54 protein-coding genes (1 of these 54 running past the window's edge) are annotated in these 56441 nt (G+C 54.7%); 17 read left to right on the top strand and 37 right to left on the bottom strand.

All coding sequences use genetic code 11. From position 1 onward, the window contains the following. Both RIB44_12325 and RIB44_12320 read left to right on the top strand, forming a co-directional pair. Positions 1-240 carry the 3' portion of a hypothetical protein gene (locus RIB44_12325; protein ID MEQ8617351.1) on the top strand. The gene continues 354 nt to the left of window position 1, outside the view, so 240 of the gene's 594 nt are visible here — the last part of the coding sequence; the start codon falls outside the window, past its left edge; its stop codon occupies positions 238-240. A gap of 40 nt (positions 241-280) precedes the next feature. Further along, positions 281-1684, top strand: coding sequence for an HD domain-containing protein (locus tag RIB44_12320; GenBank protein MEQ8617350.1), 1404 nt, complete (start codon positions 281-283; stop codon positions 1682-1684). A gap of 50 nt (positions 1685-1734) precedes the next feature. Here the strand turns inward: RIB44_12320 and RIB44_12315 are convergent, their stop codons facing one another. Continuing rightward, the gene (locus RIB44_12315; GenBank protein ID MEQ8617349.1) at positions 1735-1884 is read right to left on the bottom strand and encodes a hypothetical protein; all 150 of its coding nucleotides are present in this window, start codon (positions 1882-1884) and stop codon (positions 1735-1737) included. Between RIB44_12315 and purB the strand changes: the two genes are divergently transcribed. Continuing rightward, a complete protein-coding gene (purB, locus tag RIB44_12310) occupies positions 1883-3310 on the top strand; it encodes an adenylosuccinate lyase (GenBank protein MEQ8617348.1) in 1428 nt (475 codons plus the stop codon). The genes RIB44_12315 and purB overlap by 2 nt on opposite strands. A 28-nt stretch (positions 3311-3338) precedes the next feature. On the opposite strand, the gene RIB44_12305 is transcribed toward purB, so the two are convergent. From RIB44_12305 to RIB44_12295, 3 genes are all read right to left on the bottom strand, one after another. Beyond that, positions 3339-3956 carry a uracil-DNA glycosylase family protein gene (locus RIB44_12305; GenBank protein ID MEQ8617347.1) on the bottom strand — a complete coding sequence of 206 codons (618 nt, stop codon included), beginning with the start codon at positions 3954-3956 and terminating at the stop codon, positions 3339-3341. 24 nt (positions 3957-3980) lie between these two features. Next, positions 3981-4523: a Fur family transcriptional regulator gene (locus RIB44_12300; protein MEQ8617346.1), complete on the bottom strand. Its 543-nt coding sequence runs from the start codon at positions 4521-4523 to the stop codon at positions 3981-3983. A gap of 304 nt (positions 4524-4827) precedes the next feature. Further along, complete coding sequence (locus RIB44_12295; protein ID MEQ8617345.1) at positions 4828-5127, bottom strand: flagellar biosynthesis anti-sigma factor FlgM; 300 nt, start codon at positions 5125-5127, stop codon at positions 4828-4830. Positions 5128-5869: 742 nt separating this feature from the next. On the opposite strand from RIB44_12295, the gene RIB44_12290 reads away from it, so the two are divergent. Together RIB44_12290 and ispH are read left to right on the top strand one after the other, a co-directional pair. Beyond that, positions 5870-6082: a hypothetical protein gene (locus tag RIB44_12290; protein MEQ8617344.1), complete on the top strand. Its 213-nt coding sequence runs from the start codon at positions 5870-5872 to the stop codon at positions 6080-6082. 98 nt (positions 6083-6180) lie between these two features. Next, complete coding sequence (ispH, locus tag RIB44_12285) at positions 6181-7104, top strand: 4-hydroxy-3-methylbut-2-enyl diphosphate reductase (protein ID MEQ8617343.1); 924 nt, start codon at positions 6181-6183, stop codon at positions 7102-7104. Positions 7105-7140: 36 nt separating this feature from the next. On the opposite strand, the gene RIB44_12280 is transcribed toward ispH, so the two are convergent. The 3 genes from RIB44_12280 to RIB44_12270 form a co-directional block, all read right to left on the bottom strand. Next, on the bottom strand, positions 7141-9288 hold the full coding sequence (locus RIB44_12280) for a prolyl oligopeptidase family serine peptidase (protein MEQ8617342.1): 2148 nt from the start codon (positions 9286-9288) through the stop codon (positions 7141-7143). 91 nt (positions 9289-9379) lie between these two features. Next, entirely contained in the window at positions 9380-10273 is an 894-nt protein-coding gene (locus tag RIB44_12275) for a radical SAM protein (protein MEQ8617341.1), read from the bottom strand. Then, positions 10270-11544 carry a hypothetical protein gene (locus tag RIB44_12270; protein ID MEQ8617340.1) on the bottom strand — a complete coding sequence of 425 codons (1275 nt, stop codon included), beginning with the start codon at positions 11542-11544 and terminating at the stop codon, positions 10270-10272. The genes RIB44_12275 and RIB44_12270 overlap by 4 nt, the downstream gene beginning before the upstream one ends. Positions 11545-11694: 150 nt before the next feature. On the opposite strand from RIB44_12270, the gene RIB44_12265 reads away from it, so the two are divergent. Then, on the top strand, positions 11695-12111 hold the full coding sequence (locus tag RIB44_12265; GenBank protein ID MEQ8617339.1) for a secondary thiamine-phosphate synthase enzyme YjbQ: 417 nt from the start codon (positions 11695-11697) through the stop codon (positions 12109-12111). On the opposite strand, the gene RIB44_12260 is transcribed toward RIB44_12265, so the two are convergent. From RIB44_12260 to RIB44_12245, 4 genes are all read right to left on the bottom strand, one after another. Beyond that, complete coding sequence (locus RIB44_12260; protein MEQ8617338.1) at positions 12098-12727, bottom strand: hypothetical protein; 630 nt, start codon at positions 12725-12727, stop codon at positions 12098-12100. The genes RIB44_12265 and RIB44_12260 overlap by 14 nt on opposite strands. Next, positions 12728-13564: an ABC-2 family transporter protein gene (locus RIB44_12255; GenBank protein ID MEQ8617337.1), complete on the bottom strand. Its 837-nt coding sequence runs from the start codon at positions 13562-13564 to the stop codon at positions 12728-12730. Positions 13565-13639: 75 nt separating this feature from the next. Continuing rightward, a complete protein-coding gene (locus RIB44_12250; protein MEQ8617336.1) occupies positions 13640-14455 on the bottom strand; it encodes an ABC-2 family transporter protein in 816 nt (271 codons plus the stop codon). A gap of 12 nt (positions 14456-14467) precedes the next feature. Continuing rightward, a complete protein-coding gene (locus RIB44_12245; protein MEQ8617335.1) occupies positions 14468-15511 on the bottom strand; it encodes an ABC transporter ATP-binding protein in 1044 nt (347 codons plus the stop codon). Between the two features lie 267 nt (positions 15512-15778). Here RIB44_12245 and RIB44_12240 point away from each other — a divergent pair, with 267 nt between their 5' ends. Together RIB44_12240 and RIB44_12235 are read left to right on the top strand one after the other, a co-directional pair. Further along, positions 15779-16033 (top strand): hypothetical protein, encoded by a 255-nt coding sequence (locus RIB44_12240; GenBank protein ID MEQ8617334.1) that lies wholly within the window; start codon positions 15779-15781, stop codon positions 16031-16033. Positions 16034-16067: 34 nt separating this feature from the next. After that, a complete protein-coding gene (locus tag RIB44_12235; protein MEQ8617333.1) occupies positions 16068-16910 on the top strand; it encodes a rhomboid family intramembrane serine protease in 843 nt (280 codons plus the stop codon). 2 nt (positions 16911-16912) lie between these two features. On the opposite strand, the gene RIB44_12230 is transcribed toward RIB44_12235, so the two are convergent. Both RIB44_12230 and RIB44_12225 read right to left on the bottom strand, forming a co-directional pair. After that, positions 16913-18247, bottom strand: coding sequence for a 3-deoxy-D-manno-octulosonic acid transferase (locus RIB44_12230; GenBank protein MEQ8617332.1), 1335 nt, complete (start codon positions 18245-18247; stop codon positions 16913-16915). Between the two features lie 51 nt (positions 18248-18298). Next, positions 18299-21988 carry an SEC-C metal-binding domain-containing protein gene (locus RIB44_12225; protein ID MEQ8617331.1) on the bottom strand — a complete coding sequence of 1230 codons (3690 nt, stop codon included), beginning with the start codon at positions 21986-21988 and terminating at the stop codon, positions 18299-18301. Between the two features lie 338 nt (positions 21989-22326). Here RIB44_12225 and RIB44_12220 point away from each other — a divergent pair, with 338 nt between their 5' ends. Beyond that, entirely contained in the window at positions 22327-22530 is a 204-nt protein-coding gene (locus tag RIB44_12220) for a dodecin family protein (protein ID MEQ8617330.1), read from the top strand. A gap of 45 nt (positions 22531-22575) precedes the next feature. Here the strand turns inward: RIB44_12220 and RIB44_12215 are convergent, their stop codons facing one another. Next, positions 22576-22752, bottom strand: a complete 177-nt coding sequence (locus tag RIB44_12215; protein ID MEQ8617329.1) for a hypothetical protein — start codon at positions 22750-22752, stop codon at positions 22576-22578. A gap of 69 nt (positions 22753-22821) precedes the next feature. Between RIB44_12215 and RIB44_12210 the strand changes: the two genes are divergently transcribed. Further along, complete coding sequence (locus RIB44_12210; GenBank protein ID MEQ8617328.1) at positions 22822-23235, top strand: DUF983 domain-containing protein; 414 nt, start codon at positions 22822-22824, stop codon at positions 23233-23235. Here RIB44_12210 and RIB44_12205 read toward each other — a convergent pair. The 19 genes from RIB44_12205 to RIB44_12115 form a co-directional block, all read right to left on the bottom strand. Next, the gene (locus tag RIB44_12205; protein ID MEQ8617327.1) at positions 23232-23525 is read right to left on the bottom strand and encodes a putative quinol monooxygenase; all 294 of its coding nucleotides are present in this window, start codon (positions 23523-23525) and stop codon (positions 23232-23234) included. The two genes, RIB44_12210 and RIB44_12205, sit on opposite strands and share 4 nt — an antisense overlap. Before the next feature lie 75 nt (positions 23526-23600). Beyond that, complete coding sequence (locus RIB44_12200; protein MEQ8617326.1) at positions 23601-23861, bottom strand: hypothetical protein; 261 nt, start codon at positions 23859-23861, stop codon at positions 23601-23603. An 18-nt stretch (positions 23862-23879) separates the two neighbouring features. Beyond that, positions 23880-24383 carry a DUF420 domain-containing protein gene (locus tag RIB44_12195; protein ID MEQ8617325.1) on the bottom strand — a complete coding sequence of 168 codons (504 nt, stop codon included), beginning with the start codon at positions 24381-24383 and terminating at the stop codon, positions 23880-23882. Further along, complete coding sequence (locus tag RIB44_12190) at positions 24380-25081, bottom strand: SCO family protein (GenBank protein ID MEQ8617324.1); 702 nt, start codon at positions 25079-25081, stop codon at positions 24380-24382. The genes RIB44_12195 and RIB44_12190 overlap by 4 nt, the downstream gene beginning before the upstream one ends. Continuing rightward, entirely contained in the window at positions 25078-25878 is an 801-nt protein-coding gene (locus tag RIB44_12185) for an ABC transporter permease (protein ID MEQ8617323.1), read from the bottom strand. Before RIB44_12185 ends, RIB44_12190 begins: the two co-directional genes overlap by 4 nt. A 7-nt stretch (positions 25879-25885) precedes the next feature. Further along, positions 25886-26863, bottom strand: a complete 978-nt coding sequence (locus RIB44_12180; protein ID MEQ8617322.1) for an ATP-binding cassette domain-containing protein — start codon at positions 26861-26863, stop codon at positions 25886-25888. Positions 26864-26908: 45 nt separating this feature from the next. Next, entirely contained in the window at positions 26909-27358 is a 450-nt protein-coding gene (locus RIB44_12175; protein ID MEQ8617321.1) for a cytochrome C oxidase subunit IV family protein, read from the bottom strand. A gap of 55 nt (positions 27359-27413) precedes the next feature. Further along, positions 27414-28460 carry a heme-copper oxidase subunit III gene (locus RIB44_12170; protein MEQ8617320.1) on the bottom strand — a complete coding sequence of 349 codons (1047 nt, stop codon included), beginning with the start codon at positions 28458-28460 and terminating at the stop codon, positions 27414-27416. Between the two features lie 21 nt (positions 28461-28481). Beyond that, positions 28482-29396, bottom strand: a complete 915-nt coding sequence (gene cyoE, locus RIB44_12165; protein MEQ8617319.1) for a heme o synthase — start codon at positions 29394-29396, stop codon at positions 28482-28484. Positions 29397-29398: 2 nt separating this feature from the next. Then, positions 29399-30424 (bottom strand): COX15/CtaA family protein, encoded by a 1026-nt coding sequence (locus tag RIB44_12160; GenBank protein ID MEQ8617318.1) that lies wholly within the window; start codon positions 30422-30424, stop codon positions 29399-29401. A gap of 11 nt (positions 30425-30435) precedes the next feature. Continuing rightward, a complete protein-coding gene (locus tag RIB44_12155) occupies positions 30436-32223 on the bottom strand; it encodes a cbb3-type cytochrome c oxidase subunit I (protein ID MEQ8617317.1) in 1788 nt (595 codons plus the stop codon). A 34-nt stretch (positions 32224-32257) separates the two neighbouring features. After that, a complete protein-coding gene (gene coxB, locus RIB44_12150) occupies positions 32258-33085 on the bottom strand; it encodes a cytochrome c oxidase subunit II (GenBank protein ID MEQ8617316.1) in 828 nt (275 codons plus the stop codon). 79 nt (positions 33086-33164) lie between these two features. Continuing rightward, a complete protein-coding gene (locus RIB44_12145) occupies positions 33165-34490 on the bottom strand; it encodes a c-type cytochrome (GenBank protein MEQ8617315.1) in 1326 nt (441 codons plus the stop codon). 86 nt (positions 34491-34576) lie between these two features. After that, positions 34577-35476: a hypothetical protein gene (locus RIB44_12140; GenBank protein ID MEQ8617314.1), complete on the bottom strand. Its 900-nt coding sequence runs from the start codon at positions 35474-35476 to the stop codon at positions 34577-34579. Positions 35477-35534: 58 nt separating this feature from the next. Then, positions 35535-36326 (bottom strand): hypothetical protein, encoded by a 792-nt coding sequence (locus tag RIB44_12135; GenBank protein ID MEQ8617313.1) that lies wholly within the window; start codon positions 36324-36326, stop codon positions 35535-35537. Between the two features lie 72 nt (positions 36327-36398). Next, positions 36399-41153 (bottom strand): c-type cytochrome, encoded by a 4755-nt coding sequence (locus RIB44_12130; protein ID MEQ8617312.1) that lies wholly within the window; start codon positions 41151-41153, stop codon positions 36399-36401. Between the two features lie 59 nt (positions 41154-41212). Beyond that, positions 41213-42586, bottom strand: coding sequence for a hypothetical protein (locus RIB44_12125; protein MEQ8617311.1), 1374 nt, complete (start codon positions 42584-42586; stop codon positions 41213-41215). 71 nt (positions 42587-42657) lie between these two features. After that, positions 42658-43434 (bottom strand): cytochrome b N-terminal domain-containing protein, encoded by a 777-nt coding sequence (locus RIB44_12120; protein MEQ8617310.1) that lies wholly within the window; start codon positions 43432-43434, stop codon positions 42658-42660. 99 nt (positions 43435-43533) lie between these two features. After that, entirely contained in the window at positions 43534-44562 is a 1029-nt protein-coding gene (locus RIB44_12115; GenBank protein MEQ8617309.1) for a ubiquinol-cytochrome c reductase iron-sulfur subunit, read from the bottom strand. A gap of 379 nt (positions 44563-44941) precedes the next feature. On the opposite strand from RIB44_12115, the gene purD reads away from it, so the two are divergent. Continuing rightward, a complete protein-coding gene (purD, locus tag RIB44_12110) occupies positions 44942-46219 on the top strand; it encodes a phosphoribosylamine--glycine ligase (protein ID MEQ8617308.1) in 1278 nt (425 codons plus the stop codon). A gap of 122 nt (positions 46220-46341) precedes the next feature. Continuing rightward, positions 46342-46824, top strand: coding sequence for a hypothetical protein (locus RIB44_12105; protein ID MEQ8617307.1), 483 nt, complete (start codon positions 46342-46344; stop codon positions 46822-46824). A 54-nt stretch (positions 46825-46878) separates the two neighbouring features. On the opposite strand, the gene RIB44_12100 is transcribed toward RIB44_12105, so the two are convergent. Then, entirely contained in the window at positions 46879-47247 is a 369-nt protein-coding gene (locus RIB44_12100) for a hypothetical protein (protein ID MEQ8617306.1), read from the bottom strand. Positions 47248-47452: 205 nt separating this feature from the next. Between RIB44_12100 and RIB44_12095 the strand changes: the two genes are divergently transcribed. From RIB44_12095 to RIB44_12085, 3 genes are all read left to right on the top strand, one after another. Further along, positions 47453-50857 carry an ABC transporter permease gene (locus tag RIB44_12095; protein ID MEQ8617305.1) on the top strand — a complete coding sequence of 1135 codons (3405 nt, stop codon included), beginning with the start codon at positions 47453-47455 and terminating at the stop codon, positions 50855-50857. Positions 50858-50937: 80 nt separating this feature from the next. Next, on the top strand, positions 50938-52098 hold the full coding sequence (locus RIB44_12090; protein MEQ8617304.1) for a hypothetical protein: 1161 nt from the start codon (positions 50938-50940) through the stop codon (positions 52096-52098). Then, positions 52095-52442: an amidohydrolase gene (locus tag RIB44_12085; GenBank protein MEQ8617303.1), complete on the top strand. Its 348-nt coding sequence runs from the start codon at positions 52095-52097 to the stop codon at positions 52440-52442. The genes RIB44_12090 and RIB44_12085 overlap by 4 nt, the downstream gene beginning before the upstream one ends. 2 nt (positions 52443-52444) lie before the next feature. Here RIB44_12085 and RIB44_12080 read toward each other — a convergent pair whose 3' ends face one another. Together RIB44_12080 and queC are read right to left on the bottom strand one after the other, a co-directional pair. Further along, the gene (locus RIB44_12080) at positions 52445-53131 is read right to left on the bottom strand and encodes a 7-carboxy-7-deazaguanine synthase QueE (GenBank protein ID MEQ8617302.1); all 687 of its coding nucleotides are present in this window, start codon (positions 53129-53131) and stop codon (positions 52445-52447) included. A gap of 21 nt (positions 53132-53152) precedes the next feature. After that, positions 53153-53860: a 7-cyano-7-deazaguanine synthase QueC gene (gene queC / locus RIB44_12075; protein MEQ8617301.1), complete on the bottom strand. Its 708-nt coding sequence runs from the start codon at positions 53858-53860 to the stop codon at positions 53153-53155. A gap of 167 nt (positions 53861-54027) precedes the next feature. On the opposite strand from queC, the gene queF reads away from it, so the two are divergent. Together queF and RIB44_12065 are read left to right on the top strand one after the other, a co-directional pair. Continuing rightward, positions 54028-54384, top strand: a complete 357-nt coding sequence (queF, locus tag RIB44_12070) for a preQ(1) synthase (protein MEQ8617300.1) — start codon at positions 54028-54030, stop codon at positions 54382-54384. 62 nt (positions 54385-54446) lie between these two features. Continuing rightward, positions 54447-55460 (top strand): TIM barrel protein, encoded by a 1014-nt coding sequence (locus RIB44_12065; protein ID MEQ8617299.1) that lies wholly within the window; start codon positions 54447-54449, stop codon positions 55458-55460. Between the two features lie 6 nt (positions 55461-55466). Here RIB44_12065 and RIB44_12060 read toward each other — a convergent pair whose 3' ends face one another. Further along, positions 55467-56261 (bottom strand): hypothetical protein, encoded by a 795-nt coding sequence (locus RIB44_12060; GenBank protein ID MEQ8617298.1) that lies wholly within the window; start codon positions 56259-56261, stop codon positions 55467-55469. Positions 56262-56441: the final 180 nt, after the last annotated feature.

The following is a 56441-nucleotide window of genomic DNA, read 5'->3' as shown; positions in this document are numbered from 1 at the left end:
AACTTGCTGTACTATTCTGTGAAGGGTCCCGGCAACTTTGGTTTCTCTCTTTACACCTTCATGTCGGGATTAAACCTCCTCGATCTCAGCGGCGATCACCGCGAGATCTCTCATGTCTCCTATTGGCAAGGTCCGCACGGAATCGATCCCTTTGGCAATCCAGTAGTACCTGAGCCTGCGGCTTTGTCGATAGGATCAGTTTTGCTTGGGTGTTTCCTGTTGAGGCATCGACGCGCTTAGCCCGTTGCCGATTCACTAATGCAGCTTCACAATAGCTGCTATGAAGCACATTCAGCGAGAAAGCCTCTGTCACGATCCCATTCACGGCTACATCCCGTTCATTTCTGTCGTTGAGCCAGGGGAAACCTCTGAGCGAACGCTGCTCGACCATCCTTGGTTGCAACGATTACGACAGATTCATCAACTGCAAACGGCTTGGTGGGTCTATCCTTCGGCTGAACACACGCGGTTTCAGCACGTGGTCGGGGCAATGCACATGGCGAGCCGTGCCGTGGAGACGCTCTACCCGAGCCTCAAGGAGACCTGCCCGGATGTCCCAAGCCGCGGGTTTGTCGAGTGCCTCTGCCGCATGGCGGCATTGCTGCATGATGTGGGTCACGGGCCATTTGGTCACTTTTTCGACGCGCATTTCTTAAAAGACCATGAGCTGACGCATGAGACGCTCGGAGCTCACATCATTCGCGAGGAGTTGGGTGAGTTGCTCACCAACGTGCGGAGTTGTCCGAACAGTGATTTGGAGAAAGGGGAGCAGCTTGACCCCGAGCAGATCGCTTGGCTCATCATGCGGCCCAAGACGGACGACACCAAGGATCACCCAAAGTGGCTGGTGATGCTCCGCAGTCTGTTTTGTGGACTCTATACCGTGGACAACATGGACTTCGTTCTCCGCGACGCCTACATGAGCGGCTACAGCGAGAAGGCGTACGATCTCGACCGCTTACTTCGCTACAGCTTCTTTAGTGAGCGCGGACTGACGATCCATCAACGTGGGTTGAACGCGCTGTTGCGTTTTATGCAAACCAAGAGCGAGCTTTTCCGTGCCGTTTACTTTCATCGCACGGTGCGGGCGATTGATAAGACGCTGGAAGGTTTGTTCCGCGACAGCAAACAGCATTTGTTCCCGGGAAATCCGCTGGAGAACTTGGAGGACTATCAAGGTTTTACCGAATGGTCACTCCTGATCGACGTGGCACGTTGGCACAAGAGCGAGAATGTTGCACTACGAAGCGTTGGCGAGCGCTGGCAGAAGCTACTAAACCGTGAAGTGGAATGGGAAGCCGTGACCGAGCGGAACCTGGCGCTCAAGGAGGGGGATTCCGAACAGAGCAGCATCTTTAGCGATGTTGATCTGGTGACGCAGGCGATCCGCGGCAAGCTACCCGAGGACCATCGCGACTTAGAAATGCGTGTCGATCTGCCAAGACATATCTACCGCCCCGACGCACGAGCGGCGACTGCTGGGCAGAACTTTCTGTTCCATACGGCAACGGGCTCGATCCGCCCGCTCACGGACGATCAATTGTTCCGCCAAATGCCGGTCACTCATAAGATGTGCCGTGTTTATTTGCGGAAGGATCATACCGCCGAGCAAGCGGCTGCGGTTGGTGCGGCGGTGGATGAACTCGTTGGCGGGCGGAGCGAAGACGACCTCACGAACATGTAGGCGGAAGTGGGCAGTAGGCAGTAGGCAGTGGGCAGTAGTAGGATAGAGATTCACCACTTTGTCATTTCGACAGGTGTCTCGGCACCGGAGAAATCCGGTGTGAACCCGATTCGAGCAGGCATCGAACTCTGATTCAGACCGGATTCCTCGGTCGGCGAGCCTCCCGTCGGAATGACATCCTGCATAGTCTTGAATGCCATGTCGCACGATCGTTACGAAAATCCCCTGATTACACGCTACGCCTCCGACGAGATGGCCGAGCTGTGGGGGCCGCAGAAGAAGTTTTCTACGTGGCGGCAACTCTGGATTTGGTTGGCGGAATCTGAGGCCGAATTGGGGCTGCCGATCACTGACGCACAGATCGCTGAGCTCAAGAAGCATAAGGACGACATCGATTTTGAGACAACCGCCAAGTATGAGAGAGAACTGCGTCACGACGTGATGGCCCACGTCCACGCTTATGGTGATCAGAGCCCCAGTGCGAAAGGGATCATTCACTTGGGGGCGACAAGCCAGTTCGTGAATTGCAACACCGAACTGATGTTGATTCGTGAGTCCCTAGAGTTGGTGGCTAAGCGGCTAGCCGGGGTGATCGACGCCTTGGCGACGTTTGCCTCGGAGCATCGCGCCCTGCCGACACTTGGTTTTACGCACCTCCAACCGGCCCAGCCGACGACGGTTGGCAAGCGAGCAACCCTCTGGTGTTACGACTTGGTTATGGACTTGGAGCAGGTCGAACATCGCCTCGCAACGCTCAAGGCACGCAGCACGAAGGGCACGACTGGGACTCAAGCAAGTTTCTTGGAACTGTTCGATGGCGACCATGACAAGGTTCGCCATCTTGAGAAGCTCGTCATGCAGAAGATGGGCTTTGAATCCGCCTATGCGGTGACCGGTCAAACCTACTCGCGCAAGGTTGACCAATTGGTTTTGGATACTCTCTCTGGGATTGCTGCCAGCGCTCATAAGGCGACCTCCGACTTACGTATCCTGGCGATGCGTAAAGAGATCGAAGAGCCGTTTGAGAAGTCACAGATTGGCTCCTCCGCGATGCCCTACAAACGCAACCCCATGCGGAGCGAACGGATCGGCGGCATCGCGCGTTACGTGATGAGCCTCGCTGCGAATGCGTCGCAGACCCACGCCGTGCAGTGGATGGAACGCACCTTGGATGATTCCGCCAACCGACGAATGACCCTCCCACAGGCGTTTCTGGGCGTCGACGCGGTGCTGACGATCTACCACAACATCGCCAGCGGGATGATCGTCTATCCCGAGGTGGTCGCCAGGAACTTGAACGAAGAACTCCCATTCATGGCGACCGAGAACGTGCTGATGGCTGCCGTCACTGCCGGAGGCGACCGCCAAGACCTGCACGAACGCATCCGCCAACACAGCGTCGCTGCTGCCGCCGAGGTGAAGCAGAAGGGCAAGCCCAACGACCTCATGGAACGACTCGCAAACGACGAAGCCTTCGCCGGTGTCGATCTCAATGCCGCAGTGGACGCGAAAGACTTGGTTGGGCGAGCGCCTGAGCAGGTGGATGAGTTTATCGCAGCGGTGGTGGAACCGATTCGCGAGCGGTACGCGGGGAGCGGACTCAGGCAGTCAGAACTGAAAGTTTAGTCGGTAGTAGATATGCTACGAAGCTGAACTATTTAATGCCTGCCGACTTCAGGCCGCGAATGAAATCGGGTTTACCACCGTTCGCAGGATGTCGAACATACAAGTAATTGCGTTGCGGCAACCAACGCTCAAGTGCGTATTCCGCTTTGCGCCCAACTGCTATTAGACTGCTGGGGGACAGTATCTCAATAATCGAAAACAGGTAATGCTTCGAGTTTGTTATTTCTAGATTGCTGGGTTTACGATTTGTACGTCTGGCATCACCTTCGTGAGAATGGAATGGAAACACATTCCAGCATGCCGGAATCTTCTTGGATTTTTCGAGATACTCCCAGACAATTTTTGGGCTTTGCTCTCGTTCCGACCCTGTGATTTCTAGCTTTCTCCTGAGTTTGACAATGAACTGATGAGTGTTATCTTTCAGCACTCTATTGCTTGTGAAAGGTATCCCTGTGACGGCGCAACCTCTACGGCCTGGAGCTTCACCAATTAGTAGGTGGCCCGAGTAAGGCTGTTTGATAAGAGCTAGAAGATATTCCCGAAGATTATTTCTGCATTCTGCCGCGTGATAGGGATTACTAATGTTCTTTGCGGCAGGGTACTTGCTTAGCGTATCAATAAAACTTGTGATTCGCTTTTGGCTCATAGACTCTGACTCCGCTCAACCCCCTCAAATCAAATCCAGCGGCGACTTCCCTCGGTGTCGATTCCGTCCGCAGTCTTCGCAGATGCCGCTGACGATGAGGCGGTGGCCGGTGACGCGGAAGCTGTGTTCGCGGGCGACGGCTTGACGGAGTTGTTTGAGTTCGGCGCTTTGGAACTCGATCAGCTTGTCGCACTTCGTGCAGTGCAGGTGATCGTGCTGGGGGTAGCCATAGTCGTGCTCGTAGACGCCGCGACCGCTGAGGTTCATCCGACGCAAGAGGCCCGCTTCGACCAGCTCGTTGAGCGTCCGGTAGACCGTCGGGCGGCTCACCTTGCGGCCCTCTTCCACCCGGCTGAGGTTGGCGATCAGCTCGTCGGCGTCGAAGTGGTCGTGCCTCTCAAAGACGTGATCCACGAGGATCCGCCGCTGCTGGGTGATTCGCTTCCCCTTGCTTTGCAAGTACTCACTGAACCGTTCTTGGGGCGAACTGGAGACTGTGACCGAGCCGAGGGCGAATTCGCTCTGCGGGGCTTCGAGGCTCGAATTGTCGGCTGTTGCTACGTCCATCATGTTCTCCCCAATGCCAAGGTGGCAAAGATGTCTCAGTAAGATGCCGTGAGAAGCTTTGTTGAGAATAGCTTCCCAATAAACGCAGCTCAAATGGCGTTAAATCAAGCGATAAGACTGACGGGCTTGTCGCTTATTGATTCTAGCCATTGAGAGGGAGAGTCTCAATAGGCGAGTCGCTACGCTTGTGTTTTCGCGGCTGAAAGAGGCTCTAGCCAAAAGAGCTTTAAAGCAAGCGAACGGTATGTAGTCCGGATTTCTTCCGCCGCGGCGGACTGTCGCTCGGTCGAAATGACCCGAATTCTTAGGCCAGCTCATTCAGGAAGTTATCCAGCGCCGTGTCGAGCTTTTCGGGGGTCTCGTATGTTCCGGCAGCGATTTCATTCTTTACGCGAGCAACCAGATCAGCACGAATTTCGCCGTCGGCGGCATTAGCAGCGGCGCTGGCGGCTGGCGAGATATCGACACTGTCGGCCTGTTGAGACGGAGCGGCTGGGCGATCGCCTGAAGCCGGGCGGGAGCCCTGAGGGCCTTTGACGTTTTGCGGGCCGTGGACGTTGGGAGTGCCGAAGATTTGCATGGTAAGGGTCTCCAGGCGAATCATCGCTGCGGGGCGATCAATCCGCGAATTTGGCTAGGAAGAGAATTGGGTTTGACGAGCTTGCTCTTCGAGTTGACTGGGGAGTGGAGTTGATTTGGGGAGTGGGGGGAGTGATGTTTCTAGTTGAGGGAATCGTCGTCCAGGGGGATCTCTTCTCACATTTTGCGGCAAATTTAGGGTCGCTACACCGGCAACTCCTGTGCGGGATGCACCAGTGATGGGTGAACGTCTGGGTGCGACGGCTCGGACGGTTAATCGTGGCGATTTAGCGTCAAAACCAGTCCCCAATCAACAGGCTCCGCCGGGTTATGCGGCCAGCAATTGTCCGGGCAATTATACTACGTACAGGCCTGAGCCTAGTTCGCGTGAGTCTAGTTCACCGAGGCGTGAATCGTAGCGGCGGGCTCGGGAACCGGTCAAGGTCGGTTCAGTTCTGATAGCTGCCAGATCTCAGGCAGGGTTGGAGCAGCTCAGCAGGCCGCAAATTGCGCTATTTTCGCGATTTCTCCCATTTTTTCGGAAACTACCTACGGGTGAACCACGAACGCTTTAATAGTGTCACTCGTAGAAACAACACGAGAGCGATGATCACAGAGCGTGGCCATCAGGAACCGAAGCTCTCACAACCCATTTTGCTGACGTCGGGATTGTCGCCAGCGAAACTCGCCCTGATCGCCGGCAGATACGCCTGTGGGCATCATCGGGCAGCCGCACAGATCGCGGTGCTTTTGGAAAAGAGAAGACCATGAGCGCCTACGCACCGCTAGATAGCCGACCCAACCGCAACTTGGGGCAAATGTTGCCCCCGCTTCCGGTCAGCACTCAGGCCTTGGCCGAATTCAGCGACACGCTTGATTCGGCTCTTCACACGCTTGAACAGCAATTCAAGGCGAAGGAAAAGGTTGGCCCGGGCGCTTTTCGTAAAGCCTGGAAGCCCAAGCCTAATCGCCCTCGCTAACTTCGGGTTCTGTCGAGAACCAGTTGGCGGTTGAGGCGATCTCTGTATCACGGGTAGGATGATAGTCTCTGTCCTGCCTAACTTGAGATACGCCTCCGATGAAAGTCTTGCTTGCCAGTCCCCGTGGATTTTGTGCTGGCGTGAATATGGCGATCGAGGCTCTCGACCTAGCACTGGAACGCTTGCCTCCGCCGATTTACGTCTATCACGAGATCGTGCACAACAAGTATGTCGTTGAGTCCTTCCGCGAGCGTGGGGTGACATTCGTCGATGAGCTTGAGGAAGTGCCCGAAGGCTCGACGCTCTTGTTCTCTGCACATGGTATCTCTCCAGCGATACGTCAGTTGGCTAAGGATCGCAATCTTCAAGCCATCGATGCGACTTGCCCATTGGTCACGAAAGTCCATTTGGAAGCGATCAAATATGCGGGGCTTGGCTACACGATCTTCCTAATTGGCCATGAGGGGCATGACGAAGTCATCGGCACAATGGGCGAGGCGCCCGAGGCGATTGAACTTGTCGAAACCCCTGAAGATGTCGAGAAGCTTGAAGTCGCCGATGAGGAGAAGCTCGCGTACCTCACCCAAACCACGCTGAGCGTTGATGATGCGAACCGCATTATTGAACGCCTCAAGGCTCGCTTCCCCAAGATTCACGCTCCCCCAAAGGACGACATCTGCTACGCAACTCAGAATCGCCAAGAGGCGGTCGCCCAGCTCTCTCCAGAAGCGGATCTCACGCTTGTCCTGGGGAGTCAGAATAGCTCCAACAGCCAGCGTTTGGCCGAGCTATCACGTGAGAAAGGCATTGAGGCGTACCTGATCGACGGCCCTGAGTGCATCCAGCCGGAATGGTTTCAAGGCGTGGAAACCGTCCTGGTGACCGCTGGGGCTAGTGCACCGGAAGTCGTCGTTGAGGCTGTGCTGGATTTTCTGAGGGACAATTACGACGCGGAGGTCGAAGTGCGGACGCTTCGGGAGGAGGATGTCTCGTTTTCGCTGCCGCGGGAGTTGCGGGTTTAACATGCTCTCTAGATGGCACGGCTAAGCCGCAAGCGGCTATTCGCCCATCTCCAAGGCCTTCCACAGGAACGCCCACTTATCGGCGACCAGATCGATACGCTTGCTCACGGGTGTTCCGGCGCCGTGGCCAGCTTTGCTTTCGATGCGGATTAGTGTGGGCGCGTCACTGGCTTGAGCGTGCTGCAAGGCGGCGGCGAATTTGAAGCTGTGCATTGGGACAACGCGGTCGTCCGTATCAGCAGTGGTGACTAGCGTTGGTGGATAGTGCGTGCCAGGCTTCAAGTTATGGTACGGCGAATAAGCGATCAGAGCCTCGAATTCTTCCGGGTCGTCCGCAGTGCCGTACTCGTGTCGCCAAAAATGACCCGCCGTGAAGTTCTGGAAGCGCAGCATGTCCATGACTCCGACTGCGGGTAAGGCAGCGCCGAAGAGTTCAGGTCGCTGGGTCATTACCGCACCGACGAGCAATCCGCCGTTGCTTCCTCCCATAATGGCGAGCTTCTCGGGCTTTGTGTAGCCAGTTGAGATCAAGTGTTCAGCCGCGGCGATAAAGTCGTCGAAGACGTTCTGCTTGTTCACTCCTTTGCCAGCAGTGTGCCACGCTTCGCCATATTCGCCCCCGCCACGCATATTTGCCACGGCCAACACCCCACCCATGTCCATCCAGGCGGCGTAGGTGACCGCAAATGAGGGTGTAATCGAGATATTGAATCCCCCATAGCCGTACAGCAAGGTGGGGTTCGTATGGTCGAGCTGTAGGCCCTTCTTGTAGGAAATGATTATCGGCACCTGGGTGCCATCTTTGCTGGTGGCAAAGACTTGCTTTGATTCGTACTGGCTGGGGTCGAAATCGACTTTGGATTCGCGGATGAGTTCGCTTCGTCCACTGGTGACGTCATACCGATAGATCGCCGTAGGCGTCGTGTAGCTTGTGAACGAGTAGAAGGTCTCAGTGTCGTCTTGCCGCCCACCGAAGCCCTCGGCAGTGCCCAGCCCAGGGAGTTTGAGCGCACTAAGCTCTTTGCCCGCGAAGTCGTAGCGAATCAAACGCGTGGTAACGTCGGAGAGATACTTGCAGATGAACTCTTCGCCAAACAGCGAGACATTCTCCAACGTGCCGCCTCTCTCCCTCTCGGGAATGATTTCCGTCATGTCAGTCGCGTCGACGGCGTCCGCATCAATGGCGACAACACGTTTGCGCGGCGCGTCCCGATCCGTGTAGAAGTAAAGCGTCGAGCCGTGGTTGCCGACGAGCGCGTACTCGTTGTCGAAGGTATCGATCAGCTTCTTCCAGGGATCTTCCGGTGCGGCACTCACTTCTTTGAGGTAAACCCGACTCTGCGGATCGGTGCTGCGGTGGATGTGCAGCACCAGGTAGCGATTGTCTTCGGTGCGTCGGAGCCAGTAGCTCCAGTTGGGCTCGTCAGGTCGGTTGAAGATCAGTGTATCTTCAGACTGAGGAGTTCCCAGCCGATGAAAGTAAATGCTCGGGTTTAGCGAGAGGGCCTGAAACTTTTCACCCTCGGGTGGCTCAGGATAGCGCGTGTAGTAGAACCCGTCGCCAGCAGCATTCCAAACGAGGTTGCCATGGCGGACCCATTCGAGTCGGTCGTCGCGCATCTTGCCACTGTCGATTTCGAGGACTCGCACGGTTGACCAATCGGAGCCCGCTTCTTTGCGTGTGAGCGCCATCAGTTTGCCGTCTTCACTCGTGACAGTTCTGCCGAGCGCGACCGTGCCATCCTCGCTCCACTTGTTGGGGTCGAGTAGAATGCGCCCCTTGTCGTCGTAGGAGTCGGCAACCATCAGCACGGCTTGATTCTGGAGGCCGTCGTTTTCGTACCAGAAGTACTTCCCGGCAACTTGCCAAGGGACGGACTGTCGCTCGTAGTCCCACAATTCGGTGAGTCGCTTGTGGATTGCCTCTCGTTGTGGGATCGCATCAAGGTACTGCCGAGTGACTTCATTCTGCGCCCTCGTCCAAGCGGCAACCTCTTCGTCCTCACGAACGTCGCCTTCCAGCCAACGGTAGGGGTCAGGAACGGTTCGACCGTGGTACACGTCGGTGTGGTCGACGCGTCTGGTTTCTGGGTAGGACACCTTACTTTCCTTAGCGACTGTAGAGAGGGCTGAGAAGAAAGAGACAACAGCCCACATAAGTGTGGTGATTCGGGATCGGTTCATGATCAAAGTTTCTTGCAATGATATGGCGGACGAGAGTGTTGGTCGGATTCCTCAGTCGGCTAGCCTCCCGTCGGAATGACATCGTGAGACGCTACTTGTCTCCCTGATGGGAACTCGACGAGTTGGAACAAATCGCCCCGTACTGATAACACGTATAGCACGCTCCGTGGCTGAGGGCAAAGGGGCGGTCTGCATCGGCGAGCGAATCGGCAAGTAATGCCTCGGGCGACTCAATGAGAATCGGGCAAACGTGCACTCCACGGTCGGTGATAATCCGGCTGTGCTCGCAGACAAGTTGACTCATGTCGTAGTCGACGAGCATCGCGGGATCGATCCGCTCGGATTCTCGATAGCCATGCGTTCGTTCTTCCTCAGCGCCCATTTGCAGCGCCGGGAGAATTTTTAGTCTGGGTCGCGCGTAACCAATGCTTTTCAGAACATCGACGAACTGGGCGACGACTCGCTCATCGTCTTCGTCTGGCCAAGTTCGAGCGGCGGTGATGATGGGAAGGAAACCGAACTCCACGAGTTTTCGGACTCCTTCAAGGGCACGCTCGAAGGTCCCCTCGCCTCGGATTGGGTCGTTGGTTTCTGGAGAGAAGCCATCGATGGAGACGCGGAACTCAAGGGAATAGAGACTTTCCTGTTCTGCGGCGGCTAAGCGGGCAAGCCACTCGTCTTTGAGTACCGTTCCGTTGGTCAGTACGGTTGCAGGGCCGAATCTGAGAGTCTCAACGAGTATGTCGGTCATTTCGCGATTGAGGAACGGTTCGCCACCGGTGAAGTAATATTCCTTGACGCCGTGGGCTATCGATTCTTCAAGCCGCTTGCGAACCGTTTCCAACGTCAGAAAGCCAAAGGAATCGTTCTTGGGAGTGCAGCTGATGAAGCAATGATGGCAAGACAGATTACAGAGCGTCCCCGCAACCTGGAACCAGAGGTGATCAAGGTGAGAGAGTTCAACGGTAGGGGCGGATTGGCTCATGCAATCTTTGGCATCGTCGCGTAGAGGTCTAAGTCTTCCCGACCGCGGATAATGGTGAACAGGTCGCGGATTTGTTCGAGCCCGGTTCGCATGAGGAACTGTGAGTTGCGACCGTAGCTCTTCGCTCCGAGAACGTAGAAGTTCGGTTCAGTCGTGATCAGCGATTCGGGTCCGCATGACGCTTGCTTAAGGCAATCGACGTGGCCGTCATTTTGCGATTTATCGCGTAGCAACGCCGCCGCCAGTTTCATTGGGCCTTCGCTGGCGTAGCATTGGTGAACCTGAAGTTCTCCGTAGGGCGATGTGTCGGGGCGAAAGCCTACGTTGGCGATGATGCGGTCGGCCTTGATTGGCGGGGTATCGTCTTCCGCGAGGGTGACGGCGAAACCACCAGCGTCGCGGTCGAATTCAATGGCGTGGATGCCTTGTGTCGTGAGCCACGTAGCGGGGCTTTCTTCGATAGCGAGTTGATTTGCTTCTTGGGCAAGCGAGTCCCGATCCGCGAGAGTGTCGCCCGGGATTCGCTGGATTGGCAATTCGCGTTCACTCTTTCGCGTAAGCCATGTGATTCGTGTTCCAGGCTCTCGCTTAGCAAGTTCTGCGAGACGCGTCACGTTCGTCGCGGCAGAATAACCGGAGCCGATAACGAGCGTATGCTTGCCGGCATAAGTTTCCCGCTCGCTGCTGAAGATGTCCGGCAAACCTTGTTCGATTTCTTTTGATGCCGTCTTCTCCCCAATAGCTGGTACACCGCCCTGCCCTACCGGATTCGAGTTGCCGAAAGTGCCACTACAATCGATCACGATGTCCGCCGAATCGATCTCTTCTCGCCCCTCGCTGTTTATGAGCAGAATCCGAAAACCCTCCTCGGACCGCTCCGGGGAGCCAACGGCTTCCACCTTGCGGTGCAGCGGGCGACCGATGGAACGCACCTGCGAATTAAGTTGCAAACCATCGGCAAGCAAATCGCTCGTAGCGAGCGGGTCTAAGTAGCGATCACAAAACGCGTCGCCAGTCAGGCACTCATCAGCAAAGGGAGGCTGGTAGTTAGTGTCTTGGGCTTGCAGGGCAGCAACGCCGAGGGGCGAAGCATTCATGGCAAAGGGCGTGAACAGTTGGACGTGTCCCCAATCACGCACTGAAGCTGCTGGTCTGTTGCCCTTCTCATAAAGAGCGACTTTGTATCCGAGGTACCGCGCGTAAAGGGCCGTTTCTAAACCGATCGGTCCCGCACCAAGGATTGCAATTTTTGCGGGGGGATCGACGTTCACAGATAGCAAGTGCTTTCGTGTTGCAGATTTGATAGCGTATTTAATTATTCGGCAGCCGCCACCGAAGCTTCTGTATGTTAAGTTACCGTTCCAAGTAGTCAGCGACTATAGCGTCCGATCGGAATAGAGATCCTTCAGGGAGACTGAGCCGTGGTACATCAAGAAAACATCAAAGTGGACAATCGCGGTCACGGCCACATGCACGATCTGACGCCTCAGGTGACGCAAGTGATTCAGAAGAGTGGTATCTCAACTGGAGTGGTGCATGTGTTTAACGTCGGCAGTACAGGAGCCGTAGGCACTATCGAGTTCGAGCCGGGCCTCGAGGAAGACATGCCAGCGATCCTCGACAAACTAATCCCGCCGAGCCGCGATTACGGTCACGAACGAGCATGGCACGATGGCAACGGGCACTCGCACCTACAAGCAACGTGGCTGGGGCCTGCGGTGAGTGTGCCGGTCTCAGGCGGGCAGCCGGTCCTCGGGACGTGGCAGCAGATTTTTCATTTGGAGTGCGACGTAAAGCCGCGGAGTCGGACGGTTGTCGTGACTGTTATGGGTGACTAGAGACGCGGCGCTTGTGAAAGGCAATATAGCTAGCCAGTTTATCAAGTTCTATGTAACCTTCTTCAGCGGGCGAATCCGGCAGGTCCGACACAACTAGATGGGCAATATCTTCAGTACATGAGCGCTCACCGATTCCAGACTCAAGGATAGTGTAGGCAGTGTCTACTGATTGGTTGTCAAGAACAAAGTCAACATTAGGCATCCCGAGCATAATCCCAAGCCCCTTTGGATCAGCTTCGCTATGCAGAGGCATGAACCAGAGTTTTGAAGCATGTAATCTGATTTTCCCGTCTTGATGTATGAAATCGAATCCCATCGGCGGTTTGAGGGCAATCGCCGCCCAGCCTTCAATCTCAGGAGCTGAGCTTACTAGCGATTCAGCAGATTCAAAAGCTTTGGAATTGCCTTCCGCTGTTATTATTAGTTCATTCGGATCCTGATTAGTTGAAATCAAGAAGTACAAACGACTATCAAATAAGTGCAATTGATCCAGGAACTCATTAAGTAAATTGTTTTCCGGTGCGTCCGACTTTAGAAACTGCTCATTCTTCTTGAACCACTTCCAGAATAGAGGGCGAGCATTAGTAAAGTGAGCTGCGATCTTGGAGTCGGCCATCTAGCTGCTCGCGCTCCGATAGCTCCCCAAAGCCTTCTTGAAGATCCAGCGGCTAAACGCCAATGAACCGGCCGTTGCCAGCAGCGTGAACAAGGCGAGTTGCATGCCGCGGTTGGTTGTTGCTTCACTGCTTATTCCCAGTGGCTTGGCCATCAGGTTCGCGGGCACGTTGATGACGACGAGAATCGGAATAACGAATGTGAACAAGTTCCGCAGCGGTTCGCCGTAGGTGCCTTTGTAAATCTCCATCGGGTAGCGTGAGAAGTTGGTGATGTAAAACCAAAAATCGTAGAGCGACTGGTTACGACCTAACCAGATACTTGTCGCTGCGAGGGTCATCATCACGCTGTAGAGGATCAGCACGCCCATGAGGATGTATGCCGGATAGAGCAAAAACTGCCAGATGGAGAGGTTGAGGTTTTCAATCTTTGGCAGCGCGTAAGCCAGCAACACGAGCGCGATGCCAAAGTTGCCCAGCGAAGACCAATTCACGCGACGCAGCGAGACGAGAAACTGCGTATCGATTGGCTTCAACAAGGCAAAGTCGAGCCCGCCCGTGCGAACCAGTTCGCTTAGTTCTTGAGCGTTTGGCATGAAGAAGGCTTGCACAAGGCTGTTGATGAACATCGTCGTCGCGATGAACACGAAGAACTGATACTTGCCCCAGCCTTCGATATCTGGGGTGAACTGATAGACGAGCGTATAGAACCCCAGGTTCATGATCATCCACGACATGCTCGAGATAACTTCAATGAAGAAGTTCGTCCGAAACGTCATGTCGCGAATGAGACTGTTTCGCGCGAAGGTCAGGAAGACGGCGAGGTAATTGGGGGACATTTGAGCATGCGAGCCGCTAGCATTGGCGACCGGATTGTTTGGAATATTGGAGTAATGGAATGTTGGGAAATCGATTCAACCCCCGAAGCCGCTATATCGGTTATACCCGGCATGCATGAGTCGGCGGCTGAGGATGATGAAGAACACGACCCAGCCAAGTTCAATTGCGAGTCCTTGCAGAAGTTCGTCGGGGGGGATCTTTCCCAGGTAGATGGCTGCTGGGTAGTAGGCTAAGTATTTCAAGGGCATCAAATCAACGATCGTCCCATACGGGTCGGGCAGGAAATCGAGCGGGAACATGTGCCCAGAGCAGAAGAAGTTGAACAACATATAGACGAACAGCAGCGAAGTGACTTCCAGGAACCAGAAGGCGATGAGCCCTAGCGAGGCTTCTAAGAAAAAACCGAGTGCGAAACCGAGCAATAGTGAAGCGACAAACGCGCTGAACACGGTCCACCCCGGGAAAGGCGGGAAATAATCGCCGCAGAGCCAAAAGACGAGCGCGAATGGCCCTGCCGCAACCGTGTAGTAAACCAGCTTGTGGGCAATACGAGCGAGTAGCAAATAACTCAGTAAATCGATGGGCTGGATGAGAAACTTCTTGATCTCACCCTCGCGAACTTGCTTGGCGATCCCTGTGGCCAGACCGGGCATGCTTGAGAAAGCACGTCCCAGCATTGTGAGCAGGTAGTAGGCGATGATCGTCTGCGACGTGTATCCCTCAATCTTGCTACTCGCCGCAGCGGCAAAGACAGCCGTCCACAGAAAGATCTGAGTGACGATCGGCAAGAACCGCATCAACGTGCCAAGGGCGAAATCGCCACGATAGACCAGACGTTCCTCAAGACAAATCTTAAGAATCGTCCACCAGGTTTGGACACGTGCGACCATGAGAAAAACTACTTATGCCGAGGCGTGAGCGGTGACGTCTGTGGTTTCGCTATGTTGAGAGCTGTTCGAAGTCCGAGTAAACAGATCGGCAATCACATCCTCCAGAGGCGGATCCTCAACACTGACGTCGGCAACCGAATGGCTGGCAAGTACTGAGGAAAGCACTCTCGCAATCTCACCGCGCTCAATGCGGAGCTTAGCTTTAGGTTCAACGATTTCCAGGACTTCGCCGTACTGCGACAGATCACTCGGCATGTGTTCATCGGCGAACTGGAGCGTTAGCACTTTGTGTCCGCTGAACTCGTCGATAATTCCTTCGAGCGAACCGTCGTACTTGATCTCTCCGTCGGCAATCATAACGACACGTTTGCAGAGCGCCGCGACGTCCTTCATGTAGTGGCTGGTCAGGAGGATCGTAATGCCGCGGATTTCCTGATAGTGCTTGAGGAATTTTTGAATATTGTGTTGAGCAATGACATCCAGGCCGATGGTAGGCTCATCGAGGAACAGAACTTCGGGAGAGTGAAGCAATGCCGCGGTAAGCTCCATCTTCATTCGTTCGCCGAGCGAGAGTTCACGAACCGGCTGGCCAAGCAGACGACGGACATCGAGCAAATCGACCAACTCGTCGCGAGTTTTCTCGAACTCTGCCGGGTCGATCCGATAAATCTGCTGATGTAGCTTGAAGGATTCTTGGGCAGGCAGATCCCACCAGAGCTGATTCTTTTGCCCCATCACCAACGCAAACTTCCGCCGATAGGCATTCTCGCGTTCCCAGGGGACATGCCCCAGGACGGTGGCTTCGCCTCCGGTGGGGCTGATGACCCCTGAGAGCAGCTTCAGGCTTGTCGTCTTGCCGGCACCATTTGGGCCCAGGAATGCAACGAATTCCCCTTTCGCGACGTCCAGGTCAATCCCCCGGACGGCGTGCACATCGCGGTATTCGCGTTGAAAGAGGCCTGTCAGTGAGGCCAGGAGCCCCTCTTGCTTTTGGTAAACGCGATAGGACTTCTTCAGGCCGCGCGTTTGGATCGCAAAGGGGGAGCTGTCATTCATGATTGAAGGCAATTATAGCCGGGGTAGGCTGAGGGGAAACCTTTCCTGCGAAGTGTGCTAGGCTTTTGCAGAGAATTCGCGAGCAGGCCCGGTCTCACCTGGGAAAACTCGCCTTCGCGGAAAACTAGGAGAAACTACGGTCGGATTTCATATCCACTGTTTTCAAAAGAGCGAGATTCCCGAATAATCATTATGTTGGGTGCATGAGTCAGCCTTTAATCGGTAACACCATCAGCCGCGTCCCGGCTTTTCAAGGATTCATTTCTGATGCAGCTTCCAAGTCTGAAAGTCTCGATTCCCATCATTTTCGTCGCGTGGTGTGTGGCTGGCGTGCTTCTACGGGGCCCCGTCATGCTCGCTTACCCGGCGATGTGGGCGGGAGTGGCGGCCTTATTTGGCCTACTACATGTGTTGCTGAAACAAGAGGAAGAGGAGGCTCCAGGAAAGGTCACCGTTGCCACGGAGTCCGCCACTGAGAGCGATGGGCAACGGACGGACAATAGTGTTACGGCTGCCGTTTAATGGTCGGCCTTGAAGGCACTCTCTGAGAATCTCTATGTCTCTACTCAAAAGGCTTGAGGGGCGTTTCTCGCGGTTTGCAATTCCAAACCTCACTCTTGCCCTTATCGTCGGGCAAATCGGGTTCTACCTTGTCGAGCTGTCCAAGCAGGGCGAAGGCGACCCGCTGGAGTTGATTCGCCTCAACATCCCGAAAGTTCTCGATGGCGAGATTTGGCGTCTTTTGAGCTTCGTCTTTACGCCGCCGGCGACGAGCCCACTCTTTGTGATTTTCGCGTGGCTGTTGATGCATCTGTTTGGCGGTATCCTCGAGAGCCACTTGGGGGTATTTCGATATAACCTTTACTTGTTGGTTAGCTATCTTGCGAATCTAATCGTTGCCTTCGCCCTTTGGTTCGTTTGGAGCATTCCTTGGGACTTCAGCCTCTCCGGAACGAACGCGGCATTGTACAGCACACTTTTCCTCGGAGCGGCACGGGTTGCACCGAACTTAACACTCAATCTGTTCTTCGTGCTGCCAATAAGAATCAAGTGGCTGGCTCTCTTTACCTGGTTGATGTACGGCTACGCTTTCATCAGATTTCCTTGGCCACTCCAGCTTTCAGTGCTTGGCGCGACCGCCAACTATTTGCTGTTCTTCGGAAGAGGCCATCTGCGTGACTTGCGCGATAAAAAGCGGAGTCGTGAATTTCAGGCGAAGGCAAAGCCGAAAGAGAGAGGGCCCAAGCACGAGTGCTTGGTCTGTGGAATGAACAGCGACCAGTCTCCGAAAACACTGTTCCGCTACTGTTCCCAATGCGAGGGGCAAGCGTGCTACTGCCCTGATCACATCGGTGATCACGAGCATTTGGGGAGCGTTGAATCCTCAGAAGCAACCTAGCTTTAGGCTGCTCGTGGTTTCGACAGGCAATCGGCTTGCTCTGGGAGCAACTCAAGGAGAAGATCGACCGTTTTGGTGGTCGCTCCCTGATGGGATAGAACCGTTTTCTGACTGCGGTTGCCAAGCTCGGCGGCCCACTGTGGATTCTCCAGACAACGCTGTACGAACGTTTCCATTTCGCTCGGCTCTTGCAACACGATGGCCCCATCATTCGCGAGCAGAAGCGAGACGATATCGCGGAAGTTTCTCGTGCGAGGACCAAAAGAAACTGCGGCGCCGTAAGCTGCCGGCTCGAGCATATTTTGCCCTTCGCGATTCCCAAAGCTGCCTCCGACAAAGGCGATTTGGGCGGTACCCCACCAGACGCTCAGTTCACCGATGGTGTCAACTAGTAGTACCTTAGCGTCATGGTTTGTTGAATCTTGGTCCTTTAGCAGTGAGCGCCGTTGCCAAGGCATCCCGGATTGCTGAAGCAATCCGGCCACTTCTTCGAATCGTTGAGGGTGGCGAGGGACCAGGATCAATCGCAAATTGGGAAATTGAGGGGAAAGGTCTTGAAACGCTTCCAACGCGACCTCTTCCTCAGGCGCTTGCGTACTTCCTGCCAGGAAGACCACGTCCGTTTCTTCTACTCCCGCCAGCTTTGCCAGTTCTAGAGTTCTTGGGTTCTTTCGTTCTGTTTCAACGCCATCGAACTTCAGTGAGCCTGTCGTCATGACCGAATTACTTTTGGCAGATAGGCTTAAGAATCGTTCTGCCGTTGTTTCGTCTTGAACGGCGATGAGATCGATCTGTCGAAGTACGGGAGCGATCAGTTGGGCCACGCGTTGATAACCGCGATGGCTACGCTCGCTGAGTCGACCGTTGACGATGGCTACTTTGGCACCGTGTTGTTTCGCTGCGTTGATAAGGTTCGGCCAAAGCTCAAGCTCAGCAAGGATGAGTGCTGTTGGACGAACTCTTTGCATGGCTCGATGAACTGCCCAGGAGAAATCGAGGGGGCAATAGAAAACCGTGTGCGATCCGTATTTCTTACGCGCGAGATCGAAGCCTGTTTTCGTCGTTGTGGAGATGCAGATGTCGAACTTGTCAGAACGAGTTTGGATTTCGTCGATCAGCGTTTCAAGCAAATTGACTTCGCCGACGCTGACCGCGTGCAGCCATAGACAGGGACGATTTCCTAAGCGTTTCGGAACCGAGCCGAGGAGTTTCTCTCCGAAACCCTCGCGATACTTCCCGTGCCGCCATGCTGCCCACAGGATCCATGGGAGTCCCAGCACAATGATCGTCGCGTAAACGGCGTTCAGCAACCAAGAGAAGAGCTTGCTGCGAATCATGCTGGGGGAATCCTTTCCCGCTAGAAACTTCGGGCCCTCGTGGGCAAGAGATCAACCATTTCTCATGCAACAGTTCTTGTATTTCTTTCCGCTACCACACGGACACGGAGCGTTGCGGCCAACCTTTTCCGTTCGATTACGGATCGGCTCGACCTTTTGAGCGGTTTGCGAACCATCGATCGCGGCTTGCTGCTCTGGAGCCATCGTCGCCGCGGCAGGTGCTTCCTCGTGGATCGCTTCGGACTCGACCCAGGTGTTGCCGACAAAGCCTTCGTCGAGGTTTTCCATTTTAAAGATCAAGTCCGTCACGTAGTTGCCGACCGACGCCCACATGTTTTCGAACAGTCGCATGCCCTCCCGTTTGTACTCGACCTTCGGGTCGATCTGGGCGTAGCCACGCAAGCCCACGCTATCGCGGAGATGCTGCATAACGCGGAGGTGTTCTTTCCATCCCTGATCGAGAATCTGCAATAGCAGCGAGCGTTCTAATCGCCGCATTTCAGGACGGAACTTGTCCTCGATCAATTGACTGACTCTCCGTTCTGCTTCGTCGCGGTCGAGTTTGGCTAGTTCGTCATTGTCGACTTCGACTTCGCACGTCTTTTGAAGCCAACTAGCCAGGTTGTTGAGCTTGCCATTGTTGTTGGTGGCTTGGCCAAGGGTCGTATCGGCTGACGATGAACCAAACAACGCTTCGATTCGCTCATCGGCCTCATCAGAGATTTTTTCTGCACGTTGATTGCTAGCCCGACTATGTTCAAGCAGCAGTTTGTGAATCTCTTCACGCTGCTTGTTCTTGAGGTCATCAAGAGAGATCTCAACGCCGAAGCGACGCTTGGCCCAAGCGATGAGATCCTCACGCTGCAAGCCTTGCGACTGCCCGCTGCGGTCGCGTTTTCCGAATCGCAGCAGTCCCGCGAGCACTGGGAATTCAGACTCCCGCATGTCGTAGGCGTTCTGCGCCTTTTCTTGAGCGACGCGGAGGAACTCTTTCGCCTCAAGGTTCTCCATATCTTGCGGAGCTAACTCAATGCCGAATTTGTCCCTCAGCCAGCTACACGCGGATTGAACACCGTAGTTGGGCTCGAGAAAACGAGCACACGATTTCAGATCGATCGCTTCGATGGAGGTCTGGGCATCGCTGATGAGCTTCTCAGCCAGATCGTCACTGCCGATCTTTTTCAGATCACGATCGCGGTAGTTGGTTCCCCAGCGAGTGTTTGACCACTTAGCCAGAGCAGACCAGTTCCATTCGGTTTCGTCTTCACTCTCGGGGAGGTTTTCTTCGATGGCGTCGAAAACTTGCGACTCAGCCTGCGTCAGAGCCTCTTCGTGAGCTTGCTGTTCCGCATCGTTGAAGCTCAAGCTGCGATAGTCGCGAGGCTCAAGCTCGATCGCCAACAGGTTGCCAGCCGCTGCGGCGAACGATTCGGTGCCGTAGTTGTCAGCCAGGAAGGTTGTGAGTGCCTCATCAATCTGGTTGCGGATCATCTCCATCACCAGATCGCGCGTGTTGTCACCGTCGAGAATCCGTTGACGGTAGCCATAGACGCGTTTCCGCTGTTCGTCCATGACTTCGTCGTATTCGAGCAAGTTCTTGCGAATCTCGAAGTTTTTCTCTTCGACTTTCTTTTGGGCTCCTTCGATCCGACGGGTGACCATCTTACTTTCGATTGCCTCGCCCTCTTGCATGCCAAGTCGGGTAAGCATGTTCTTCACCCATTCGCCGGCGAAGATCCGCATGAGGTCGTCTTCCAGCGACAAGTAGAACCGGCTACTACCGGCATCACCTTGACGACCGCAACGTCCACGAAGCTGCAGGTCAATGCGGCGTGCGTCGTGGCGCTCGGTGCCAATGATGTGGAGGCCGCCAAGCTCTTTAATCTCAGCGCCCATCTCCTTCATTTTCTCGCGGCGTTCGATCGAATTGACAAGCTCCTCCCACTCTTCTTTTGGCACTTCGAGACGTGTCGGGTACTTGTCCTGAAGTTGGGCCCAAGCCATCGTCTCCGGGTTGCCGCCGAGAATAATGTCGGTACCGCGACCGGCCATGTTCGTGGCGATGGTGACCATTCCCTTACGGCCAGCCTGAGCGACGATTTCTGCCTCGCGCTTGTGTTGTTTTGCGTTAAGGATTTCGTGTTCGACACCACGTTTGCTTAGCAGGTTCGAAAGGCGTTCGCTCTTTTCGATAGAGACCGTACCAACAAGAATTGGTCGACCCGGTGGCTGAATGTGCGAGATCTTGTCACGCTCGATCGTCTCTTTCTTGCGATTGTCAATCAGCTCCAGCGTGACCGCCTTGTCATCCTCAGCGACGAGTTTCCCGATAAAGTATTCGCCATTCTTGAGTTCTACGGTCGTGAAGCGCGTGAGCCGTTCGATCTCTTCAGCAATGGCGACGTACTTCTCGCGTTCGGTGCGATAAATGGCGTCTGGGAACTCGATCCGCTGCATTTCACGGTTGGTTGGAACGCCAATGACGTCGAGTTCGTAGATCTTCCAGAACTCGCCCGCTTCGGTCAGAGCGGTACCGGTCATACCAGAGATCTTGTTGTAGAGCTTGAAGAAGTTCTGCAGCGTGATGGTCGCAAGGGTTTGATTTTCTTCCTTGATCTGCACGCCTTCCTTCGCTTCGACCGCCTGATGCAAGCCATCACTCCACTGGCGGCCATCCATCAGACGACCGGTGTGCTCGTCGACGATCACGACTTTGCCATCTTGAACGACGTAGTTCACGTCTAGTTTGTAGAGGTGATGTGCCTTCAATGCGTTGTCGATCAGATGTGGCCACTGCATATTGCCGGCCGTATAGAAGCTCTCGACCCCTGCGATCTTCTCCGCGGCACGCACGCCCTCGTCGGTCATGTGTGCGGTATGTTCTTTTTCCTTGACTTCAAAGTGCTCGTTCTCTTTCAGTTGGCGAGCGATCTTGTCGGCCTTCACATACTTCGTAATATCATCTTCCGCCGGGCCGGAGATAATCAGCGGCGTCCGCGCTTCGTCAATGAGAATGTTGTCGACTTCGTCGATGATGGCGTAATTCAAGCGACCTTGGGCTTGCTGATCCCGCTTCGGGAAACGATCGTCATCGCGGGCAGCACTCCGCATATTGTCGCGGAGATAGTCAAAGCCGAATTCGTTATTCGTACCGTAGGTGATGTCGCAAGCGTAAGACTTTTGACGCTCCGCGGCGTCCATCCCGCTTTGGATGTTGCCAACGGTCAGTCCAAGCCCTGTGTAGATTGGTGCCATCCACTCCATGTCACGACGTGCTAAGTAGTCGTTCACCGTGACGACATGCACGCCTTTGCCTTCGAGTGCGTTGAGGTAGGCTGGCAAGGTTGCTACGAGGGTCTTTCCTTCGCCAGTGACCATTTCCGCAATGTTGCCACCATGCAGAATGATGCCGCCGATGAGCTGTACATCATAATGACGCATCCCCATCCAACGGCGTCCCGCTTCGCGACAAACGGCAAAGGCTTCGACCAATAGATCATCGAGCGTTTCGCCTGCTGCGAGTCGCTTCTTGAACTCCGCAGTCTGAGCGCAAAGCTGCTCGTCGCTCATCGCGACGTATTTGTTCTCGAGCGCGTTGATCGCGTCGATTTTCGAGTTCAGTTTCTTCAAGTAACGCGCATTCGCAGAGCCAAAGAGGCCTGTGATAGCACGTTCGAATCGTCCTAGGATGCCATTGCCAAAGCCGGTAACGATTTCCCAGATGCGTTCTAAAGCTTCCATTTTTGGTATCTTATCTTTGGTGATCTCTGCAGCGAACGTCTGGAGAGTCAAGCTAGACCCTCAGCGGCAGCCGCTCTCACAGCACGGTAAATTTGTCGTAACACACTTGCAGCAAAAAGTTTATTGCGATTCGCAAGGTCGGTCAAGGTGGACTGGCCATGCTGAAAGCTCGACGCAATCGGCATAAACTACTGCCCTGATTCGATTTGCGAACAATCAAAGAGGCGAGAACCCTGCTAGCCGAAGGCGTCACCGAGCGGCATAATCAACGCATCGAATGACGCCCGCAGCGGCTTCTGCACTTGTCACACCTTCGCCCAGCCTTGGAGGCTACCACCATGTCCGTCGCACGTGTTACCGAGATCATCTCTTCCAGCAAGAAAAGCTTCGAAGACGCCATCGAAGTCGGCGTCGACCGTGCCTGCAAGACCTTGGACAATGTCAAGAGTGCTTGGGTCAAAGACCAGAAAGCGGAAATCAAGGACGGCAAGATCACCAGCTATCGGGTGACCTTGATGATCACTTTCGTTCTCAAGGACTGAGCCAAGAATCTCAAAGCCGAGAAGCGTAAGCTCTCGGGTTAATCTCTACTGTTGGGGATTGGTGTACTGCTGCAGCAAGTAACCGATGCTAAACAAGCAGACCGAAACCAGCAGGAAGCTGAGCATTTTCCCGGATCCAAACCGACCTGAGAGTTCCCCGACCATCGCTAGCGGGGGAATAGAGAGGCCGAGTAATTGCAGTAGTTTCGCGAACTTTTGCATAGCTGGCAGCCTAACGACGTGCCCCAATCACTGCAAGTAGCCATCGAAAGCAGCAAGCCGACCGAGTTGATGGAAAACGAGCCTACGCAAGCCCAACCACCGTTATCGAAACTTCTCCTTCGGGGACTGAGGCTGCGTTGCCCCGCCTGTGGAGTTTCACCTCTCTTCTGCGGATGGTTCGCGATGAATGATCCTTGCGAGAATTGCGGACGAAGATTCGATCGCGCGCCCGGCTACCTGCTTGGGTCCATCTACTTCAATTATGGCGTAACCGCAGTCTTGGTTGTCGCCATTTACTTCGGCTGTTATTTCGCTGAAGTGTTGACGGGCAAGCAGTTGCTTGTTGTCCTGACGCTCATGATTGTCGTCTTCCCTCTCTGGTTCTTTCGCTACGCCAGAGCCTTGTGGATCGCGTTCGACGAACTGTTCGACCCGTGGCCGAACGAGCAAGAAGCTCGCGAAATATCAAGCAGCGAGGCTTAGGAAGCGACCGAAGCAAGTTCCCAAACCGCCAGATGCTTGTCGGTGACCCAATCGGAGATCGTCGAGCCAAACTTGGTGAAATAATCCATGCTCTGGTGGACCTCAAACGCTGCCATGTCATCATACATTTCGTACAAGAAAAAGCGATTTGCGTTCTCGGGATCCACACACACGTCGAAACGACGGCACCCTTCTTCGCTGAGAGAGTTCTTCGCGTGCTGCAACACACCAACTCGAAATGCCTCAACGTGCTCGGGCGCAATTTCAAAAGTGACAGTGACGGCAATCATGGTGCAGACTCCAAGTGAGTAAAAGTTTCGCCGCGTACACTTGTGCCGCGTTGAGCCTTGGGGATTTGCTAGAAGTTATGAGGTTTCAAGCTGAGAATGAGTACGCCTGCGTATCGACCAATAGGCGAAGCTGATAAACGAGCCAAGAATGAGAAAGGGCATCGTCATCATGAACAGGATGCTGTAGAAATAGCCCGCCGCCATCGATTGAGCGGCTGGGTCGTTCTCCGAAATGCCGTCTTTGCAAGTCGGACAAGCGCTAGCGTCCACGCTCATCACGCAGGTGATGACTAAAGCGGCAAGTGCGAGGCAAGCGATTGAGCGGATTCTGATCATGGCTACTATCATTTTACGTCAGGCTGGCTGGTTCGGCCAGATGTGGTAAAGCATCAGATAGACGATTACACCTGTTACTGAAACGTATAACCAAACGGGCAGCAACCATCGGGCCATTGAACGATGTTTGATCAAAACGGCTTGTCGTTGCTCGTCAGACAGTTCTTTCCCCACACCCCAGCCGAGAGCTTTCAAGCCCCGTAAGACGGTAATCGGCACGGCAACCGCACACACGATCGCCAAAATAATGTGCGAGCCAAGAATCGACCAATAGGTGTAAAGCAACGCTCCGGTTTGCTGGAATTTCACATGCCCTGAGATCGAGTGATAGATCAGGTAGCTGATGAGAAAGAGCACGGAGACAAGAAACGCAGCAAGCATCGTTCGCCCGTGGGAGTCACGCTTGCCCTGTCTGATCTGCAGGTAACCGACGACTATTAAAATGGTCGCAAATGAGTTCAGCCCTGCATTGAGGTGCACCAGGGGATGAGCTGCTAACAGGTTGAAGACTTCACTGCTCATTCAGAGGTCGCCTGTTCCGTTGCAGCTTCGTTATTGAGTTCGTTTGTTTTCTCTTCGGTTTCTTTCTCTGTGGTCGTTTCCTCGGGGGCCGGGCTGGGAGTCCAAGGCTCTGCAAGTAGTTCAACGAGTTTCTTCTCCATCCGTTTCGAGTCCGAAGTGCTTACCGCGTTGTAAAGCCCCGCGATACGGCCATTCTTGTCAACGACGGCTGCCACGTCGCTGTGATCCTTATAGATAACTGGCAAGTTGAAAAAGTCGTTGCCAATCCGCTTCACGTAATCGAGTTCGCCGCGGGCAAACACCCATTGGTTGGGGTCGGCATTCAAGCGTTCGGCGTAAGCTGCTAAGACGGGGATGGTATCGGTCACAGGATCGACACTAATACTAAGCCAAGTCACATCCTTGATCTCTTCAAGCGAGTTCATGTACTTGATGTTGGCATTGAGCCGGGTACACGAGCCTGGACAGGTGCTGAAGAAAAACGTCGTGACCCAGACCTTGCCAAGCATTTCTTGGGAGCGAAACGTGCCCCCCTCGCTGGTGGCCAACTCGAACTCTTCGATCGGCGGCAGTCTCTCTGCGATGGCATTGCTCTTGTTCTGCTGAAATTGCTGCACTTGGTAATACTTGTAGCCGCCATAGGCCGTGGCGAGCAGAAAGGCGAGGGCCAGCCAAATCGGTAGCAAAGACGGTTTCATAACAAATCCCCTGTGCTGCGCGTTCCTGCGATCTTCCACGCAGCCGCAAACACCACGACTGCAAAACATAGCGTCACCAGCCAGCAAACCGGCAGCGAAGCCAACGCAGTACTCACCTCGCTCGTATCTCCCTGATCAAACTTCAGATAATGTCGTAGCCCACTGACCCCGTAGGTCAGTGGGTTCACGCGGACGATCCATCCCAGGATACCATCACTGCCGGCGGGGAAAAACGCTCCCGACAGCAGCCACATTGGTAGTAAAAACACGCTCATGATGGCGTGAAACCCTGCCGTCGAATCCATTCGCCACGCGATAACAAACCCCAGTGATGTAAGAGAAACCGCGATTAGAGCCATCAATATCACCGCTTGGAGGATCTCAAGAACACTGCTTTCCAAGGGCAAGGTTAGCCAACCAAGCGTGAGGAAGAGCAAACCCTGAATCATCGCAATAGCCGCTCCCCCGAGTATTTTGCCAGCCACCATTGCCCAACGTGGCGAGGGAGCGACCAGCACCGATTGGAGAAACCCTTCACGGCGATCCTCAATAATCGAAATCGTGGCGAAGATCGCTGTAAAGAGCAGGATCATCACTAACGTTCCAGGAAAGAAGTGAGCATAGTCAAGATCACTCCCTTTCAGGCCCTCGCTAAACAACAGCCAAAAAATGATCGGCTGTCCCAACGCTCCAAAGACGCGATTCTTTTGCCGGAAGAAGCGCACCAGCTCGCGCTCGGCGAGTGTAAGCATCGCTGGCCATGCCGAGTTATCCGTCGTCGATGAAGATTGGCTCATGCGCGACCTACTTCTTTTTCTTTCTCTTGGTGGTACGAGTTTCTACATGACCTGTTTCATCGCCGAAGAAACGATGGCCCGTGCGATCAATAAAGACATCTTCAAGGGTTGGCTTCCCTAGCGTGATACTCTGGATGCGTTCGGGAAACGCCTCCATGAGCTTCGCAATCCAAACAGGTCCGTCCGACTGCTCAAGCCTTAATTGATCTTCAATAACTTTTGTTTCACACTGGAATTGCTGGGCGATTTCGTCTGCTAAGCGCTGAGAATCGGTTGATTGAATCGTAATCGTATCGCCACCTAAGGAAGCGCGGAGATTCTCAGCCGTATCGAGAGCGGCTAGCTTGCCTGCGTGGAGGATGGCCAGTCGGTCGGCTCGCTCCGCTTCGTCCAGCAGATGCGTCGTGAGAATGATCGTCACGCCCTGCTCTGCTTTGAGTTTGCCGAGATACTTCCAAAGGTCGCTTCGAGCCCCCGGGTCGAGTCCTGTGCTTGGCTCGTCGAGCAATAAGACACGCGGGTGATGCAAGAGGCCCTTGGCGAGTTCAACGCGTCTTCGCATTCCGCCGGAGAGCGTCTCCACCAAATCGTTGCGACGATCGCTCAGACCAACTGCCGCTAGAGTTTCCTCCTGCCGCTGGCTAAGCGATTGACCTGACAGCCCATAGAGTCTGCCTTGGTGCTTGAGGTTTTCGCTGACGGTTAGCTTCTTATCGAGGCTGGCGGCCTGAAAAACGACACCAAGCTGTTGTCTGACCTTGGTAGCCTCTTTCGCCAGATCCTTGCCGAGAATCGAGACCTGCCCCTCTTGCAAAGGAATCAGCGTCGACAACAGTCGAAAGAGCGTGGTCTTACCACTCCCGTTTGGACCGAGAAATGCGAAGACCTCGCCCTGAGAAACCTCGAGTGACAGCTCATCAACGGCAACACGCTGGCCATAGCGATGAGTGACTTTAGAAACGGTGAGTGCAGGATGATCGCTCATTGAACCTGTGGCGGCTTAGGAGGGAAGGTTCAGCGAGCCTCTGGCTCATTCGGTAGCCGCATCTTCATCGGGATTGACGACCTTGAGTTCCTGATTCCCTTCCTGAGCATCGTCACTCGTTTCCAGCGCTGGCCGCTCCGCCGCGTAGATCATTCGTTCTTGTGAAGCGTAACGCATTCTCATGCCCACGTCGGGAACAAGAGCCAGCATCAGTAGGGCAGACATGATGATCATCGGAACCGTCAGCACCCACTTCCAGTTCGCTTCCCATTTGAGATGCATGAAGAACAGGATCACCAGCATCGCTTTGGTGCAGGAGACTGCCATCATCCACAGCCGTTTAATCGCGATGCTTTCGCCAAATGGCCAGAAGCTTGTGTAGGTCCAATAGGAGCAAGCCGTGAGGAACACCAAGGCGATCGCCACGGCAATATAAGTCGAGGTCCCACCGTGATCTTCGTGGTGACCGTCAGTTGATTCGTGAGTCGCAGACATTTTTCCAACCGCTTGCGTTGTTGATTACTACAGTGCCGCCTAAAATTTCAAAATCCTAGAACAGATAGAGAATCGGGAACAGGAAGATCCAAACCAAGTCAACAAAGTGCCAATAAAGACCAACGTTCTCGATAACGCCCGAATTTGCTTTCCCGAGATTCATTGTTAACAAAATGACAAACGCGATTAAGCCAACTAAGACGTGGATCGCGTGAAATCCTGTCACCAAGAAGTAGGTGCTCGCCCAGAGGTTGCCGCCGGGGATCATGATGGGAAGTTTTAACCAGGGATGCTGGTCGTTCAGCCCGATAGCGTGCCCCGCTGAATGATCGCCCTCGACTTCTGCACTGACGAGCCGGAACCCGGGTTGAGTCAAGCTGGCAGCCTTGGCAGGTTCTTCTGTCGAGTGATCGTGATCTTTCGTGCCCCCATGAGCTTCAGGAATCGCAAAGGTCTGGCCCTGAACGCTGGCTCGTGGGTAGATCATCTCAGCCACTTTGTGCATGGCGATCCGGCCCTCAGGCGAATCGGGCTTGGTACGAAGCAGTAGCTCCGCTTCATCAAGCTTCATTTGCACATCAGCGATGATCTCGACCTTCTCGTTGTCTGCCTCTGTTCGGTCGGACGGCTTGGGTAGTTCCGCGGTGATTTCTGCCAGCCGTGCCCGAACTGCCGCTGAGTAGTTGACATCGGGTTTTTCGTAGATTGAGCTGCGTGGCGTTGCCGGATAAATCAAGTGATCGATCTTCGCTTTGTACTCGTAGGCTTTCACGCCAAGGAAGACGGTGCCGAGTGCGAGCGTGATGATCATCCACATCCGTGCGCCAGCCGCGTTGTCTTTCTTGGAGGCTTCCAATGAGAGAACGACCGTGATGCTGGAGGCGATCAGTACCGCCGTGTTGATGGCACCGAAGTACTCGACCAGGTGCACGTCGTGAGTGCTGGGCCAAGAGATCGCACCGAATCGCAAGACGATGTAGGCACCGATTAAGCCAGCGAAGAACATAATTTCGGTGGACAAGAAGAGCCACAGACAAAGCTTGCCATTGGGGATGGGCAAGGCAGGCTGGTAGTCGAAGCCTTCGTGGTGGTGATCACTCATAGTTTTAACTTTGCTGTCAGCTTAGAGGCTAACCATCAGTAGGACGCCCAGCCAAGCGGGCAAGTAGATTAGTGTTGATTTCAGCAATTGTCTCGCAGTTCGGTTATCACGCACAACCGCGAATCGAACAGCAAGAGCGAGAATGACGCTTCCGAGAGCGATTGCCCACAATGAGTAGGCCATCGGGCTTCGACCCTCTGGGAGGATAGCCGGAATGAGGCTCACAGGAATTAGAAACAAGGCACCTATGATCGCTTGCCAGCCGCATCGCCAGCCTGTCGGATCCACCACGCTCATCATCTGGTGGCCGGCTCTCTGGTAATCATCACGGTAGATCCAAGCAATCGCCATAAAGTGCGGGAACTGCCACAGGAAGAGGACACCAGCCAAGGCAAACGCTGTCAAGGAAAGCGGCTGCCCCGTGGCAGTCCATCCCATGAGTAAGGGCAACGCTCCAGCGACGGCTCCAACTGCCGTGTTAAGTGGGGTACGCGTTTTCAGCGGCGTGTAGACCACGACGTAAAGTAGCCAACTAGCAAGACCGAGTCCAGCCGTCAGTAGGTTGACTTTCAGGCAAAGCCATGCCACGCCAATGACGAGCGTGACCAAGCCAAGCAACGTCGCTTCCCACACGGCGACACGTCCCGTCACGAGAGGTCGGTCTGCGGTTCGTGGCATCTTCGCGTCGACTTCACGTTCCAAGATCTGGTTTCCAGTACTCGCACTTCCTGCAACCAGTGCCGTGGCTGCTAGTGCATGGAAGAGAACCACGGCATCAATCGCGTAAGGAGCCGCTATGCAGGCGGTCGCCGCTGCGACGATTAGCTCAAGCAAGACGATTCGCGGCTTCGTCAGTTGGAAATAATCATTCAGCCTCGAGAAGACGAGGCCGACCGTCGAATCGGTTGCGGTCAACTGCGTGTCTTTGGAGGTCATGCTCACAGGGCTGCCTCCAGTTGTTTGCCAGGATTCGTGCCTAGCTGTGGTAGGCGATAGCTCGACGTGCGAATTGCACGCAAAGCTGTCGCCAGACTGACGGCGACAATCAAGGATCCGACGGCGACGTGGCCCGTGATGATCATTGCCATCTGGTTGCTAGCGTTGACGTTCACGTAAGCGACCTCGCCGATGAGGTTGCCAAGCCAAGCGGGTACGCCAAATCGAACAAACCAAGTTGCCAGCCCAAGACTGATCTGAGCCAAGACAAGAATGCTTAGAAAGATCGCATGACCTCGATGAGCGTGCTTGCGAACGCTCTTAATTGCCAGCAACAACACATGCCCCAGTACGACGAAGGCTAGGATGACGTGAAAGTAGACAGCTAGTTGGAAGATCGAGGCAGCAGACGCAGAGGTCAGGTACCGAGTGTGCCGGACGACTGCTCCGACGACGAGCTGACCATACGCCAGACCACAGCAAATAATTGCGAGCCGTGCTAGCGACTTGTCGCTTAGCCGTTCTCCACCATATTTTCCACCATGTTCAATACTATGTTCAGTCCACCAACGCGAAGTAAAGACAACCATCGCGGTAGTCATCGCGAAAAACAGCGGCCCAGTACATCCGTGGAGCATAGCGACTAATCGCTCGTCCATGAGGATCCGAGCACCCCCCAGCATTCCCTGAGCGATAACGCCAGCCAGTAGAATGAGGGAATAGCGACGAACCCATTTCCTAGATTCGCAGCGGTGGGTAACGATTGCCAAGCAGATCGTAAGAATACCGACAAGTACGGCCAGCAGGCGGTGGCCATGTTCGATGAACTTTGCTCCCGTCGATTCAAACCACGGGTAGATCAGCATGAAGTGGCCGTCCGAGGTGATCCAGTCTCGGAAAGCCATCCCGGCATCGGTCGTTGTCGTGTAGCCACCCCACCAAATCAGCGGAAAGGTCGTCGCAGCAAGCAGCCATGCCCAGCGATGGGGCCAACGCGAGTCGTCGACATTATTGGTGATTGTTGACATCTTGTTGCTGCCTAAACGTTGGCCGTCTCTTCACCCTCGGGTTCAGCCTGCTTCGGAGGCTGGGTTTGGGGGTAGTAATCTTCCTCAACCTCAGGCGAGTTGTATTCGTAAGGGCCACGGTAGATCATCGGCTGGAAGTCAAAGTTGCCGTGGCCTGGAGGGCTGGGGGCCTGCCATTCCAGTCCATTTGCGTGCCATGGATTTCTGCCGCAGCGTGGGCCGAAGAACATGCTCCAGAAGAAGTTCACGATGAAGATGATTTGCACTCCAACAAGAAGGAAAGCACACCAGCTCATAAATTGATTGATCGGAAGCAAATGGCGGAAAGTGCCATAGTGGTAAGGATCTGCCAGACGGCGGGGGAAATCATTCATTCCGAGAATGTGCATCGGATAGAACACGCAGTTCATCAGGATGAAGGTCAATAAGAAATGAACCTTACCCCAGGAGTCGTTCATCATCCGACCGAACATCTTCGGGAACCAAAAGTAAATGGCCCCCAAGACGGCCATGGCTGTTCCGGCAAACAGAACGTAATGGAAGTGAGCGACGATGAAGTAGGTATCGTGGATGACGATGTCCACGGGCGTAGCGGCCATGAAGATGCCGGAGAGGCCGCCGATGATGAACATCGAAACGAACGAAACGGCAAACAGCATCGGCGTTGTGAACTGCAGTTTGCCGCCCCACATCGTGCCAAGCCAATTAAAGGTTTTAATGGCACTAGGCAAAGCGATCATCATGGTCGAAACCATGAAGGTCATCCCTAGGGCTGGGTTCATTCCTGAGACGAACATATGGTGGCCCCAGACGATAAAGCCTAGCCCAGCAATTCCCGAGATGGAATAAACCATCGGCTTGTAACCAAACAGCGGCTTTCGCGAGAAGCAGCAAAGGATATCTGAAACCATGCCCATCGCGGGGAGAATCATGATGTACACGGCAGGGTGGCTGTAGAACCAGAACAAGTGCTGCCAAAGCAAAGGCTGACCACCGCCCGCCTGGGCAACCGCGTTGTTGGCGGTTGCACCTTCAGCAAGGAAGAAGCCCGTGCCTAGATGCCGATCCATCAGCGCCATGAAGCCAGCGGCTGTGAGGACTGGAAGAGCGAAGGCTTGAAGGACGGCAGTGATGAACATCGCCCAGATGGTCATCGGCAGACGGAACATCGTCATACCGGGAGCACGCATCTGGATGATGGTCGTCATGTAGTTGACGGATCCCATCATCGAGGAGATACCAACGAGCGTCAGCCCTATTAACCAGAGCGTCTGCCCCTTCCCGGCGAATATGGAGAGGGGGGCATAGTTGGTCCACCCTCCTTGCGACGCACCACCGTCGACAAAAAAGCTGCCGCCAATCGCAATAAACGCTGGCCACATAAACCAGTAGCTCAGCATGTTGAGCGTGGGAAAGGCCATATCGTCAGCGCCGATCATCAGGGGAATCAAGTAGTTCCCGAAGGCACCGGCAAGGACAGGAATTATCACGAAGAAGATCATCACCGTGGCGTGCATGGTGACGAGCATTGTGTAGACCTCGGGAGCTATTTGGCCCCCCTCAGCTTGGCCAACCATTTCACCCAGAATTGGCATCGGACGCCATGGATAGGCAAGCTGCCAACGAATCCCCAAGGCGAGTAGTCCGCCAACGATGAACCAGATCAGCGTGCTGAACAGGAACTGCAACCCAATAATCTTATGATCTAGGGAAAAGACATATGTCTTCAAGAAGCTGCTCGTGTGCGCATGGTCTGCGTGACCAGCGAGAGCTTCGGAATCAGCAGGGACGGTACTCATGGCTATGCCTTGTAGGCTATGAATCGAAGTGAGGTTAATCGTTTGAGCGACTGGCGACTCGCATGGTGTTTTCTTCCTTGCGGAACTCTTCAAGTTGCTTCTCGAATTCCGGTCGAGAAACTAGGTGCAGCCGAGCCTTCATCTTGTAATGGCCCCAGCCGCAGAGTTCCGCACAGACGATGTCGTACTCGCCCTTTTTCGTGGCCGTAAACCACATATTCTGGGACATCCCCGGAATGACGTCTTGCTTGAGTCGTAAGTTCGGAAGAAAGAAACTGTGCAAAACGTCAGCACTGGTGATACGAAGCAGCACCTCTTCACCCATTGGAAGGTAAAGGCGGCCATCGGTGCGAACGATATCGTCGGAAGTATAAAGTTGGTTGTCGGGACCGGGATAACGGAAGTCCCAGTTGAACTGACGCCCCGTGACTTCGACGATGGGTGGAATGTCGGGGGCACGCATCTTGGCGTCCGCCCATGCATCCATTTGGTAGATCGCAATGAACAACAATGTCACAGCCGGAATGATCGTCCATACGACTTCCAAAGAGTGGCTACCATGGCTGTAGGTGACCTTCTCCTTGTTCGAGTTGCTGTCGTACTTCCACATGAAGTAAAACAGCACACACTCAGTGACGACGAAAACAATGCCCGTGAGCCAGAGGATGAACATGAATAAGTTGTCGATCACACGACCATGCTCAGAAACATCCTCAGGGAACCAAATCGGGCGTTTGAAGTACTTTGGGGCCAGATCGTTCAAATAGGGAGCGAGCGCAAAAGTAGCTACTCCAAAAATTGGAACCAGCAGAAACAACACTGCCCAAAAGTTTGGAAGCCAGTTTTTCAGTTTGGCGAGCATATCATGGAACTCGAGTAAGCAAAGGGAAGTCTGTCCGAGTCAAAGGCCATCTTCGACTGCGGCGGCAGGTCCCCGAGAATTATTGAGCAATAGGTTGTTCGTTCACCGGCAACGCACGCTGCGGCTGGCTCGGAGCTTCGTAAGGAAGATTCAAGACGTAATCGACAATTGCCCACATGTCCGCTTCGGGAATCGTCCCTTCCGCACCGGGGCTTGAGCCACCTAAGCCAGGCATTGGCGATCCGGCAATTCCAGCGTGTATCTTGTGGAAAACATCAATCCGACGTCTTCCGCCACGATAAATCCCCTTACGAAGGTTTCGAGGAATCGCGTTCCGCGGTGGAAGCAGTGTCTCAGCGACTTCTTGACGAGCGGCTAGGATTTCATAGTCCCGGTCAAGGTCGGCTTCTTCCTCGTCGGTTTCGGGATCGGCTTTGGCGAGCGACTCGGCTAGATCAATCGTTCCTTGAATGTAGTCCTTCGCTTCTTTGTTCCAGACGTGATAGTCAGTCTGCTGGCCATCACCCAAACCCGTCGGTCCGTGGCATTTGATACAGTTCGCTTTTGTTCCGTAGAAAAGCTCTCGGCCTCTTTCGATCGAAGCGGCAAGTTCTTCAGGACTGCGATCATCCGCGGGGATCTGATCCTCGACGGGGATGATGACGTTCTCTTCGGCCGTTTCCCAACCCTCCATGACTTCCGCCAAAATGTCGAGCACCGCCTCCGCTTGGTCTGCATCATTGGCCGGATCGAATGGAATCCGTTGCTCGGTGACATTGCCATCTTCGTCTTCGACTTCATCTATGCCAAGTTCGTCAAAAACGTAAGCCGCTAGGCTTGTTTCCATCTGGCCTTTGATTGCCAAATACTTGACGTACTCGACAAGAGATTCAACTTCGCTCGAGGGAAGCAACTCGAAGGAAGGCATCGATGTGCCGGGAACACCATTTCGGAGAATACGTTCGAGATCGGCATCCGTTGGCTTTGCCGCATTAAAAGTCGATTTGAACTTGAAGATGCCCTTGCGGTAGTCACGCGGATAGGGATTCAGAATCTTCGCCGTCGGCCCGTAGCCATCACCATCGATCCCGTGGCAGTGAACACAATGCTTCCGATAGAGACCATGGTTGTAGCCCCGTTCATCGCTCCAAGCAGGACCAGCTGATAGATCAAGTTTTAGCTGATCCAGTCCGGTTGCTGGGTGAGCGAAAGGCTTGTCGGGTGTTCCAAAGAGTCCGCTCAGGACGTTTGCAATTTCCTGCTGGTACTCAGGCCCCAATTCGTTGGAGGTCATTGAAACCATATTGAGCCGGAACTCAGGCGGTTCGCTCTGGGAGCATCCCAACGCACATAAGCAAAGCAGTGCGACGGACAGTGTACGAGTTGTCAGAAGTGAGGAATTCATTGTGTTGAAAACGAAAAACTTGAACTCTAAATCGGAAGCCAAGCGATGACTGCCAGGCGAATAACTCTCTATAAGAACCGCGTCGATCAGCCGCCAGTAAACGCGGAGGCTGGTACGGCAATGTCTAGCTCGGTTGTCTCATTCTCTGTGAGTTTCACCTCGAAACGCCCCTTTTTGTCCCAGCCGAGCTCCTTCGCTTGGTCCGAAGTCACGACGAGACCTTGGTTCGAACCGGCTGATCGCTCGTGCCAAACTTGGAATTCGAGCGTTTCACCCGCTGGCAAATTTTGGATTTCGAAGGTGCCGTCTTCTAGGGTGACCGCGGCATAGCCGTTGTCGTGAGGTAGCATGTAAGCGTTCATCCACGGATGAATACTGCATGCCACTCCCGTTGGCTTGGCTTCAGATTTTTTGGGGGTAAACGTAACCGATTCGCCCGCGGGGATGGTGCGGTTAAAACTATTCTTCCCGTCGATTTTCGTGTTGTGGCCGACGGGGTCACTATTCTTGATCTCCATGGGCTGGCCAACGGGAATGGTGAAAACGTGGGTGAGGAACACGCACTTCTTTTGATCGAACACAAGCGGCTCTGCGGGGGCCTCTGCTGACTCATGAACTCGTGAGGTCTTGCGGAGGAAGATAACCACGTTCTTTAGGCCGCCATCGTTCCCGACGATCAAAGTTTCCTGCGGTGGTGCCCCACCAGCCGCACAGGTGCCTTGGTCGCTCGTGACATTGTAAGCCGGCATTTCTGGCGGAGTTCCCTCGAAAGTAAACCGACCTTTCAGGGTGGCCCAGCCGGTTCCTACTTCGGCTTCCGCCCCTCCACCTGCTCCTTCGCTTTCCGAAGAGAGCGCTTCGCGAATCTCCTCGGCTGCGCTTTGGCTTGCAACGGGACCGAGATCTGTTGACGGTTGGCAACCAAGGGCCGCACCGACAAACGCGAAGCAGAGGAGGCAAGGCAGAAGTTTTTCAGAAGAACGCATTAGTGGTAATAGAGGGTCTTGGGGAGGTAATACCTAACTTCTAGGAGGTTGCATCCGATTAGTTGAGCAGCTTTTCAGTAACGACAATCTCGCCAAGGTCGACGGTCTTGCCGTCGGTGATTTCGATCTCAACTCGGCCTTTTCGATCCGCTTTCTCTTTGCCAACAACCAGGCTCTTCATGTAGCCCGGTTTTTCGTGAAAGAAGACAAACTCATGCTCGCCGGCGGGGAGGTTCTTGATCTCAAACTCCCCTTTGGCATTGGAGACGGCCATGTAGGGGTTGTCACGAATTAGCACGAGGGCTGACATCCAAGGATGCACGTTACATGCGAAAGGTGCGGGTCCTGGCTCCGATTTGTCAAACTTTTTCGTGATAGCCTTATCGTTAGTGATCGTTTCGTTGAACTTTGGGTTTTTCCGCAATGTGGCGTTGGTGTTGTGCCCGATTCCCTCGTCAGAATTGCGGATCTCTAAAGGCTGTTTCGTCCACAGTGTCATCGCGCGAGGCTCGAAGCGACAGCCCTTGTTGTCCAGCACGGCAGGCTTCATGTCAGCTTTCTCATAATCGGGATGCGGTTTCACTGTGGCACCACGCTTCGTGTATAGGAAGACGAACACATTGCTGAGTGCGCCATCGTCACCCACGACAACCGACTCATCAACCAAATCATGCTTTGAGCAGAACTCGACATCCTTGGTGATGTTGAGTTCGACCGGCTTGGCTTTGCCTTTGTAGACGAATTTGCCTTTCAAGGTGCCCCAACCGGCTGCATTAGCTGTCGTCGCGAGGGAAAATGCAGTGACGGTTGTCAGAGCGACCATCAGTAGCTTTTGGTTGAAAGAAGTCATGGTTGAGCCTATTCGGTTTAATGATTGCTAGGTCTATGAGTTAAATCGTAGTAAGTTCTTTGGGAACATTCGTTAGCGTCGCGTGCGGGGCGCAGACGCTGATTTATCCGTTGTGTCATCGCCAGCTTTCGCATTCTCCTCACCACTGGGCTTCGCTTTCGCTTCGGTCTCCTTAACGACATCCGTGACTGAATGCTGTTGCTGACTATAGATGTCGAAGTTTTGCAGTAACGTCGAGAGCCCGTTGAGTTGCTCCAGGCTGGTGCCCTTGAACAATTCCTGGCTTAAGCCACCCAAGTGGGGTTCATTCGCGTTGTAAGGAATGTTGACCGGCATCCCGGTGTAAGGCAGGATCCGTTTCGGATTGGCAATCCAATCACGTAAGTACTCTGGCCGCAATCGATCGGAGACTTCCGCGAGATTAGGTCCGAACGTGGTGACGTCGCCTTTGGGCATAAAGTCCGCGACGCCGTGGCACTTCACGCAGTAGTTGCCGCTGACGACAATTTGCATCGCTTCGCCAAGCGGATCATCGCGATCGTCGGCAAGCTGTTCGAGATAACTCTTCTGCTGTTGCGGCTTGTACTCATAGGGGAAATCGACCTTGCTGCTGGCGGCAAAGTAGTTGACCAGTTTTGCGGCATCATCGCTCGACATATTAAAGTTCGGCATCCGCATGACGGCAGCCGGGCGCAACGGCTTGGGATTCATGAGGAATCCGTGTAACCAAGCAGGCTGGACTTTCTCACCCTCATGCATCAATGGCGGCGGTAGCCAGCCCCAGGCCTCAGATCCTTTCACCTGTGGGTTTGATTCCTTGGCCTTTTCGATCACATGCGGGAAGAGATATCGCGAAAGATCACCACCCCAGGCGGCATGGGCAACGCCATTGGCAGGGGCGGCTTCCTCAGAGTCAGCAGCCGGGACCATGACGTCTTGCACGCCAACCAACCAAGGCTCGCCATTGAGAAGTGTGTCTTCCCAAAGAGTGAAATTGTAGAACGTAGGGATTGTCTCGCCCTCTTCCTCCTCAATCTCAGCGACCTCTTCACGGGTAATCGCGAGGCCATCCTCGTCAATGAGTTGGGGTTGTCCCGTCTCCTCGTCCATGACGGGCATGCCGTGGAGCTTTGCGAATAGCAGTCCACGATCGTCCGTTTCCATCGACTCCGCAATCTCTTTCGGATCGAACGAAGGTGCCAAGAAGGGATAGTCCATCACTTCCGATGGAGATTCGAAGGAGTCGCCATCGTAGGCAAACTCCCACGATTCCATCTTCATTGTGTGGCAACCGGCACAGTTGTACTTATCCAACACATGATGCCCATCGACGATTGCCTGCTGTCGAGCGTCGGGCTGGTAGATGTATTCTTCCGCGGGTGGTTCATTCACCAAACCGAGCACGAAGGTCATTACTTCTTCACGCTGTTCGTCCGTGAAGGGGAACTTCGGCATCCGCAGTCGCTCGTTGAATCCTTTGTTAGCAGTTGTTTTGTAGTCGTAGCTACGTGGGTAGCGAAGCTTCTGCCAGATAAAGCCGTCGCGCGAGTGACTGTTCAGCGCTTGGACGAAATAGCTTTCGTCTGGGGAGAGCGACGGATCGTGCGAATCAAGGTGGTCGTGCCCACCATGTTCATCATCACCGTGTTTGTCATCGGCATGATCGCCCTCGCCGTGCTTGCCGTGATCGTCGCCATGATGATCATTGGCTGCTGGATCAATTCCATGCGTGGCTAGGAAGGCCCCAATGTTCTCAAAAGCAAGCTTCGAGGAATCTTTGCGTCCCCATTCTGCGAGTGCAGCACCGATCGGTTTGGCAGTTTCGTAGCCGGGGATGTCGTGGCAGCCAAAGCAACCGTACTTGGCGATTGAGCGTCGGCCAACGTATTGCAGATGCTTCTCGACACGATTCTCGTCGGTGATTCCGACCAGAATTTTCTCATCCTCTTTCACCTTGTTCGCGAACCGCTCGGGAATACCCTCTTGTAGGAACTTCTTCGCTGTCGCTTCAGGAATCTGTGGGCTGGCGAGCCACTCAAGTGCCAAAGCAGCCAAGTCCTCTCGTTCCTTCTGCGAAAGCTCATTCTCAGCGGGGACGCCCTGTGGCTTCCAATCGCTCTCAACGCTGAGCAAGTAAGCCGTGATATCGGCAGCCGGGTCGGTTACTTCTCCGGTTGGCTTGCCTTGCGGATCGGTTACTTCGATTGGATCGAGGTAAAGATTCGGCATCTTCGTACGAGCATGGTACTTGTGCGGCTCTTTCAGCCATGTGTAGAGCCACTTTTTACCGCGTTCGTTGTTGAACTTCGCGGCGATCTCAGAGAGTTCGGGACCCTGGTTGGCGTTGATGCCTTCATAGTCTTCGTGAGCGTGACAAGCCAGGCAACCACGAGACTGGAACAACCATTGGCCGCGTTCCGCCGAAGCCTCTTCAGTGACGTTCTCGGGTGTTTCGAGATACTCGAAATCAGAACTGTTATCCAGCAGATACTTGGTGATGGCACGGATTTCGATGGGCTCGTAGGCGTGCGTGAGTGCGATCTCCGCCTCGTCACCCTCGCCCTCCAAATGCTCGGTCAAGCCGAAGAATTGTGGCATTTTTGTGCTGGGGCGGAAGTCTGACGGTTTTTCAATCCAGCTATAGAGCCAATCAAAACCAACTTTCGAATCCACATACCGTAGGCTAGGTCCTACCTTGCGATACATGCCTGGAGTCTCAGCCGTCTTCAGGAGATCAGCAACCTTGTGGGCGTTTGTCGGCAGGCGAGCCTCTTCTTCGCCAAGATCCGCGATGTTCTTGTCAGCCATCACTGAAGCCAAGAGAGCTTCTCGGGCACCCGAGTCGCTCGGCATTTCTACGACACGTTCGGCAAAGCTGCGTTCTTCGTCGGTGAGGTCTTCGTAGCGAAGCAATGCCGCGGCGGCTTCGTGATAGCTCGGCTCGAGGCGAACATCGGGACCGATACGGTCTGCACCGTCGTGACCATTGATTTCGTGGCAGCCGAAGCATCCGTATTCTTCAACGGTGTTCCATCCTTCGACGAGCTTCGGAGCGGGTGGCTCGGGGAACTGCTCGCTGGGCTCTAGGCCACCTTTTTCGTGGTGGCACTTCAAGCAGTTACTTTCCGCGAAGCGAGCGGGTTTCATTGGAAAGATCCAATGATGGTTATCAAACCAATCGTACTCCCGCATCCAACGATCTTGCTCTTTGGCCGTGTTGGGGGTATGTGAAGCCCATTTGAAGGAAGTACCACTGCCCTGCCCATCGTGGCAAATCGTGCAGCCAAACTTCTTTTCAGGATGCGGGCTCAAGTCCGTTAGATAAAGATCGAGCCGCGGATGCGAAGTGTAGGGATGGTCAAGACCACGCCTGACTTGCAGAGCAATAGGCTCGCCCCACTCGTCAACGGTACGAAGTAGTCGGTCAGCAACCGCTTCGGTTTCGTAAACGGGAGCATCCCCAATCGCCTCGATCACATCACCTGATTCAAGTCCAGCTAGTGCAGCGGGCGTTTCAGGTAAAACATAGTGAACAGTGACGGCACCATCATCAACGATGCCGGATTCGGAGAGGACCAACCCATAAACTTCACGGAGTGTTGCACCGGATTCGGGACGTTCGTCGGGAGAGGCTAGTTCTGCCGTGAAATTCCGTTGTTCCTCGGGGAGGGTTGGATAAGCAGGCTCGGTAGCGGTGCCAGGGGCAGTCTTTGAGATCGCTTTGTGGCAGGTAATACAACGGTCGAAGCGGGCAACTTGGGAGAAGTTGTAATTGACCGTTAGGTTCGGAAGCCAGTTTTGCTGAATCCGTACGTTACCATCGTAGAGTGCGTTGAGAACGGGAGCACGGACGAGCCACTCGCCGACGTTGGAAGTATTCTTGTAGACCAAGTCATCCAAGCGGGCCAACTCGGTTTCCATCGCGGAAAGTTCTTTGGAGATTTCATCTCGCTCTGCGTTCACCTCGCCAATCATTCCTTCAAGACGGGTGCGATACTGGTTGGCGGCTGCGATTTGTTCAGTCAGTGTCGAGATCTGCTCGTCGAGCTTATCGATCTTCTTCTGTTTCGCATCGATGTCTTTCTTCGAGCCACCATGACCTACAAGCAAAGTGAGCTCGCTAACAGCTGCGGTGCGTTTGCCATTGGCAACCTTCTTCTCGCCCACGAAGACATCCTCGCGACGTTTCGCTTCGCTGGCGTGATCTTGCATCGCCTTGATCAGGTCTTCCCGTTCACCCTTGACCGCAAGACGTGCGTCTTGGAGCGTATTTTGGGCGACTTCCTGAGCAGCTTCGCTTGCCTCGGCCGCTTCACTGGCGAGGCTCTCTTTGGCAGCGACCGCCTGCTTGAGTTCAGCATGTGCCTGGACGATCTCTTCAAATTGGTCAGCGACCTCGGGGTGTTCTTCGGCAATCTGTTCCAAGCCCAAGCGGCTAACTTCGGTGCCGGTTTGCTCGTCTTTCTCGGTCACCAGGAACAACTCAGGGCTTGGCTCGTTGGCGTCCCCCGCCAAGCGAAGATCCTCCGAAGCGACCGCTGCGAGAAACTTCGCGACTTGATTCGCGCCGACCGGGGCCGTTTCGGCCTCGAGGATCTCATCCTTGATCTGCGTCATACGCGAGTCGAACTGATCTTTCAGTTTATCACGCTGGGCCTGGAGCATCCACGCATCTTTGCGGCGGTCGGCAAGCTGCCAATCTTTCCACTCCCGGTTGTGGTCCTTTGCCAACAACCAGAACGTGGCAATCGTCATCACGAGCGCACTGGCTCCGAAGATGACGTGCATCGTTTTCTGGTTGTACCAAGTTTGTTCGGTTGCGGGCATGGAGAGTTGATCTTTACTTATCAGTCAGACGAAAACGTTCGACGCTCTGTAATTAAGTGCTAAAAATTCAGGAAGTACTCAGGAATCGCGATCAGATATTTCAATTGGACAACCCATCGCAGCACCATCTTGATTGGCAAAGAAGCCATCAGCAGCAGTAGGTTGGCCATCAACATAAAGCGAATGAAACCCATCTTCTGGTAGTAGCGACGAAATACCGTGAGGGCCATGATCGGTGGCAAGGCAATGAAGTAGCCCAACACTAAAGCGATGCCGAGCCATTCACGCAGGATGATGTAGCCCGCCGCGACCAGTCCGTTCGACCCAGCTGGCGCGGTAGGTAGGCTCCTGCCAAGCAAATCTCGCCAGAACCATTCGGAAAGGTTGACATTCGCCAGTGCTTCAACTTTGTGGGCATCCCAATGTTCATAGGGGCCGAAGAAGTTCCAGTTGGGCCCTCTTAGCAGCGTTCCGAGCACAATCAGAGTGATCCACATTTCCAGGAAGCCAAATTGCCAGACTATGTAGCTAAATTTCCGCTGTTTAATGGTGTAGTAGCCGTTGCCTTCTTTATTGAAATCGAGATATGGAATGGCCATAAGGCCGATCACAATCGTCACAGGCAAGACGATCCCAGCCATCCAGGGATCGAAGTACACCAGCATTTCTTGGAGACCCAAAAAGTACCAAGGTGCTTTCGACGGGTTGGGCGTCTTAACGCTGCTGGCGGGTTCTTCCAGCGGGGCTGGCAAGGCGATGGCCCAGAAGATGAGAAACGCCGTCAGAGCGATCATGCAGATCAATTCGGTATAGACGAGGTCGGGCCAGACAAGGACCTTCTCATCATCCAGCTTCTCCAGTGGTGGCTCGCCGCGCTCCATGCGATCGTCATTGATCACCGCACGATAAGTCGCCAACCAGGTAAAGAAAGCGAGCAATAAGACAAGCATCACAATGGGGACATTGTCGGGCTTCGCAATAATCTCGTAAAAGTCGCGGTCGGTCATCGACATGCCCAGCAGTAGCAGCATGGCGTTGAGGATGGTCCAAGCCACGGGTGGCGAGACAAAGAACCTGCGGAAAATGTAGAGAACCACAAGTCCAGCAGTCGTTCCCAGGCTGTAAATAATCGGCCCAGTACCCGTGTTGATGGCTTCCCTAAATCCTTCTGAGAGGGAGGGGATCCAATCGCCTTGCGTAAGCGAAGCGAGCAAAACAAAACCGACAGCTGAAATAACCCAGACGATCACGTTAGTGATGGGTATCGACTTGCCGCTGCCAGGTAGTGGTAGCTTGAACCAAGTCTTCTCTTGACCTGTACGCCAGAGATACAGCGCAGCTACGCCATTCATGATGGCCAGCGCGATGTAATACCACACTAAGAAGGAACCAACCTTCTCAAGGAATTGCGCGTCGCTCAGTCCGTGGGTCATGGGGGAAGTTGTTAAGGAAGTAAATTAGCCAGAAATGTTTCGCTACGCATCTGCATCAACGGCCAGAACGCTTAGAGCGGGCCGCTGATGCCGCCGTCCTTGCGGACTCGCCAGAAATGGATCGCTAACAGTAACGCCACGCCGAGCGGAATGGCGATGCAGTGGAGAATATAAAATCGATTAAGCGTCTCTTCGCCGACCTCGCGCGCACCAAGCAGCGCAAAGCGGGCATCTGAGGCGTTCGTAATCATGTCAACGCCGCCGAGGGTCAAAAGTTGCTGACCGGGACCTTCGTGGCCAAGGAACGGATGTGCACGGGCCATATTTGAACCCACCGTAATCGCCCAAACGGCCAACTGATCCCACGGGAGGAGATAGCCGGTGAATGAGAGAAGCAATGTTAGCAGCAGTAGCAACACGCCGACCACCCAGTTGAACTCACGCGGCGGTTTGTAGCTTCCCGTTAGGAACACACGGTACATGTGCAACCACACGGTGATCACCATTGCGTGCGCACCCCAACGATGGATTTCGCGCAGTATTCCTAACGAATGAACGTCGCGAAGCATCTGCACATCGGCATACGCCCATTCCACCGTCGGGCGGTAGTAGAACATCAACAGAACACCGGTGACGGTTTCGACCAGAAATAGGAAGAAGGTCACTCCGCCCATACACCAGGTGTAACTCAGGGCAATTCCCTGTTTCTTAATCGAAACGGGGTGCAAATGAAGAAAGAAGTTGGTCAGCATCACGACGATTCGATTACGTCGATCGACAGGCATCGGATGCCGGAAGATGCTTTTCCAAATTTGCGATTCGCGAATCGTTTCGCCTAAACCGGGCATGGTGCGTTCAGTATTCTAAATTGCTTGATTCGTTACAGGTGGGCCGGAAGCGCCTCGTTTTGAAAGCACAACGCCCGGAGCGTTTCTAAGGTGTTTCTCTCAAACGGAAACGTAGCAAGTGGGATCGTTCCACTGCCCCATTTCCTCTTGATAGGTGATGTTCTTGTCGATTTCGACTTGCCCGTCGCTAGCCACATGGATGAAGCAGCGCTCCAGCGGGCGTGGAGCCGGGCCTTCGAAGTTGATGCCATCTTTATAAAAACCACTACCGTGACAGGGGCATTTGAATTTCTGTTCAGCCTCGAGCCAACTGGGAGTGCAACCTAGGTGGGTACATACACTCTTTAAGGCGAAAAGCTGTTGCTTGCCTCGGTACTCGGTGTTGACGACCCAAACGCCGTACTGGGCTTTGTACTTGGTCGAAACTTGTCCCGGTGGAAATCCGTCAGGTGTGCCGACCTTGAACTTGCTGGGCAATTCGCGGAGCACATTCGGGAACATGAACGCCGTTAGAGCACCGCCCCAGGCAACTGCCATCACACCCAAGGCCCCGAAACCGACCGAGAGCATTGTGCGCCGTTCTTCGTCAACGGCTTCAGCCTTCTTGGCCTTTTTCGCCTTGGGTTTGGCGTAGTCGGGCTTGGCGGGCATCGGCGGAGCGACAATTGCGGGCTTCGCTTTCGTCGGTGCTGGGGCCGCTGCTTTGGTAGCCGCCTCCGATTTGCTCATCGGGCCCGGCTTATTCTCTTTTCTGGCAGCGGCGAGAATACTTGCCGTGTCGCGTTCAGGTGCTGGCGACTTTGCCGCCTTCGCCGCTGGCTTGTCGGCTTTTGCCGCGGCAGGCTTGGCTTTGGGAGCTGCCTTTTTCGCGGGCTTTGCCTCGGCGGGCTTTCCACCCGAGCGAGCCATCGCCAGCATGTCCGCTACGCTGGGACGGTCGGGGCTGCCTGGCTTGGCAATTTTCTTTGGAGGAGCCGATGACGTTTCCGCAGCCGCAGGTGCTGTTTCCTCGGCAGCCGGTTCAGGTGCTGCAGGTGACTCAGCAGCCGCTTCCGAACCACCTTCCCCATCGCTCTTTCTTGCAGCGGCGAGCATCTCCGCCACCGACATTTTTTTCTTGTCAGCCATGCTTGGCGTCCGGCCTCATTAATCCGGCATTGCGGTGTGAACTCGATACGACCTAAGTACAGTAGCCAGGTAGATTTAGCGCTGTCGGTCGCGACATTGTGACAATTTTCACAATGTCTATTTCTATAGGTTTACGTCCGACAGCATAAATTGTCAACCGCCGTTCGAGTGCCGCTGCCAACACCTCAAATGCGGATTGCAAGTCATCCTTCGCCTACCCACTTACTCACGAACTAGCACGTTCATAGAATCGCGCCAGGGAAGTGGTCGGAGAAGAGCTTGGTAGGACACTGCTCTTGATCCTTCCGCAGCGCTCTCTATCAACGTCACAGCGTTCATTAGAACACTCGAAGTCCGCCTGCAAAATAGGTATTGAAGCATGAAATTGTTAATCGTTGGTGGTGGCGGTCGTGAGCATGCCCTTGCCTGGAAACTGGGGCAAAGTCCACGCGTGGACCGCGTTTTCGTCGCGCCAGGCAATGCAGGAACCGCCACCGAAGCTGAGAATGTTGACATCGGCGACTCGAACGTCACCGGTCTTGTCGATTTCGCCAAGCAGAACGAAATAGGTCTCACGGTCGTTGGACCTGAGGCGCCTTTGGCGGCTGGCTTGGTTGATGCGCTCGCGGACGCAGGGCTCAAGGCCTTCGGTCCTAGCCAACAGGCCGCTGAGTTGGAAGCGAGCAAGGTTTTCTGCAAGAACATGCTTCGCCACGCCGACGTGCCGACGGCTGAATTCCGTACCTTCAAAGACGAAGAGTCGGCAAAGGCTTATCTCGCACAGCGTGAGGATGCCCAAGTGGTCGTCAAAGCAGATGGACTCGCCGCGGGCAAGGGCGTGATTGTCTGCGACAATCGAGCAGAGGCTCTCGATGCGGTTGAACGCATTGCGGGTAGCCGAGAATTCGGTGAGGCGGGCAGCCAGCTGGTGATTGAGGAACGCTTAGTGGGCCAAGAGGCGAGCGTTCTGGCAATCACCGACGGGCGAACCATCGTCACCATGCCAGCCGCTCAGGATCACAAACCGGCCTATGACGGTGACAAAGGGCCAAACACCGGCGGCATGGGTGCGTTCTCTCCGACGCCGCTGGTCACGTCTTCGCTCATGAACGAAATCGAGGAGCGTGTCTTGGTACCCACCGTCCACCAGATGAAGCGTTCCCGCCGTCCGTTTCGCGGGGTTCTCTACGCGGGGCTGATGATCACCAAGCAGGGTTTGAAGGTTTTGGAATACAACGTCCGTTTCGGCGACCCTGAATGTCAGCCGCTGATGATGCGGCTGAAAAGCGACTTGCTCGACCTGCTGGAAGCTTCGGTGGACGGAACTCTCAGCGAATTGCCAGCGCTGGAGTGGGATCCAAGGCCGGCGGTCTGCGTGGTGATGGCCAGTGAAGGCTATCCGGGTCCGTACACACGAAGCCACCCGATTCGGGGGCTCGAAGAGGCCGCCCAAATTCCCGATGTGAAAGTCTTCCACGCTGGTACCAGGATGCACGAGGGGGAAGTAGTGACCAACGGAGGCCGTGTGCTAGGAGTCACTGGCCTGGGGGATTCAACCGCTGCTGCCAAGTTGCAAGCCTACACGGCCGTAAAGCAGATCCGCTGGGATGGGGCTTGGTGTCGTAAGGATATTGCGGATAAAGCAATCGGCATTTGATGGAAAACTACTGGGCCGATGGCCGCGTATAGCTAGCGGCTAGAAATTGCTTTGGCATCCGCTCAGGATGATTGATAAAATAGAGGCAGGGGTAGTTCCCCGAAAGTTAAGTGATATAAGCAATGCTGCTGAAACTTCATCGCCGCGTGATTCACCTAACCGCGTTTACCGCGGTGGCGATGTTCGTCTTTCCACTGCATGTGTGCCAAGCATGTGCCTGCGTCGGTAGCTGCCAGCCAGCGGCGGCTTCGCAAGGAGCTGAGTCATGCGATCTCGGCAAGTCGCAGTGCCAACACTGCACACAGTGCCCGCGGGAAAGCGAGGGCCACGCCGAAGCGATCGAGCTTTCCGAAGCGTTAGCTACCAGTTGCTGTACTGGCAGTGAGGGGCCCTGCGAGTGTTGTCTGGAGAACACATCAAGCGACATTGCCGTTCTCGATACCTCGAACCGTGCGGACGACAGTCTGCTAGATGCCCACCTGCATGTGGTCGTTGCTTTCAGTGAGGTTCTAGACGAAACACGGTACCTAGCACTCGACGCAGGCTCCGTACTGCCTGATCCTGCGGTTCGTCTGCACTCCTTGCTCTCCGTCTGGCTGAATTGAGTTCGCAGCGCAGCGAAACTCAGTTTTCTTTTTCCAGACTCTAATTTGGCATGGCTATCTATAGCTTCTGCCCAAGGAGACACGCAAGATGACACGTAGAAATTTGATCATTGGCGGCGCCGTTGCCGTTGTGGCGGTTGCCGGTTTTGCCTTCAATTCGATGCAAGCGGGCGACGGCGAAGCGAAAGCTGCCGACGCCTGCTGCTGTGGTGCAGACTGCAAATGTGAGGAGTGCGATTGCTCAACGGGCACTTGCACTGATTGCAACTGCGAGGCCTGCAATTGCGAAGGTTGCAAGTGTGGCGAAAGCTGCGGCAGCCCTTGTTGCACAACCGAAGTCGCAGCCTCCTCAACCGCCGCGGCCTGTTGCTGTGGTGCGGACTGCAAGTGTGAGGAGTGCGATTGCTCTACCGGAACTTGCACCGACTGTGATTGTGAAGCTTGCAATTGCAAAGGCTGCGAGTGCGGTGGCGATTGTGGCAGTGCTTGTTGCACCGAAAAGGCAACCGCCTAGTTGCTGCAGCTTGACTGAAGACGAACTTCGAACCCTTGGTCGCCAGTCTGGTGGCCAAGGGTTTTCTTATGTGTTGCCTTACTCTTGGGAACGGTCGGCGGTTATGATGAGACCGTGACGACCTGGAATCTCATTGCTGCCGGCCTGAAACAATATCGCCGTGTTCACCTTGCGGTGGCGGCTGGCGTGGCCGTGGCGACCGCCGTGATTACCGGCGCGCTGCTCGTTGGTTCCTCGATGCGGGGAAGCCTTCGCGATTTAGCCCTTTCTCGCTTGGGACGCATCGATACGATCCTCGTTGCCCAGAATCCGTTCAGCGAAGAACTCCCTTCGAACGCGCTTGGGCGTGCTGGCTCATCGACTGAATTTACCGGGGCGTTGCCCTTGATTCTTTCCCGAGGCAGCGTCTCGCGGCGGGAATCAGGGACCACTCTGCAAGCGACGGAAGTTAGCGTCTACGGCATTCCCGAGGCATTCTTGAACCTTGGCGAAAGCACCGCAAAGGATCAAACTCCAAGCGTTGCCTCGGATGAGGTACTCCTCACAGCCAATGTTGCGGTAGAGCTCAAGGCTCAGCCGGGCGATCGCATTCTACTACGTATCCCAACCACTGGCGGGCTTCCCGCCGACAGCGCTCTGGGGGAGAAGGACGGCGCTTACGCGTCGAGGCGATTCAAGGTGAAGATCGCCGAAAGCGAGTTGAAGCTTGCAGGGTTTGGCCTCACCAGATCACAACGCCCGGCGCGGAATGCTTTCATCAGCTTAGGTTCTCTGCAGGACTTGTTGGAACTCGAAGGGAAAGCGAACGCGGCTGTTTTTGCAACCAAACAGATTGGTCGAGCTGCTTCTCCGCAAGCACGCGATGAGTTGAGGGATTCGCTACAGCCCACTCTGTCTGACTTGGGTTTGCAATCGCAGCGAATTGAGGCCTCTGCTGCAGAAAACCTCACACAAGTCTCTGCAGAGAGACTCGTACTCCCAGGCGAAGCCGTCGAAGTTGTACGGGAGGAATTCGCAGCGAGCAGACTTCAGCCCGCGGTCACTTACCTGGCAAATACGATTCGCGTTGGCGATAAGAGCGTGCCCTATTCAACCATCACGGGCGTTGACTCGATGTCCGATATTGGGCCGCTGCTCGACGCGGAAAGTAAGCCAATTGTCCTATCCGACGATGAAGTCGTTCTCAATGATTGGGCGGCGAAACGGCTTAACGCTAGTGCGGGCGATGAGGTGACGATCACTTACTACGAGCCGGAAACCAGCCATGGAGAGCTAAAGGAGGCTTCGCCACTGAAGCTCAGGTTGAAGGCAATCGTCCCACTCCAAAACGATGAAGGAGAGCGAACCCTAGCAGCGGACCCACTGCTAACCCCCGAACTGCCAGGGGTTACCGACCAGGATTCAATCAACGATTGGGACCTGCCTTTCGAACTCGTCGAAAAGATTGAGCAAGCTGACGAGGATTACTGGGAAGAATACCGCACGACGCCGAAGGCTTTCGTGTCACACGGTCTGGCAGCAAGGCTCTGGGGAACGCGGTGGGGCACTGAAAGTGTCTTGCGTGTCGAGGCCGCTGTTAGCCTCGAAGAGTTTTCAAGCCGTCTAGCTTCCCGTCTGGACCCCGCAGCGATGGGCATGAGCCTCATCGGTGTGAAGGAGCAAGCGATCGAAGCTGCCAGCGGAACGACTCCTTTCGACGGGCTGTTTCTCGGGTTTAGTTTCTTCATTATGGCGTCAGCAGTGTTGTTGATCGCCCTGCTCTTCCAGCTTGGCGTGCAGCAAAGAGCGAGCGAGTTGGGTTTGCTGAAGGCCGTCGGTTATTCGCCGCGGCAAGCGAGTTGGGCCTTGCTTGGCGAAGGAGCAATTGTCGCCGATCTCGGCGCGGCTCTCGGCGTGCTGCTTGGGATTGGTTACGCACGATTGATGATCTACGGCTTGAACACTTGGTGGGTTGCCGCCACGGTAGAGCCTTTCCTGGAATTGCACGTCCCCTGGTGGGTGGTCATCGCCGGCTGGGCTCTCGGCTTTGTGGTGGCGTTGGCCACGATCGCTTGGACCCTACGGTCAACGCTCCGTCTCTCGCCGAAACAGTTGCTTGCCGGTCAATCGGAGGAGTCAAACCGGCTCTCTCAACAGACGAGTGTTTGGCCCAAGTATGCACTGTGGTCCTGCTTTGCTTTGGCGATCGTGTTGGGCATCGCGGCGATGGGAGCGAGTGGTGAAACGCAAGCGGGTGTTTTCTTTGGCGGAGGCTCCGCGATGCTTGTCGGCTTGCTGCTCTTGGTCCGTGGGTGGCTGCGTCAGTCGGGTGACAAAGTCACAGGCGGGCTCTCCCTTGCCGGTCTCTCACTGAGAAACACTCGCCGTAACCCAGGGCGGACCCTGATCACGCTGGCATTGGCTGCCTCGGCGAGCTTTTTGATCGTGGCGCTGGGGGCCTTTCGACTAGCACCGACCGACCAGGGGACCGGCGGCTACGATCTGTGGGCAACGACGGACTTGCCTTTGCTCTATGATCTGCGGTCTGAGGAAGGACGGACCGAGCTAGGTTTTAGCCAACCGAACGAGCCAGCGCTTGCAGCCATGAAAGTCGCGGCGTTTCGCGTCAGCGATGGTGAGGACGCCAGTTGCTTGAATCTCTACCAAACAAGTGCGCCGCGAGTTTTGGGCGTGCCGGAAGAACTCAGCGAGAACGATCGCTTCAGTTGGGGGACGATTTCCTCGCTTCCAAGTGAGGATTCCCCTTGGTCACTATTGCAGGTTGATTTAGGCAACGATGAGAGTGGTCTCCCAATCATTCCGCTCATTCTGGATCGAAACACAGCCTACTACAGCTTGAAGCTCTACAGCGTTGGATCGCAGTTCGAGATTGAGGATTCGGCTGGGCGAAAACGCACGCTTCAGGTTGTCGGCATGCTCACCAACAGTTTTTTTCAAGGAGACTTGCTCGTTTCTGAAGAGGCATTCTTGCGACTCTATCCGGAGACCGCAGGTCACAGGCTGTTCTTGATTAAGGCCGGTGGGGAAAGTGACTCGTCGACTCAGCTAGCAGAGCAGCTCGAATCACAGCTTGTCGATTACGGTTTTTCGGCGGAAGACGCAAGGCAGCGGTTGGCGGACTTCTTAGCGGTTCAAAATACTTATCTTTCAACGTTCCAAAGCCTCGGTTCATTAGGCCTGCTGCTGGGAGTGGCCGGCCTAGCGGTGGCCCAGTTGCGTAGTGTTGCCGAGCGTCGCGGTGAGTTAGCTCTGATGCGAGCGACCGGTTTTCCAAAGCGTAAGCTTGTGCGAATGATCTTCGGAGAGAACTTAACTTTGCTGCTGGGTGGTCTAGGGATCGGGTGTCTTTCTGCCGCGGCGGTTGTTTTGCCTTTGTCCCTGACTCAAGCCACGACTCTTCCTTGGCGGACGCTTTCGGTCACGCTCGCCACGATCGTTATCGCAGGAGCGATAGCGGGTTGGCTGGCGACACGCAGGTCGCTACAGGCCCCGCTGCTTCCCTCGCTGCGCGGCGACTAGCCCCATGCCCTATGGTCAACTAGATTAAAGACACATCCCTCCTTTTAAGCCGTCATAAGAACCCATTTCAGAAAGTTCTGATGCGCAGTCTGATATTCGTCGTTGCTTCGTTCGCCGTCACCATCCTTTGTTGGGGAGCTTATGGCCCAGTTTTACACCTTGGGCAGGCCGATATGGTTGATGCGGTCGGCAAGGAAGCAGGCGAAAAATACGCTCGGTTGCGGCCCTTCGTGTGCGTTGGATTGGCTTACTTTCTAATTGGCGTGGTCGTGCCTGCGGTCCTGCTGAAAGTGAAGGGTGAGAAAGGTGAGTGGACATTTAGCGGTGCGGTCTTGAGCCTCATAGCAGGGGCGTTAGGTGCCGTTGGAGCGCTTGGCATCATCATGGCCTTCAACTTCGGCGGAAAGCCAGTCTTTGTAATGCCGCTCGTGTTTGGCGGTGCGCCGGTGGTAAATGCTTTCCTCACAATCTATATGGCGAAGAAGCTCCGCGAGATCGGACCGATTTTTCAAGCCGGCCTGATCATGGTATTGCTGGGCGCAGTCACGGTATTGACTCAAGCCCCCCAAAAGCCAAAGCCCGAAGTAGATCAACCAGTCGCAGCTGAAGTTGAAGGAGAATCGCCAGCAGCGGAGCCAGAATTGCTTGAGGAACCAGGAAGTTGGTTCTCTCGTAAGGTACTACAAATCCTTTCCATCGTGACGACCGTCCTTTGCTGGGGAGCTTACGGTCCAGTATTGCACAAAGGGCAAGCTGCGATGGGACACAGCCGGTTAAGGCCCTTGTTCTGTGTGGGCGTGGCTTATTTTGCGATTGCGGTGATCGTGCCGAACCTGATTCTGGCCGTGAGTGCGGAGAACAGCGAATACAACTTCTCTGGATCGGCATGGAGCCTGGCCGCTGGTGCTGCAGGAGCAATTGGTGCGTTGGGTATCATTCTCGCGTTCAACTTTGGCGGAAAGCCGGTCTATGTGATGCCTTTGGTTTTCGGTGGTGCTCCTGTGGTGAGCACGCTGATCTCAACGTGGGTCGCCGGTCTGGCAGGGCAGATCGGCGCGATGTTCCTTGCCGGTTTGATTCTTGTGATCGCTGGAGCCGCCATCACTTTAGTGTTTGCCCCTCGTGGTGCCCCACCCGCGAAACCTGCAGCTCCACCGGCTGAGCCCGCCGAACTTTCAGAAGCGGAAGCCAACGCGATCGAACGCCGCTCGAAAGAAGCGATCACCGGAGAGTCGAGTTGAGCGAGCGAACTCCCCACGAGTTGATGCAGCGCTTAGATGCTGTTCTGACGCATGTCTGGATGGTCCGCACTTTTATCAAGCACTCGGAAGAAGCCGAGGAGGATGATGAACTGCGAGACGTTCAACGCACGCTCTACGATTATCTGCTTTCTCTTGGTACCGCGTGGAAAGAGCAGGATGGCGAGGCTTACGTGCGGCAGGCGAAGAAAAAACTATCAAAGTTACAAGCCGCGACCGCTGACTTTGCAGAGATTCAACCTGAGATCTCCACGCACATGAATTTCCAAATGGCTGTACGGTCGTTGCAAACTGCGGTAGCGGAAGTTGCAATGCTGCTGCGGTAGAGCTACGTCCCCCGCACTGCTCCAAACCATTCGATCTGTCGACGTGGGCAGAAGGTCCATCCACGCTGCTGGCAGGCTGCCTGGACCCACGGATTCTTCTCTGACAGTTCCTCAGGGCTATTGCCTTGCGGCATCAACATGATTCGGCTTTGCTGTATCTGAGGAAATCGCGAGACGTACTCCTGAATCTCAGCCAAGTCCGCTGCCGCGTCGACGACGAACTTGAGCTGATACTCGTACTCTTCAAGCAGTTGTGCAATCACCTCCGGTTGATCCCTCTGCCGCTCATGACGCCTAAGTAAGCGGGCGTCGCGTACGTCCTGAGGCCCACTTCCCGCGAGTTTTGGACTGAGTGAGAGCAAATCGCACTCGACCGGCAGGTAGAGTGTCCCCGCGGTTTCAATCGTGATGTGCTTGCCCCGTTTGCGTAGCTCTTTTGTTAGCGGAATCATTTCGGCGAACAGCATGGGCTCGCCACCGGTGAGGACGACATGGTTGCAGTCCCACTCTTCGACCTCGGCGACAATCTCATCCACCGTGTAGTCACGCCCCTCCGGTTGCCACGAGGCATGGGGCGTATCGCAGAACCAGCAGCGCAGGTTGCAGCCACTAGCGCGGACGAACACGCTATGCACGCCGGTCAGCAAACCTTCGCCTTGAATCGATTTGTAGACTTCCGCGATTTTCATCTTCGATGTCTTGAGGAAAAATCAAGTTGGCTGCTGTTGATACTCAATCGGATCTTCGAGACCGGCCGCTTGAAATCCTTGATAACGCAATTGGCACGCATCGCAACGCCCACAGGAAACACCAGCTTCGTTGGGCGAGTAGCACGTGTGCGTTAGCGAATAGTCAACACCCAATTGCACGCCACGCTGAACGATCTCTGACTTGGTCAGGTCGATCAGCGGCGTATGGATTTTGAACGCAAGGGAACCTTCCACGCCTGCTTTGGTAGCTAGGTTCGCTACTCTTTCGAAGGCTGAAATGAACTCACTTCGGCAATCAGGATACCCACTATAGTCCACGGCATTGACGCCGATGAACAAATCGGCGGAACTTAAAACCTCAGCTTGAGCCAGTGCCAGGGAGAGCATCACCGTGTTCCGTGCGGGAACGTAAGTAATGGGGATGCCCTCGGAAATCTCGTCGTCGCTTCTCCCCTGTGGAACGTCAATGTCTGCCGTCAAGGCGCTTCCTCCTAAGCAGGCCAGGTCGATTTTCAGTATCCGGTGGGAGGCCAAATCCAAGGCCGTGGCCACCTTCGAGGCTGATTCAAGTTCAAAGCGGTGCCGCTGGCCATAGTCGATGCTCAAGCCGTGGACTTGGTAGCCTTCGCTCTTGGCAATCGCGGCAGTCGTGGCGGAATCGAGTCCTCCAGAAAGCAAAGCAACGGCAGGTTTCGGCGTGTTGGGCATGTCTAATTTCGGACACGGGTGCAGGGCAGGAAGCTCACGTGTATTTGCAGTTTCCCCTTCAAAATCTCACTCATCATGCCACAATGTGGAGCTTGCCGAAAGTCGCCACAAGCAGACCCTATCACGAGAGTATCGCAGAGAAACCGTAACGAGGCAGTGTATCCATAATGAGTGAGTCACGCAGTTTATTGGAAACCTTTGAGAACCAGTTCCCGCATCGCGATTACAAGATCGAAATCGTCGCCCCCGAGTTTACATCCGTTTGCCCTAAGACGGGCCAGCCGGACTTTGGCACGATTACCATCACGTATACGCCCAACAAGAAGTGCGTTGAACTGAAGAGCCTCAAGTTCTATCTGCAAAGCTATCGGAACGAAGGGATCTTCTACGAGATGGTTACCAACACAATCGTCGATGATTTGGCGATGGTCCTCGAACCCCGCTGGTTGAAGGTCGAAGCTGCTTTCGGGGCGCGAGGCGGAATCACCGAGACGGTGGTGGTGCAACACACATCCGCTGTTTAATTCGAAATATTGATGCTGCTTTTTCTTTTCTGAATTTTAATTTGAAAAGCAATTAGAACGACATGTCCAAACTCCCCAGCGTTATTCTCTCCGGTTTTGCTGACGAAGCGGCCAATCACAAGACTGCTGTCGAGCAATTTGCTGCTTTCGCGGCTCTAGGATTACAGTACTACAGTTTGCGATTCGTCGACGTAGGGAACGGCGTGAAAAACGTGATGCAGCTCACCAAGAGCGAGATCACAAAGCTTCGCCATCTGGAAGACGAGTACGGCATGAATGTCGCCTCGATTGGCTCACCAATCGGTAAGGTGAAGCTCGTTAACGAAGAGGATGGCACCAAGAACCGCTACGTACCGTTCAAGAAATACTTGAAGAGCGAAGTGCAGAAAGCTTGCGAAATGGCACACGCTTTCGAGACGAAACTCATCCGGGGTTTTTCCTTCTACCACCCCAAAGACCAAGATCCTTGGGAGTATCTCCCCCAGGCGGTCGACCAACTCGGCGAGATCGCGGAAGTCTGTCACCGGAGCGATCTGACGTTTGGTCTTGAGGTGGAAGCAAATCTCATTGGCCAGACGGGCCAGTTGATGGCCGAGCTTCATCGCAAAGTGAATCATCCGGCAATGGTGACGATCTTCGACGGTGCGAACATCGTCAGCCAGGGATACAACACGAATGATTGCGTCGAGCAATACCACGCGATGAAACCCAGCTTAGGCTGGATGCATATCAAGGATTATCGCGACCCACGGCTGAAGAAGCCGGTTGGGCATGTCAACGAAGAGATGCTCAAAAACTTCGTCCCCGCTGATGAAGGGGATAGTGGGCACGTCCAAATTCTTACTGACTTCGCCGAGGAAATCCCCAAGTTGGAGCGTCGTCTAAAACGGCGTGGCATCCCAGGGGTGATTCTTGACCTGGAGCCCCATCTCAAAGGTGGCGGTCAGTATGGCGGGTTCAGCGGTCCTGATGGCATGAGCATCGCTCTCAAGGCGCTTTGCCGTGTGCTGGACTACGTCGGCATCGACTACCATCTGCGTGACTTCGACGACGTCAAGGCAGCGCGGGGCTTTTGATCCGCCCTAAGCTCGTTGGGGCTCTTCCCCTGCAATGGGAAGTTCCACATCCGCGCCCGCACCAGTCGAAGCACCCTCGGCACCTTCCCAGGACCCGTCGCGGATCGCTCGAAGCAAACAGCCTAGCAGTTGCACGCCCGAGTAGAGCCCCGCGACAGCGGCAACCGCACCACCTAAGAACATGACGCCTGTGAAACTCTTGGCCGCATACATCAGGTAGCCGGCTGTCGGCAACGAAATTCCGCAGATAATCAGTTTGCTAATCGCCAATTCGAAGTGACGACGTTTGCTGCTTTTCGCAATCGCGGTTCTCGCCGAAGTATTGGCTAGGTCTCGCAAGGCTGCCAGATCGGAAGTCAAAGGCGCTTTCTTCGTGGTCTGTCGCAATTCGTCCAGTCCGATGGGGTCAACCGGGGGGGCGTACTCCTCTTCTTGGGCAGCTTCCTGCTTCTTCTCCACGGGAGTTGGTTTAACGGGTGCTGGCGTAGCAGGTGAGGCGAGTGGCCCATCGCCACGGACACGGCTCATCATGTTCGCCATGTAGGCTTGCAGCGCCTCGTCCTCATCCTCGTCTCCTGGAACGGTTTCCGCAGGAGAATGTTCTGCTGCCAGGGGATTTTCCCGTTCGACAACAGGTTCTGGTTGCGTTAGGCCGTCCTCTTCGAGCAAGTGGCTGTACTGCTCGATGAACGAAGTACTCGCGGGACCACCTTCGCTCTTAGGCTGTGGCTTCGCTGCGAAGAAGTCTTCCTTCTCAACAGAGTCTTCGTTCTCGCTTGGGGCTTCTGGTTCAGAGCTCAACTGAGCTGGCTGGTCGGCTGAAACGCTCTTGATTTCCTCTGGGAAGGTTCCACCGACTTCTTCTAGGCGATTAGAGCGTGTTACATCTATTCGTAGCGGTACCCACAATGTCGAAAGTAGTTTCGGATCTCGGTTTCGGTGAAGAGTTCGAGGACTTGTCCGCAGAGTTCAACGAGCCTT

This window comes from Lacipirellulaceae bacterium (assembly GCA_040218535.1).
GTDB lineage: Bacteria > Planctomycetota > Planctomycetia > Pirellulales > Lacipirellulaceae > Adhaeretor.
The sequence above is the reverse complement of the archived record's forward strand: the minus strand, read 5'-3'. Positions and strand labels throughout refer to the sequence as shown.

Excerpts from the sequence above, each read along its gene's own strand:
- RIB44_12320 (MEQ8617350.1), top strand. The coding sequence starts at position 281 with ATGAAGCACATTCAGCGAGAAAGCCTCTGTCACGATCCCATTCACGGC.
- purB (MEQ8617348.1), top strand. The coding sequence starts at position 1,883 with ATGTCGCACGATCGTTACGAAAATCCCCTGATTACACGCTACGCCTCC.
- RIB44_12315 (MEQ8617349.1), bottom strand. The coding sequence starts at position 1,884 with ATGGCATTCAAGACTATGCAGGATGTCATTCCGACGGGAGGCTCGCCG.
- RIB44_12305 (MEQ8617347.1), bottom strand. The coding sequence starts at position 3,956 with ATGAGCCAAAAGCGAATCACAAGTTTTATTGATACGCTAAGCAAGTAC.
- RIB44_12300 (MEQ8617346.1), bottom strand. The coding sequence starts at position 4,523 with ATGGACGTAGCAACAGCCGACAATTCGAGCCTCGAAGCCCCGCAGAGC.
- RIB44_12295 (MEQ8617345.1), bottom strand. The coding sequence starts at position 5,127 with ATGATTCGCCTGGAGACCCTTACCATGCAAATCTTCGGCACTCCCAAC.
- RIB44_12290 (MEQ8617344.1), top strand. The coding sequence starts at position 5,870 with ATGAGCGCCTACGCACCGCTAGATAGCCGACCCAACCGCAACTTGGGG.
- ispH (MEQ8617343.1), top strand. The coding sequence starts at position 6,181 with ATGAAAGTCTTGCTTGCCAGTCCCCGTGGATTTTGTGCTGGCGTGAAT.
- RIB44_12280 (MEQ8617342.1), bottom strand. The coding sequence starts at position 9,288 with ATGAACCGATCCCGAATCACCACACTTATGTGGGCTGTTGTCTCTTTC.
- RIB44_12275 (MEQ8617341.1), bottom strand. The coding sequence starts at position 10,273 with ATGAGCCAATCCGCCCCTACCGTTGAACTCTCTCACCTTGATCACCTC.
- RIB44_12260 (MEQ8617338.1), bottom strand. The coding sequence starts at position 12,727 with ATGGCCGACTCCAAGATCGCAGCTCACTTTACTAATGCTCGCCCTCTA.
- RIB44_12255 (MEQ8617337.1), bottom strand. The coding sequence starts at position 13,564 with ATGTCCCCCAATTACCTCGCCGTCTTCCTGACCTTCGCGCGAAACAGT.
- RIB44_12250 (MEQ8617336.1), bottom strand. The coding sequence starts at position 14,455 with ATGGTCGCACGTGTCCAAACCTGGTGGACGATTCTTAAGATTTGTCTT.
- RIB44_12245 (MEQ8617335.1), bottom strand. The coding sequence starts at position 15,511 with ATGAATGACAGCTCCCCCTTTGCGATCCAAACGCGCGGCCTGAAGAAG.
- RIB44_12240 (MEQ8617334.1), top strand. The coding sequence starts at position 15,779 with ATGCAGCTTCCAAGTCTGAAAGTCTCGATTCCCATCATTTTCGTCGCG.
- RIB44_12235 (MEQ8617333.1), top strand. The coding sequence starts at position 16,068 with ATGTCTCTACTCAAAAGGCTTGAGGGGCGTTTCTCGCGGTTTGCAATT.
- RIB44_12230 (MEQ8617332.1), bottom strand. The coding sequence starts at position 18,247 with ATGATTCGCAGCAAGCTCTTCTCTTGGTTGCTGAACGCCGTTTACGCG.
- RIB44_12225 (MEQ8617331.1), bottom strand. The coding sequence starts at position 21,988 with ATGGAAGCTTTAGAACGCATCTGGGAAATCGTTACCGGCTTTGGCAAT.
- RIB44_12220 (MEQ8617330.1), top strand. The coding sequence starts at position 22,327 with ATGTCCGTCGCACGTGTTACCGAGATCATCTCTTCCAGCAAGAAAAGC.
- RIB44_12215 (MEQ8617329.1), bottom strand. The coding sequence starts at position 22,752 with ATGCAAAAGTTCGCGAAACTACTGCAATTACTCGGCCTCTCTATTCCC.
- RIB44_12210 (MEQ8617328.1), top strand. The coding sequence starts at position 22,822 with ATGGAAAACGAGCCTACGCAAGCCCAACCACCGTTATCGAAACTTCTC.
- RIB44_12205 (MEQ8617327.1), bottom strand. The coding sequence starts at position 23,525 with ATGATTGCCGTCACTGTCACTTTTGAAATTGCGCCCGAGCACGTTGAG.
- RIB44_12200 (MEQ8617326.1), bottom strand. The coding sequence starts at position 23,861 with ATGATCAGAATCCGCTCAATCGCTTGCCTCGCACTTGCCGCTTTAGTC.
- RIB44_12195 (MEQ8617325.1), bottom strand. The coding sequence starts at position 24,383 with ATGAGCAGTGAAGTCTTCAACCTGTTAGCAGCTCATCCCCTGGTGCAC.
- RIB44_12190 (MEQ8617324.1), bottom strand. The coding sequence starts at position 25,081 with ATGAAACCGTCTTTGCTACCGATTTGGCTGGCCCTCGCCTTTCTGCTC.
- RIB44_12185 (MEQ8617323.1), bottom strand. The coding sequence starts at position 25,878 with ATGAGCCAATCTTCATCGACGACGGATAACTCGGCATGGCCAGCGATG.
- RIB44_12180 (MEQ8617322.1), bottom strand. The coding sequence starts at position 26,863 with ATGAGCGATCATCCTGCACTCACCGTTTCTAAAGTCACTCATCGCTAT.
- RIB44_12175 (MEQ8617321.1), bottom strand. The coding sequence starts at position 27,358 with ATGTCTGCGACTCACGAATCAACTGACGGTCACCACGAAGATCACGGT.
- RIB44_12170 (MEQ8617320.1), bottom strand. The coding sequence starts at position 28,460 with ATGAGTGATCACCACCACGAAGGCTTCGACTACCAGCCTGCCTTGCCC.
- cyoE (MEQ8617319.1), bottom strand. The coding sequence starts at position 29,396 with ATGACCTCCAAAGACACGCAGTTGACCGCAACCGATTCGACGGTCGGC.
- RIB44_12160 (MEQ8617318.1), bottom strand. The coding sequence starts at position 30,424 with ATGTCAACAATCACCAATAATGTCGACGACTCGCGTTGGCCCCATCGC.
- RIB44_12155 (MEQ8617317.1), bottom strand. The coding sequence starts at position 32,223 with ATGAGTACCGTCCCTGCTGATTCCGAAGCTCTCGCTGGTCACGCAGAC.
- coxB (MEQ8617316.1), bottom strand. The coding sequence starts at position 33,085 with ATGCTCGCCAAACTGAAAAACTGGCTTCCAAACTTTTGGGCAGTGTTG.
- RIB44_12145 (MEQ8617315.1), bottom strand. The coding sequence starts at position 34,490 with ATGAATTCCTCACTTCTGACAACTCGTACACTGTCCGTCGCACTGCTT.
- RIB44_12140 (MEQ8617314.1), bottom strand. The coding sequence starts at position 35,476 with ATGCGTTCTTCTGAAAAACTTCTGCCTTGCCTCCTCTGCTTCGCGTTT.
- RIB44_12135 (MEQ8617313.1), bottom strand. The coding sequence starts at position 36,326 with ATGACTTCTTTCAACCAAAAGCTACTGATGGTCGCTCTGACAACCGTC.
- RIB44_12130 (MEQ8617312.1), bottom strand. The coding sequence starts at position 41,153 with ATGCCCGCAACCGAACAAACTTGGTACAACCAGAAAACGATGCACGTC.
- RIB44_12125 (MEQ8617311.1), bottom strand. The coding sequence starts at position 42,586 with ATGACCCACGGACTGAGCGACGCGCAATTCCTTGAGAAGGTTGGTTCC.
- RIB44_12120 (MEQ8617310.1), bottom strand. The coding sequence starts at position 43,434 with ATGCCCGGTTTAGGCGAAACGATTCGCGAATCGCAAATTTGGAAAAGC.
- RIB44_12115 (MEQ8617309.1), bottom strand. The coding sequence starts at position 44,562 with ATGGCTGACAAGAAAAAAATGTCGGTGGCGGAGATGCTCGCCGCTGCA.
- purD (MEQ8617308.1), top strand. The coding sequence starts at position 44,942 with ATGAAATTGTTAATCGTTGGTGGTGGCGGTCGTGAGCATGCCCTTGCC.
- RIB44_12105 (MEQ8617307.1), top strand. The coding sequence starts at position 46,342 with ATGCTGCTGAAACTTCATCGCCGCGTGATTCACCTAACCGCGTTTACC.
- RIB44_12090 (MEQ8617304.1), top strand. The coding sequence starts at position 50,938 with ATGCGCAGTCTGATATTCGTCGTTGCTTCGTTCGCCGTCACCATCCTT.
- RIB44_12080 (MEQ8617302.1), bottom strand. The coding sequence starts at position 53,131 with ATGAAAATCGCGGAAGTCTACAAATCGATTCAAGGCGAAGGTTTGCTG.
- queC (MEQ8617301.1), bottom strand. The coding sequence starts at position 53,860 with ATGCCCAACACGCCGAAACCTGCCGTTGCTTTGCTTTCTGGAGGACTC.
- queF (MEQ8617300.1), top strand. The coding sequence starts at position 54,028 with ATGAGTGAGTCACGCAGTTTATTGGAAACCTTTGAGAACCAGTTCCCG.
- RIB44_12065 (MEQ8617299.1), top strand. The coding sequence starts at position 54,447 with ATGTCCAAACTCCCCAGCGTTATTCTCTCCGGTTTTGCTGACGAAGCG.